We start from the raw sequence: 48,245 nt of genomic DNA, 5'->3' as shown, positions 1-48,245 counted from the left end.
TGCACCACCTGGCCGGAACGGACGCTCTCGGCAACTTGGTATACGGACTTGGCCAGATCAACCGCAATTCGCTTCATAACGCCTCTCCCAATAATCAGTCACCACTGCTTTGGGTATAGAACTGTGGCGCGGGGAGAGTCCATTACAGCACTCAAATCGCTCACTTCGTTCGTTGGGACCGGCGCAGCCGGCCCCTTAGCTTAATCGTTAGGCACTTTTTTAGAAGTACGTACGCAAGGGAAGTCAATGCGTAAATTTAGTAAATGGTTTTTCATATTTACAGTTTTACTTTCTGGGCTGTGCCTAGCTAGCTACTTATCTATTGAGTCACTGAGTATCAACGTACGGTTGCTTGTTGTTCTTTTTTGGTTAGCGCTGTTTTGTTCGCTCATAACTCTATGCTTAGTTCGCAAAAATTGGTTTTGGCCCGTAGCCGTATCCGTTTGTACTTGGGGTTTTCTATGGCCAACTGCAGAGTCTGTAATGACTTGGTCAGCATGGTGGTTAAATGGTTTTGGTCCGTAGCCTGCGCCTAACTAGTGGTTCAAATCGTTCGCTGCGCTCACTGGGACGGGCTAAAGCCCGCCCCTTCACTTAACGTTAGGTGCACTTATGGCTGTCATTGAGAAACTCATGAAGTCAGCAGAAGCTGACATAGACGTTCTGCATGCCCTAGACAGACAAGGAGATAGGTTCTCTATCGCCAGACCAGTGGATTTTCTTCTTAGAGCTGAATCACGAGAAAAGGCAGCCTTGGTAGCCGGGTTTATCAATGACTATCAATTTGGCACTGCAAAAGCCAATGAAGACGAAAGTGGTCACAGCATACAGGTCATCATAACTATGCCAGTAGAGCAAAACGTGATTCTCTCCGTCTCTGGCTTCATGCAGTGCATTGCCGAGCTATATGGTTTGGAGTACGACGGTTGGGGTTGCTCTGCGCAAACGCACACCTAACTAGTGGTTCAAGTCGCTCGCTTCGCTCACTCGGGACCGGCTAAAGCCGGCCCCTTAACCAAACGTTAGGGTCTTCATGTCAGCCTGGATCATTTCCTCACCAAATCGCCCAATCGAATCTGCGCTTTTCGAGTTAGCCGCTGACGGAAGGCTAGACTTTGGCATCGCGGGCATAAGCGAAACAGCAGCACTGGCTTCTGAGGTTTTCTCAGGTGAGGTAAGGTTCAGGGCGCACATTATGGAGGGGTTTGTTCCCTATTTCCTTTCGGCATCACTGTCAGGGAAAAGCGCTCTTCTTAAAGTTCGCCATTGCGGAACAAATAGAGACATTCATCTTTCATGGGTCATTGAGCAGCAGCTTGCTGCAAATGGTGTTGAGTTTGTCCGTGCTCAACCCTAACAATGCGTATATGGACTCTCCCTACAAGCAGTGAGTAAAGCTTTTCCTCTGCCACTGTTGTCAGCGCGGTTGCTTGTGTAGCGCCTCAACTTTCGCCGAGGCGCTGCGCTTTGGCCTAGCGCGTCGGCAACAGCGTCAAGGTACTGCGGGTGTTGGCCGCCACGTCCGCTTCGCTGAGGTGTTGCGGCTGGTACTGGCCGGCGATGTAGGCCTCGGCTTGGTCGCTGTAGTGCCTGTCGAACAGTACGCCGCTCTGGCCGACCGGGTTGCTGCCCAGGGCGGTGTTGGCGTCGGCGAGGTCGATCAGGCGGCGGGTCGAGGGGCCGTAGACCACCGACCAGGGCGCCGGGCCGACCTTGTGCGAGAGGTTGTTCGGTGTTTCGTGGCCGCCGGGTGCGGCGAATGGGCCGACGTTGAATAGCCGGTCCAGCGGCTTCTGCTGGCCCAGCGGGTGGTTGTGGGTGAGCGTGTGCGCGGTGCCCCATTGCCAGTTGCTCGAGTCGTCGCCGAGGGTCTTGCGCAGGTGCGCCAGGCTGGCCTGCCAGGCGGCCTTGACGATGTCCGCGCGGCGTTCCACGGCCGCGCTGTGGCGGTCGTCCCACCACGGCGAGGCGGCGTCGGCGGTGAGGCGCGGCAGGGCGCTGTCGAGTACGCGGGTGAACAGCAGGTTGTCGAAGAAGGCCTCGCCCAGTTCGTCACGCATGGCTCGCTCGGTCAGTTGGTAGAGCAGCTGGTTGAACAGGGTAGCGGCGGTCGAGTCGAGTTGATGGTCGCCGTTCCAGCTGGCCAGTTGTTCGACCAGCGCGCGCTGCGGCGCATCGCTGGCCGCCGCGCGCAGCTCGTCAATGATCGGCGCCAGCAGGCGCGGGGCATAGCCGGTGCCAGGGTCGAGTTGCAGCGCTTGGCTGTTGTGCAGATCCCACTTCACCGAACTGTCGGCTAGACGCTGGTTCAGGCGCTCGCCGCGATCGGGCAGGTTGTAGTAACCGGGAATCTCGATGCCGGTCGGCGCCAGCGGCTGGTAGTTGGCCGAGACGATATAGCCGCGCGCCGGGTTCTCTTCCTGCGGGTTGGCGCTGAACGGGTGGAAGCCGGCTTTCTCCGCCTCGCCACTGCTGCCGTCGAGGATGAAGCTCGGGTTGATCCCGGCCGGCCGGCGCGGCAGTTTGGCCGCGGCCCACCAGCCAATGTCGCCGCCGGCGTTGGCCCAGACCACGTTGAGGCCGGGGGCCTCGATGTTTTCCACCGCGCGGCGGGCCTTGTCCAGGCTGTCGGCGCGGTTGAGTTGGTAGAAGCCGTCGAGGATCGGGTTGTCGGTTTCCAGAAACGCCCACCACAGGGCGATGGGCGTCTCGCCGGCGCTGTTGCCGAGGGCGTCGTTGATCAGTGGGCCGTGGGGCGAGCGGCGCAGGGTCAGCTGGATCGGCTCGGCATCTTTGACCTGGATGGTCTCCTCGCGGCTGCGCAGCTCGACCCACTGGCCGCGGTACCAGACCTGGTTGGGGTTGTCCGGGTTGAGTTTTTCGGCGATCAGGTCGACGTCGTCGTTCTGGAACATGGTCAGGCTCCAGGCGAAGTCGCGGTTGTGCCCCAGCGATGCCACCGGGTTGAGCGCCTGGTGGTGGCCGTACAGCTCGAAACCGGGGTAGCTCAGGTGCGCTTCGTACCACACCGCCGGCACGGCGAAGCGGATGTGCGGGTCGCCGGCCAGCAGCGGCTTGCCGCTGGCGGTGCGGCTGCCGGACACCGCCCAGGCATTGCTACCCTCGAACTGCGGCAGGCCGGCGTCGAGCAGCGCTGCGTGGCTGAGGCGGGCGATGGCGCCGAGGTCCTGCCAGTCGCTGGCGGCCAGCGGCTGGCCAACCACGCCGTGTGGGTGCCAGTCGAGGTCGAAGGCCTTGAGGTAGTCGGCGCCGAGTTGTTCGCGCACGTAGCTGAGCACCGGCTCGGTGCGGAACGCCGCGGCAAAGCTGTAGGCCATGTAGCCGGCCACGCTGAGGGTGTCGGCGACGGTGAACGGGCGCTTGTCGATGCCCAGCAGGTCGAACTCCAGCGGCACCGGGCGGCGGGCCTGGTATTGGTTGATGCCATCCAGGTAGGCCAGCAGGGCCTGGGTCGCGGGGCTGGCGGGGTCGATCTTCTGCGCGTAGGCGTCGGCATGGGCGCGGATGCCCAGGGTGCGGAACAGGCGGTCGGTGTCGACCAGCTTGGCGCCGAGCACTTCGGCCAGCTCGCCCCGCGCCAGGCGCCGCAGCATTTCCATCTGGAACAAGCGGTCCTGGGCATGCACGAAGCCCAGGGCACGGTACAGGTCGGCCTCATGCTGCGCCTGGATATGCGGCACGCCGCGTTCGTCGTAACGCACCGCGACCGGGGCTTGCAGGTGGTCGAGGGCCAGTGTGCTGTCGCGCAGCGGTTGCTTGCTGTCGACGTACCAGGCGCCGCCGGCCGCAGCGGCGGCAACGAGCACGGCAAGGGCGGTCAGGGTGCGTTTCATCGGCTTATCCTTGTTGTTATCGCGCCGTGGCGGTGGGGCGCGCAGGCATTCTGCGCAGCGCCGCGCAGGCTGACATTGACCGAATGCAGCAAGGCTGCAAGTCTTTGGTCAATTATCTGGAGGCGTCATGCACCTCGATCCGCCCCCCGGCATAGCCGCCGCGTTGACCCATTCCTCGACCCTGCGCCGCTTGCTCTACGAAGCCCTGGCTGCGCTGGGGCTGGACCCCACCGATACCTACCGTCGCGCCTACCAGGGGCTGCCACTGGCGCCGCCGCTGCTCGACGCCCGCGAGGGCCACGACAACGCGCCGCGTTTCTGGCAGGCGCTGGAGGGCATCAGCGGCGATGTCGATATTGGCCTGCACCTGGGCGAGGTGATGAAGCCGCGACCGCAGGACGTGGTCGGCTATCTGCTGCTGGCCAGCCGCGACCTGCGCCAGGCGCTGGAGGCTTTCGTGCGTTTCCAGCACATCCTTTCCGGCGGTTTTGTCGCGCGTCTGGAGCAGCAGGGCGACACCGCGCGGCTGATCATCGACCTCAATTACCGCGGCGTCGGTTCGCTGCGCCAGCAGATGGAGTGCCTGGCCTTGCTGCTGTACAAGATGCTCGCCAGTGTCACCGACGAAGGTTTTTGCCTCTCCGCCATCGACTTCCGTCACCCGGCGCCGCGCCGGCTCAGCGAGCATCGACGTCTGTACGGCCTGCTGCCGCAATTTTCCCAGGCGCACGATGCCTTGATCTTCCCCTGTGCGCTGCTCAACCGACCGTCGCGCAGCGCCAATCCACGGCTGTTCGCCCTGCTCAGCGGGCAAGCCGAGCAGGAGCTGGCCGAGTTGGCGGAAAACCAGTTACTCAACCGCGTGCGCTATTGGTTGGGGGTAAACCTTGGCGGGCAGCCGTGCAGCCTGGCGCGTTGCGCCCAGGCGCTCAATCTCAAGGCCGGGGGCCTGCAACGCGCCTTGGCCGAGCAGGGCAGCAGCTTTCGCGCGCTGCACGATGAGGTGCGCCGCAGCCGCGCGGTGCAGCTGCTGGAAAATGGCCAGGCGATCCGAGAGGTGGCGCGGGCGTGCGGCTTTGCCGAGTTGTCGCCGTTCTACCGCGCCTTCCGCCGCTGGCAGGGCGCCACGCCGCAGGCCTTTCGCTCAGCCGCTGACGGTGAAGCGCTGGCTCATGCGGCCCAAACGCTTGGCCAGTGAACTGAGTTTCTCGCTGCTGCTTTCAAGGGCAGCGGCATCACGGACATTCTGCTCGGCCACCTGCTGCACATTGTTCAGGTGCTGACTGACCTCGCTGCTGACCGCGGCCTGCTGGTGGGTGGCGCTGGCAATCAGCTCGTTCATCTCGGTGATCGCACCGATATCCTGGGCCACCGCGCCCAGCAGGACGGCGGTGTTCTGGCTGTCGGTGACGCAGCGTTGCACACTATCCCGGCTTTCCTGCATGGCGCTGGCGGCCAGGCGACTGCTGTGTTGCAGGCGGCTGATGATGTCCTGGATTTCCGCGATGGAGGCGGCGGTCTTGCGCGCCAGGTTGCGCACTTCATCGGCGACCACGGCAAAGCCGCGGCCTTGTTCGCCGGCACGCGCCGCCTCGATTGCGGCGTTGAGGGCGAGCAGGTTGGTCTGCTCGGCGATACTGCGGATCACGTCGAGCACCTTGCCGATCTGTTCGGATTGCGCCGCCAGTGATTGCACCTCGCGGTCGGTGCCGTCTATGTGTGCGGCCAGTGTGGCGATTTCACCGCGGGTGTGATTCACCGAGCGACTGCCTTCGGCGGCCTGCCGGTTGGCCGCCTGGGCTGAGCGTGCGGCCTGATCGGCATGCCGTGCAACTTCGTCGATGGCGCTGCTCATCTGCTGCATGGCATTGCCCATGTAATGCACTTCGCCTTGCTGGCGGTCGGCGCCTTCGCGCAGCTGACGGGTGGCGTGGTCGAGATCTTGGCCCATACCGCCCAGGCCTTGGGTGTCGCGAATCACTTCACTGACCAATTCGTCGAGCAGGTCGAGGAAGTGATTGAAGCGCCTTGCCACTTCGCCATGAGCCATGCTGCGGTGGCGCAGGTCGATGGCATCGTCGTGCTGGGTCAGGCGCGCGGCCGTTTGCATCAGCGCTTCGCTTTCCCGTGCCTCGGCGTAGGTCTGCTGGGCCAGGTAGATCAGGATTGCGCTTTCCAGCACCACATAAAAGGCATGCAGAAAGATCACCGGCCAGCTGCCGTTCGCAATGACGAAGACCCCGGTGCCTTGCTGTTGTAAGGCGAAGAAGCTCAGATGGTGTACGGCAATCAGGGTGGCAGCGACCACGATTGGCAGCCAGTCGCGGTAGTAAACCAGGAAGGCCAACAGCACGAAGATGCCGAAGTGCATTTCCAGCAGGCCAGCGCTCTGGTTGATATGCAGCGCCGACATGACCATGAAGGCCGCACCAATCGTGCAGCGCAGCAGGCGCCTACCAGGAATCAGTTGGTGCAGCAGGCTCATCGCTAGCACCGTGCCGCCGCCCACCAACAACGCCTGGGCCCAGGTGCCGTGCCAGGCGGCTAGGCCCAGGGCATAGAGAAACATCAACCACAAGACCCCCAGCATGATGCGGTCGGCTTTGCGGTAATGGGCGTCGAGGGTGTAGCTGGCGCTGCTCATACGGGCAATCTCTGGGAGTGCACAGCGAGCCTGAAGTCGCTAGGGCGGCACGGCGGTTTGCTGCTGGGCGGGAGCGCAGTGTACAGAAAATACTATGCAAAATATGATTTTTGTATAGGTATTTGTACAGCTTTGCGGCTGCAAGCATGTACGCGGCCAACCGTTGGCTAGCGATGCGGCGCGTTCGGCCGCTGCGCCAGCGATACCGCAGCACCTGCTCGATCAGTCGCTCGGAGGCGCCGGCCATTCGCAGAAACAGCCCACGGCCAGGGTGTTGCTGGCGTTGACGTGTCGCCCGGCCGCCAGGGCTTGCAGAATCGGCTCGATAAAGCTGTTGCTGGAGTTGCAGGTCACGCCTTCGCTGTAAGGCCCGAAGTACGCCAGTTCACCGTGCTTGTCCCAGATCGCCACCGCAGGGCTGGCCGGTAGCTGCGCGGCGCCCGCCAGTTGCGCGAGCGGTTGCAGGGCGTCGAGGGTGGCGGGTAATTGCCCGCTGCTGCCGGGTTTTTGCACGGCATAGAAGGCCACGCCCTGTGGCCCGAAATGTTCGATCAGCTCGGCCAGGTGTTGCTGGTTGCCGACGTTGCACGGGCAGGCCGGGTCCCAGAAATGCACCAGGCGGATCGGTCCCGGCCCCGCCAACTCGGCCGGCAGGCGCAATTCGGCGCCGGAGAACAAGGCGGTCTGCTCGCTGAACGAGCGGATGTAGCGCGCCTCGAACCACCAGAACGCCGCGAGCATGGCGCCAAGCCAGAGCAGCGCGAGCAGGCCGGCGAGCAGGGTTTTGTAGCGTGGTCGAGGCATGGCGAATCAGTCGATGGCGGGCCGTGTAGCTTGCCACGGCCCGCCCGGCAGCAGAATATCGGCAGCCGGCCGCAGTGCCCCGAATGCCCTGCGGGGAGTCCGCCCGATTGATGGAAAGCCTTATGCCAGAGCGTTTTCAGCCCGAAGCCGTGGTCGCCAACCTGCGACCCTTAGCCGCAGCGATGGCGCTAACCCCGGCCGAGCAGGCCTATCGCACGTTCTATGGCTTCGACCACGTCGCGGCGCTGCGCAGTTGCCTGGGGGTATTCGCGGTCGCCGGCTACCGCATCGCCGCCCAGACCTGGTGGCCGCAGGCGCCGCGCGCGACCTTGGTCTTGCTGCACGGCTATTACGACCACAGCGGCCTGTATCGGCATGTGATCGAGTGGGCGCTGGGCCAGGGCTTTGTGGTGCTGGCGGTGGATTTGCCGGGGCATGGGTTGTCCAGCGGCGCACGCGCCAGCATCGCGGATTTCGCCGAGTACCAGGCGGTGCTGCACGGGGCGCTGGCCCAGGCCGCCGCGCTTGAGTTGCCGCAGCCGTGGCACCTGTGCGGGCAAAGCACCGGTGGGGCGATTCTTATCGATTACCTGCTGACGGGGCCGCCATCGACGGGCGCGCCGAGTCCTGAGCTGGGTGAGACGATTCTGCTGGCGCCGTTGATCCGGCCGCGCGCCTGGGCCTGGTCGCAGCTCAGTTACCGCGTGCTGCGCAACTTTGTGAAGGAGATTCCGCGGCGTTTCAGCGAGAACTCTCACGACCTTGAATTTATCGATTTTCTACAGAACCGCGACCCGTTGCAGCCGCGCAGCCTGCCCACCGCCTGGGTCGGCGCCCTGAGCCGCTGGGTGCCGCGCATCGAGCGGGCGCCGCGCAGCACGCGCAGCCCACTGATCGTGCAGGGCGAGGCGGACATGACGGTGGCCTGGTCACACAACCTGGCGGTGCTGGAAGACAAGTTCGCCGCGCCGAGGATCTTTCGCCTGGCGGAGGCGCGCCACCATCTGGCCAATGAAGCGCCGGCCTTGCGCCAGCGCTATTTTGAGTTTCTCAGTCAGTGTTTGGCGTAGGTTGGCGCCGAGCGTAGCGAAGCCCGGCAGGGCGTGCGCCGTCCTGCGGGCATTCGGGTTTAGATGCCTTGCTGTGCCGGCGTCAGGCTGGAGGTGCTTTGGCCAACCGCCAGCCCGGCGCGCATCGCGGCCAGGGCGGCCTGGTAATAGGCTTTGCCCGGCGCCGATTGGGCGAAGCTGACGAATTCCTCCAGCTCCGGGTCGGACAGCTCGCGGTAAACGTGCAGCAAGGTGTTGTCCAGGTCCGCGGCGATCTGCTCCATCAACCGCTGGCGCTGGCTGTTGAGCAGCGTATGCGCGGCATCGCCACCGAGCAGGCCGGGGAGCATCTGGCTGAGGCTGTCGGCGGCGACACCGGCCAGCGCCAGGCTGACTTCGGCACCGGCTTCCTTGGCCGGCAGCGCCTGGGCCAGGTGGCGGATCAGCAAGCGGCGGGTGGCGCTGGCGTCGCTCCGCGGCAAGCCATTGGCATGCTGCGCCAGTTGGTCGCGGCGGGTGGCGAGCAGTTCGGCCTCGACGATCTTGCGGCCCAGCGGCGACTGGAAAAATTGCAGCGCTGGCGCCGGGTCGGCCAGGTTTTCGCGCAGCCCCTGTTGCGCCCGCTGGTCCATGGCTTGCGCGGCAAAACGCTGGTTGCTGTTGTCCACCAGGGCCTGGTAGACCGCCGGCGGCAAACTGCTGCGGTAACGCTCCTGCGCGGCGCTCAAGGCATCGCTGAAATGCACGCGTTGCTGCGGCCAGCCAGCCGCTTGATACAGCTGGATATGGGCATCCGCCAGGCTTGGCAGGCTGAGGAACAACAACATAACAATGGATAAGGCGCGCATACAGACTCCTGTCTAGCGGGCAGCTATTTTCAATGGCCTGTTCGAGCTTGTCGAGGCATCGTCAGCGCGCTGGTAGAATCGTCGACATGTCTACCGAAACCCCCAACGCACTGTTATCACGCATCGTCGACGACGTGGCCGAACACGGCTGGTCGGTGCAGCCGCTGTTCGCTCCACAAGCTCTGACCCTGCAACTGGCCGATGAGTGCCGTACGCGCGCTGCGCAGGGGGCGTTGGCGCCCGCCAGTGTTGGCCGCGGCCGCGCGCAAACGCTGCGCGAAGGCATTCGCGGCGATCACATCGAGTGGCTGGAGGCTGGGCAGTCAGCCGCGTGCGAGCGTTACCTGAGGCTGCTGGACGAGCTGCGTGTGGCGCTCAATCGAGGGCTGTACCTGGGGCTGGAGGATTACGAAAGCCATTTCGCCCTCTACCCGCCGGGGGCGTTCTACCGTAAGCATGTCGACCGTTTTCAAGATGACGACCGCCGCGCGGTGTCGGTGGTGCTCTACCTCAATGCGGATTGGCAGGCCGAGCAGGGTGGCGCGCTGCGCTTGTACCTGGCGGATGGCGAGACGCGCGATGTGCTGCCGCAGGCAGGCTGCCTGGCGGTGTTTCTTTCCGCCGAGATGCCGCACGAGGTGTTGCCGGCGACGCGTGAGCGCTTGTCGTTGACCGGCTGGTTCAGGCGGCGGGGCGCTGGGGTGTGGTAAGTGGGTGACCGCTACACGTCGTAGGGCGGACATGCCGCAGGCTTGTCCGCCACCGGGCCAGCTGCGTTGGTGGACAAGGCTTCGCCATGTCCACCCTACAGTCAGCACCAACACCGCACAGCGTAGGGCGGACATGCCATAGGCTTGTTCGCCACTGGGCCAGCTGCGTTGGTGGACAAGGCTTCGCCATGTCCACCCTACACGCCAGTACCAACACCGCACGCCGTAGGGCGGACATGGCATAGGCTTGTCCGCCGCTGGGCCAGCTGCACGCCCGTGTGCGAGGCTCAGTGGCCCCAGACTTTGAAGTTGCCGCGCAGGTCGACGATGTCGCGCATTTCGAGGGTGCCCAGGCGGTTGTCGCCGATGTACATGTCGCCGGCCACGCGCATGCGGATACGTTGCGCGGGGATGCCGCTGGCCACCAGTTGTTCGTTGATGGTGGTGAGGTCGGGCAAGGTCAGCTGCAGCTGTTGTTGGCCGCTGCCATTGGTGACGATGTCGACCTTGAGGGTCGGCAGGTTGACGCCGAAAATCGGCAGGGTCAGGCCCAGTTGCGCGGCGCCGAAGGCGAAGCTGCCGCCGGCGCCGTTGGGACAGGCGCCGGGGGTGATGCAGCCGTTGTCGATTTTCACATTGCGCAGCGAAACGTGGCCGCCATCGTCGCTCCAGCGCACCTGCTCGATGCGCGCGAGCAGGTCGACGCGGATATTGATTCCGGCCTGGCCGCTGACGTCGCTGAGGCTCTGGTTGTCCAGCGGCAGCAGCGCCGCTTGGCTGGGCAGGCACAGCGCGGCAAGGCTACAGGCGAGCGACAGGGCTAGGGTACGCAGTGGGCGGTGCATGGTGGGTGTCCTCGGCAGTTGGCCCGGCGAGTCTGGGTGGGCATTGCGGGGTTGGCTATCGAGCGCTACGGCTTCCCGCCGAAGGATAGGCCGGCGTGGGCCGGCGAGTGCTGACTAGGGGTGATCCAGTCGGCAATTCGCCTGGCGCCCCAGCCCTTTGGGCGGTGGCGCGACAGGTTGCTGGGTTGGCGGTGTTACGGCGGGTTACTCACTACATGGGCTAACAGGCCGTTGAAAACTACCTACGTTGCCGATACGGCGTTAAAAACGGCCTCGAATGCGAGCGCCAGGCTAGGTGCCCCGTCAAAGTGCTCATTTACAGCTCGTAGACTCCGCGTCCTCGCCTGCCTTGCCTTGCACTGGCTGCCTCGCCTACATTTTTCAACGGCCTGCTAATGGCCTGGAGGGTGTCGATGCAGAAAGTTCTGGTCAGCCGTTGCCTGCTCGGTCACCGCGTGCGCTACGACGGTGGCGCGCATGGCCCCTATACCCTGTTGCAACGCTGGCAGGCCGAGGGGCGCATCGTTGCGTTATGCCCGGAAGTGGCCGGCGGCTTGTCGACGCCCCGGCCGCCGGCGGAAATTCCCGGTGGCCAGGGCGCGCAGGTGCTCGATGGTCTGTTGCCGGTGCTCGGCAGCGACGGCGAGGACGTTACGGCGGCTTTCGTCGCCGGCGCCGAGCAGGCCTTGGCGCTGGTCCAGCGGCATGGCATCCGCCTGGCGCTGCTCAAAGCGCGCAGCCCGTCGTGCGGCAACCGGGAGAATTACGACGGTAGCTTCAGCGGCACCAAGGTCGCGGGTGAAGGCGTGACCGCCGCCGCCTTGCGCCGTGCGGGCGTGCAGGTATTCAACGAGGACGAACTGGCCGCCGCCGAGGCCGCGCTGCGCGAGTTGGAGGACTAGTCGCGGGCGTGGGAGGGGCTTTAGCCGCGACAACCGTCGTCGAAGCTCGCCGCTAAAGCGCCTCCCACATTGGCTGCGGAGCGCTGGAAATTGCCATAAAAAAGGGAAGCCGAAGCTTCCCTTTGTGCATCACGGCAGCGCTTAGAACAGTACGCGGCTGCGGATGGTGCCGTGCACGTGTTGCAGCTTCTCCAGCGCCAGGTCGGAGTAATCGGCATCGACGTCGATCACCACGTAGCCAACCTTGTCGTTGGTCTGCAGGAACTGACCGGAGATGTTGATGCCGTTGTCGGCGAACACCTTGTTGATCTCGCTCATCACGCCCGGCACGTTCTCGTGGATGTGCAGCAGGCGGTGCTTGCCCGTGTGCGCCGGCAGGGCGACTTCGGGGAAGTTGACCGAGGACACCGAGGTGCCGTTGTCGCTGTACTTGACCAGTTTTTCCGCCACTTCCAGGCCGATGTTGGCCTGCGCTTCGGCGGTGGAACCACCGATGTGCGGGGTGAGGATCACGCGGTCCAGGCCACGCAGCGGGCTTTCGAACTCTTCGTCGTTGGATTTCGGCTCGACCGGGAACACGTCGATGGCGGCGCCGATCAGGTGTTCGTCCTTGATCGCGGCAGCCAGGTGGTCCAGTTCGACCACGGTGCCGCGCGCGGCGTTGATCAGGATGCCGCCCTTCTTCATCGCACGGATTTCCTGCTCGCCGATCATCCACTGGGTGGACGTCAGTTCCGGTACGTGCAGGGAAACGATGTCGCACATGCCGAGTAGGTCGTGCAGCTTGGCGATCTGGGTGGCGTTGCCCAGCGGCAGCTTGGTCACCACGTCGTAGAAGAACACCTGCATGCCGAGGGCTTCGGCGAGTACCGAGAGCTGGGTGCCGATCGAGCCGTAGCCGACGATGCCGAGCTTCTTGCCGCGAATCTCGAAGGAGTTGGCCGCGCTCTTGATCCAGCCGCCACGGTGGCAGGAGGCGTTCTTCTCGGGGATGCCGCGCAGCAGCAGGATGGCCTGGGCCAGCACCAGTTCGGCCACCGAGCGGGTGTTCGAATACGGCGCGTTGAACACCGCGATGCCGCGCTCGCGGGCCGCGTTGAGGTCAACCTGGTTGGTACCGATGCAGAAGCAGCCGACCGCGACCAGCTTCTTCGCGCAGTCGAAGACCTCGGCGGTCAGCTGGGTGCGCGAGCGGATGCCGATGAAGTGGGCATCGGCGATCTTGTCTTTCAGCTCGTCGTCGGACAGCGCGCCTTTGAGGTACTCGATGTTGCTGTAACCGGCGGCCTTCAGGGTGTCGACGGCGTTCTGGTGCACGCCTTCCAGCAGAAGGAACTTGATCTTGCTCTTGTCGAGAGAGGTCTTGCTCATCGGAGTACCTGTTGTCCCACAAAATAGTGTCAGGGAAAGCGCCGGCCGCGCGGCCGGCTGTGCCCGGCAAATCGGCGCGGGGGCACGATTCACGGGGGGCGTATGCTAGCATACGAGCCCCGCGAAACACCCATCCCTGGCAGATGAAGCGTGCTCAGGGTGACCATGAATCGTTTGAGAGTTCCGTAGATGACCAACCCTGCCCTGATCGAAGAGCTGAAGACCCTGGTTGAGCCCGGCAAGCTGCTGACCGACGCCGATTCCCTCAACGCCTACGGTAAGGATTGGACCAAGCATTTCGCCCCGGCGCCCAGTGCCATCGTCTTCCCCAAGAGCATCGAGCAGGTGCAGGCCATCGTCCGTTGGGCCAACCAGCACCAGGTCGCCCTGGTGCCGTCCGGCGGGCGTACCGGCTTGTCGGCCGCTGCGGTCGCGGCCAATGGCGAAGTGGTGGTGGCGTTCGATTACATGAACCAGGTTCTCGGCTTCAACGAATTCGACCGCACCGTGGTCTGTCAGCCAGGGGTGATCACCGAACAGCTGCAAACCTTCGCCGAAGAGCAGGGCCTGTATTACCCGGTGGACTTCGCCTCGGCCGGTTCCAGCCAGATTGGCGGCAATATCGGCACCAATGCCGGCGGGATCAAGGTCATTCGCTACGGCATGACCCGCAACTGGGTGGCCGGTCTGAAAGTGGTCACCGGCACCGGCGAGCTGCTGGAGCTGAACAAAGACCTGATCAAGAACGCCACCGGCTATGACCTGCGCCAGCTGTTTATCGGCGCCGAAGGCACCCTGGGCTTCGTCGTCGAAGCCACCATGCGTCTCGACCGAGCACCACAGAACCTCACCGCCATGGTGCTCGGCGCCGCCGACTTCGATTCGATCATGCCGGTGCTGCACGCTTTCCAGAACAAGCTCGACCTGACCGCCTTCGAGTTCTTCTCCGACAAGGCCCTGGCCAAGGTCATGGGCCGTGGCGACGTGCCGGCGCCGTTCGCCACCGATTGCCCGTTCTATGCATTGCTGGAGTTCGAGGCGAGCAGCGAGCAGGTGGCCGAAGCGGCCCTGGCCACCTTCGAGCATTGCGTCGAGCAGGGTTGGGTGCTTGACGGCGTGATGAGCCAGAGTGAGCAGCAGTTGCACAACCTGTGGAAGCTGCGCGAATACATCTCCGAGACCATCAGCCACTGGACGCCGTACAAGAACGACATTTCGGTCACCGTGTCGAAAGTGCCGGCGTTCCTGCACGATATCGACGCCATCGTCACTCAGCACTATCCAGAATTCGAAATCGTCTGGTTCGGCCACATCGGCGACGGCAACCTGCACCTGAATATCTTGAAGCCGGAGAACCTGAGCAAGGACGAGTTCTTCGCCAAGTGCGCGACGGTGAACAAGTGGGTGTTCGAGACCGTGCAGAAATACAACGGCTCGATCAGCGCCGAACACGGTGTGGGCATGACCAAACGCGATTACCTGCACTACAGCCGCGGTGAGGCGGAAATCGGCTACATGAAGGCGATCAAGGCGGTATTCGATCCCAACGGCATCATGAACCCCGGCAAGATTTTCCCGCTGTAACGGCTGGTGTGCGGATTTATCTGCGAATCGAGCGGCGTGCCTTTCGCGGATACATCCGCTGCCACACTTGCCCGGCGGCAATTGGCGGTGTTGTAAGTTGGGTTGAGCGCAGCGATACCCAACGCGTGAGTCTTTAGTCGAGGCGACAGCTCGGTAGGGTTCGTCCACTATGGGCGATTAAAGATTAAGCAGACGCAGGAGTCGTCCATGAGTTACCAGCACCAGTACGTCGATGGCACCCATATCCACTTTCCGTTGGGCAAAGTGGTCTGTATCGGGCGCAACTACGCCGAACATGCCAAGGAACTGAACAACCCGGTGCCGACCGAGCCGCTGCTGTTTATCAAGGCCGGCAGCTGCGTGGTGGCGCTGGATGATGGATTTACCCTGCCCGACGACCGTGGCGCGGTGCATTACGAGGCGGAAATCGCCGTGTTGATCGGCAAGCCGCTGTCGCGCACGCCGAACACGGAAGAAGTCCTCGATGCGATCTCCGGCTTTGCCCCGGCTCTCGACCTGACCCTGCGCGACCTGCAAGCCAGGCTCAAGGAAAAGGGCTACCCCTGGGAAACCGCCAAGTCCTTCGATGGCGCCTGTGTACTGGCGCCGTTCGTGCCGGGCGATGCGCTGGCCGACCTGAGCGATATCGGCATCCGCCTGACGATCAACGGCGACGTGCGCCAGGACGGCAACAGTCGCGACATGCTCAACCCGATTGTGCCGATGATCCAGCACATCTGTGGGCACTTCAGCCTGCAACCGGGCGATGTGATCCTCACCGGTACGCCGGTCGGCGTCGGCCCCCTGCACAAGGGCGATGAGCTGGTGCTGGAGCTGGTCGGTCACTCGCGCTTCGCCAGTCGCGCGTTGTAAAACCCTGCGGGGAGCCTGGAGGCGCCTCTTGTCGGTCATCGAACCTTAAGCGTTGCCCGCTAGTTTGCCGGCCATCGTTCTGCCGAGGCGTGCCCGATGCCTGCATTATTGTCCCGTCTGATGCGTCCGCGCTGGTTGCTGCTGGCGTGCCTGGGCGTTGCTGCAACGCTGTTGGTCGATTACCAGCATTGGGACGACCGCGCCTATTTCTGGTTCAAGGAGCAGCGCCTGAGTGTGGCCGAACAGCAGGCGAGCATCTGGTTGCCGGGTTATCGCGCCGTGGTGCAAGGCAAGTCGCTGGCCGGCTTGGAGGACGATGAAACCTCCGGGCTGACCTACAACCCCACGACCGACACGCTGTTCACCGTCACTGGGCGCAATCCGCAGTTGGTCGAACTGTCCCTCGACGGTGAGGTGCTGCGGCGTATCGCGCTCACCGGCTTCTCCAATCCCGAGGGCGTTGAGGTGGTGGCTGGCGGGCGCCTGGCGATCATCGACGAGCGCCAGCACACGCTGACGGCCGTCAATCTGGCTGGCGATACGCTCAGCCTCGATGCACGCGATTACCCCTCGTTCGACCTGGGCTTTGCCGACGCGGGCAATAAAGGCTTCGAGGGCATTGCTTGGGATTCGCTCAACCAGCGCGTGTTGCTGGGCAAGGAGCGTGGCCCGCTGGGGTTGTTCAGCCTGCCGTTCCCCGGCGAGGATGGCGCGGCCGGCACCTTGCAGGCCATGCCCGCCGGGAATTTGTTCGTCCGCGACATCTCCTCCTTGAGCTACGACGCGCACACCGGCCACTCCTTGGTGCTCTCCGACGAGTCGCGGTTGTTGCTGGAGCTGGACGCCGCTGGCGAGCCGCTGAGCTTTATCAGCTTGAGTGGCGGGCTGCATGGTTTGTTGCATGGCATCAAGCAGGCTGAAGGCGTGACCATGGACGCGGTAGGCAATATCTACATCGTCGGCGAACCCAATCTGCTCTATGTGTTCAGCAAGGATCGACCGGCGATCCAGCCCGATGCCGGCTGATCGCTGCATTATTAAGCTTGGCTTAAGCGCCGATTAAGCCTGGCTTCAGCTGCACGCTCTAATCTGACCCCGTCACTTACCGATTAGAGGCTTACGCCATGAAGCGTTCCACACTTGTTCTGCTGCTTGCCCCGCTGTTCTCCGCTGCCGTATTGGCCGAGGGTTACACCGGCCCTGGCGCCGTTACCCAGGTCACCACCGTGGCCGCTGCACTGGATGCCGCCGACGATACCCCGGTGGTGTTGCAAGGGCGGATCGTCAAGCGTCTGCAAGACGAACTGTATGAATTCAAGGATGCCAGCGGCACCATCCAGGTCGAGATCGACGATGAAGACTGGCCGCCACAAGCCATCTCGGAAAACGCCACGGTCAAGCTGACCGGTGAAGTCGACCGTGACCTGACCAGCCGTGAAATCGACGTCGAGTTCGTCGAATTGGTTAAGTGAGGCGGTCGGCGCCGCGCCGATCCCTCAGCGCTCGCGTGAGCGTGCTTGAATCGCCAGCCCGAAGCCCTGCTTCGGGCTGGCGCCGTTGTTAGGCGATGTTTTCTCCGATGAGTCAGCCCTATGCGTGGTTTCTTCACCCTCAAGCGTGTGTCGTGGGGCCTGTTGTTGAGTGTTTTGCTGCTGCTTGGGCTGCTGGCCCAGGAGTACCGGTTGTTCGAGCGCGCCTGGTTCAATGCCCAGCAGTGGCGGCATGCGGCGCAATGGCAGGCCAATTCGATCTGGTTGGCGGATTACCAAGTGGTGCTGGAGGCGCAACCGATTGCCGGACTGGACGACGATGTCTCGGCGCTGACCTACGACCCGGACCGCAACAGCCTGTTCACCGTCACCAACCAGAACTCGGAATTGATCGAACTCTCGCTCGATGGGCGCATCCTGCGGCGGGTCAAGCTGGTCGGCTTTGGCGATCCCGAGGCGGTCGAGTACATCAGCCGCAATCTCTACGTGATCACCGACGAGCGTCGCCAGCGTCTGATCAAGGTGCGCCTGGATGACGACACTCGCGAAGTCGACGCCGCCAACGCCCAGCAGCTGTCCCTGGGTATTGGCCTGAGCGGCAACAAGGGCTTCGAGGGGTTGGCCTACGATTCGGTCGGGCAGCGCCTGTTTGTCGCCAAAGAGCGCGATCCGCTGCGCATCTACGAGATTCATGGCTTCCCGCACCGCAATCCGCAGCAGCCGTTCGCCGTGCATGTGGTGGATGACCGGGAGCGCGATGCCGGGTTGTTCGTGCGTGATCTCTCCAGTTTGCAGTTCGATGAGCGCACCGGGCATCTGCTGGCGCTGTCCGACGAGTCGCGTCTGGTGTTGGAGTTGAATGTCGAAGGGCAGCCGATCAGCAGCCTGTCGCTACTCGGTGGCCAGCAGGGGCTCAAGGCCTCGGTGCCGCAGGCGGAAGGCGTGGCGATGGACAACGATGGCGGCCTGTACCTGATCAGCGAGCCGAATCTGTTTTATCTGTTCCAGAAAAAAGCCGACGATTAAGTCGGCTTTTGCTGGCCCGCAGGCTGTCAGCTGTCGTCCTGCAAGGTGGCAGTCGGTGCGTTTTTCACCACCGATTGCATACCGCTCACGCAACTGGCGGCGCTGGCGTACATCTGACTCTGACCGATGACCTGGCCGTTGCTCGCCTTGAGTACGAAGTAGTGCTTGTCGCTGGTGCTGGCTTTGACTTCGAAGGCGCCTTCGCGGGCGACATTCTTCTTCACCGACTCGATGCCGTTGAGCGCCGAGGCTTTGGCCTTGTACAGCTCGCTGGTGAGGATGATCTCGCCGTTGCCGGCGAGCAGGTTGAAGTGGAACTGCCCATCTTTGGCTGTTTTCAGGTGGAATTTGCTGGCCATGGCGACCTCCTTGGTCGTGGGGGAACTACCCAAGCCTAGCAGGCCGTTGAAGAACTACCTGCGTTGCCGATACGGCGTTAAAAACGGCCTTCTCAGCGCTGGCCAGCCCGCCTGTTAGCGTGTGAGACGCTTCACGCCTTGCGCCGTGCCGAGCAGCAGCAGATCCGCCGGGCGCGCGGCAAACAGGCCGTTGGTGACCACGCCGACGATGGCATTGATCTGCGCTTCCAGCTCCACCGGGTTGACGATGGACAGGTTGTACACGTCGAGAATCACGTTGCCGTTGTCGGTCAGCACGCCCTCGCGGTACACCGGGTCGCCGCCGAGTTTGACCAACTGGCGGGCGACATGGCTGCGCGCCATCGGGATCACTTCCACCGGCAGCGGGAAGGCGCCGAGTACCGGCACCAGCTTGCTGGCGTCGGCGATGCAGATAAAGGTCTGCGCCACGGCGGCGACGATTTTTTCGCGGGTCAGCGCGGCGCCGCCGCCCTTGATCAGGTTGAGGTGCTCGTCGCTCTCGTCGGCGCCGTCGACATAGAACTCCAGGTCGCTGACCGTATTCAGCTCGTACACCGGAATGCCATGGCCCTTGAGGCGTGCGGCGGTGGCTTCGGAACTGGCGACGGCGCCGTCGAACTCCATCTTGTGCTGGGCCAGGGCGTCGATAAAGCAGTTGGCGGTGGAGCCGGTACCGACTCCGATCACACTCTTGGCGTCGAGTTTGGGGAGAATAAAGTCGACGGCAGCCTGGGCAACGGCTTGCTTGAGTTGATCCTGATTCATCATGGGGCCTGGCGTGGGAGTGAGGAGAGGGCGCGAATTATAGCGCGGGAAGGCGACAAAACCTCGCCGGGTGTCAACGCGCTGTGGTGCGGCGACGAAACGCGGCACGGCGCGCAATCGCGCAGGGCGCACATGCCGAAGGCGGGTCCGCCGTCAGGTTGGCAGCGGTGGACAAGGCTTCGCCATGTCGCACCCTACACCGCCAGGGCCAGTGCACCGCCGCGAGCAAAGCCCAGCGATCATATGGTCGTTCGGCGCAGGCCTGGGGTAGACTCGCGGACTCCCCGAAAAGCCGCCTGCGATACCGCCATGCTCGAACAGTACGTGAAGAAGATCCTCACCTCGCGCGTTTACGACGTCGCGGTGGAAACCCCGCTGCAAACCGCCAATCAACTCTCCGAGCGCCTGGGCAACCAGATTCTGCTCAAGCGCGAAGATTTGCAGCCGGTGTACTCGTTCAAGATTCGTGGCGCCTACAACAAGCTGGCCCAGCTTTCCGCCGACGAGCAGGCGCGTGGCGTGGTCACCGCCTCGGCCGGCAACCATGCCCAGGGCCTGGCGCTGGCGGCCAAGGTGCTCGGGGTCAAGGCGACCATCGTGATGCCCAAGACCACCCCGGAGATCAAGGTGCAGGGCGTGCGTTCGCGCGGCGGCAAGGTGATGCTGCATGGCGACAGCTTCCCCGAGGCGCTGGCCTATTCGCTGAAGCTGGTGGATGAGAAGGGCTACATCTATATCCATCCTTACGACGACCCGCACACCATTGCCGGCCAGGGCACCGTGGCCATGGAGATCCTCCGGCAGCACCCGGGCCAGCTCGACGCGATCTTCGTCCCGGTCGGCGGCGGTGGGCTGATCGCAGGGATCGCGGCCTATGTGAAATACCTGCGCCCGGAAATCAAGATCATCGGCGTCGAGCCGGACGATTCCAACTGCCTGCAAGCCGCCATGGCCGCTGGCGAGCGCGTGGTGCTGAGCCAGGTCGGGCTGTTCGCCGACGGCGTGGCGGTGGCGCAGATCGGCCAGCACACCTTCGACATCTGCAAAGACCATGTCGACGAGGTGATCACCGTCAGCACCGACGAGATCTGTGCGGCGATCAAGGACATCTACGACGACACCCGCTCGATCACCGAGCCGGCCGGCGCGCTCAGCGTGGCCGGAATCAAGAAATACGTGGAACGCGAAGGTTGCAGCGGCCGGGTGCTGGTCGGCATCGACTCCGGTGCCAACGTCAACTTCGACCGCCTGCGGCATGTCGCCGAGCGTGCCGAGCTGGGCGAGAAACGCGAGGCGATCATCGCCGTGACCATTCCCGAGCAGCCGGGCAGCTTCAAGGCGTTCTGCGAAGCGATCGGCAAGCGCCAGATCACCGAATTCAACTACCGCTACCACACCGACCGCGAGGCGCACATCTTCGTCGGCGTGCAGACGCACCCGGACAGCGACCCGCGCGCGGCGCTGGTCGAAGGCCTGCGCAGCCAGGGTTTCCCGGTGATCGACCTGACCGATAACGAACTGGCCAAGCTGCATATCCGCCATATGGTCGGCGGCCATGCGGCGCGGGTCAGCGATGAGGTGGTGCTGCGCTTCGAGTTCCCAGAGCGGCCGGGCGCGTTGTTCAATTTCTTACAGAAATTGGGTGGTCGCTGGAACATCTCGATGTTCCACTACCGCAACCACGGCGCGGCCGATGGCCGGGTGGTCGCCGGCCTGCAAGTGCCGGAAAACGAGCGTCATCTGGTGCCGGCGGCGCTGGACGAGATCGGTTACCCCTACTGGGACGAAAGCGACAACCCGGCATACACACTCTTTCTTGGTTAAACGCGGCATCGAACAGGGAATAACGTCATGGAGCACTATCTGCTGCTGAGAATCGTCCACAGCGCCCCCGGCATTCTGCTGTTGCTGGGCGTATTGGCCCACGCCTTCATGCTGTGGAAGGCCTGGCGCGGCGGCGATGCCGCGGTGTTGCAGCGCAAACTGCGGCGCACCCGGCTGATCAGCCTGCCGGTGCTGGGCGTGCTGGCGCTGAGCCTGCCGATCAGTGGCTGGTGGTTGGTCGATATGGTCGGCTGGCCGCTGGGGCAAACCTGGCTGCTGGCCGGCAGCATCCTGTTCGCCGTGCTGGCGTTGTGCGGCCTGTTGCTGGCCGGCCGCCTCTCGGCCTGGCAGGCACTCGGCGACAGCCCGGCGCCGTCGCGTCTGCTGCGCTTCGCCGCCGTCTATGCTGGGCTGATCGTGCTGCTGTTGCTGGTGATCATGGGCCTGATGGGCGCCAAGCCGGCTTGATCTAGCCGCGCATGAAAACGCCGCCTGATCAGGCGGCGTTTTTGTTTTACAGCTCCGGTTGGATGGACATGGCGCAGCCTTGTCCATCATCTGAAATACCCCAGCGGATAAGCCTGCGCTGGGGATTGTTTAGCGCAGCGAAATTACCGGCCAGCCACGCTTTTCGGCTTCGGCGCGCAGGTTCGGGTCCGGGTCGACCGCCACCGGGCGGGTCACCTGCTCCAGCAGCGGCAGGTCGTTCATCGAATCGCTGTAGAAACAGCTGTCATTCAGATTGAACCCGGTTTCGCCGAGCCAGCGATTGAGTCGGGTGACCTTGCCTTCTTTAAAGCACGGCACGTCGGTGGTGCGCCCGGTGTAGCGGCCGTCGTGCATTTCGCATTCGGTGGCCAGCAGGGTGTCGACGCCCAGGCGCGCGGCAATCGGCGCGGTGACGAAGCGGTTGGTGGCGGTGATGATCAGCAGCTGGTCGCCGGCTGCGCGGTGTTCGGCGAGCAGCGCTTCGCCCTTGGCCAGGATGATCGGCTCGACGCAGTCGCGCATGAACTCGCGGTGCCACTGGTCGAGCTGAGCCATCTCGCTGCGTCCGAGAATCTCCAGGCTGAAGTTCAGGTAGTCGGTGATGTTCAGGTGCCCGGCCAGGTAGTCCTGGTAGAACGCATCGTTGCGCGCCTTGTAGGCAATCCCGTCGAGGATGCCGCGCTCACACAGGTAGTCGCCCCAGGCGTGGTCGCTGTCGCCGCCGAGCAGGGTGTTGTCGAGATCGAATAAAGCCAAACGCACAGGAGCACCTTTCATTGCCAACATCGAAGGGTGGCCAGAATAACGGCTTTTATACGCCATTCCCATTACGCGGGGCGGCCGCGTTGCCGCTGCCGCGACCTTTGTGGAACAATGCCGAAACATGCGTTTACGAGGTTGTGCGCCGTGATCGATCCTGATGGTTTTCGCCCCAACGTCGGCATCATTCTGACCAATGACGTCGGCCAGGTGCTTTGGGCGCGTCGGATTAACCAGGACGCCTGGCAGTTCCCGCAAGGCGGGATCAATGACCATGAGTCGCCGGAAGAAGCGCTTTATCGCGAATTGAACGAAGAAGTCGGGCTGGAAGAGCAGGACGTGAAAATTCTCGCCTGCACCCGTGGCTGGTTGAGGTATCGTCTGCCGCAACGTCTGGTGCGTACCCACAGCCAACCGCTGTGCATCGGCCAGAAACAAAAGTGGTTTCTGCTACGCCTGACCTCGGATGAGCAACGGGTGCGCATGGACCTGACCGGCAAGCCGGAATTCGACGGCTGGCGCTGGGTCAGTTACTGGTATCCATTGGGTCAGGTGGTCACATTCAAGCGCGAGGTTTACCGTCGCGCCCTCAAGGAACTCGCTCCGCGCCTGTTGGCGCGAGACTGACACTGACTTAGAGCCGAGCCATGCTCAATACGCTGCGCAAGATTGTCCAGGAAGTAAATGCCGCCAAGGACCTCAAGGCGGCGTTGGGCATCATCGTGCTGCGCGTCAGGGAGGCCATGGGTAGCCAGGTCTGCTCGGTCTACTTGCTCGATCCGGAGACCAATCGCTTTGTGCTGATGGCCACCGAGGGCTTGAACAAACGCTCCATCGGCAAGGTCAGCATGGCGCCCAACGAGGGTCTGGTCGGCCTGGTTGGTACCCGCGAGGAGCCGCTGAACCTGGAACACGCGGCGGATCACCCGCGCTACCGCTACTTCGCCGAAACCGGCGAGGAGCGTTATGCCTCCTTCCTCGGCTCACCGATCATTCACCATCGCCGGGTGATGGGCGTGTTGGTCGTCCAGCAAAAGGAGCGGCGCCAGTTCGACGAGGGCGAAGAAGCCTTCCTGGTGACCATGAGCGCGCAGTTGGCTGGGGTGATCGCGCATGCCGAGGCGACTGGCTCGATCCGTGGCCTGGGCAAGCAGGGCAAGGGTATCCAGGAAGCCAAGTTCGTTGGCGTGCCGGGCTCGCCGGGCGCTGCGGTGGGCACCGCGGTGGTGGTTTTACCGCCGGCCGACCTGGACGTGGTGCCGGATAAAGCCATCAGTGACATCGACGCCGAGTTGCTGTTGTTCAATACCGCGCTGGAGGGCGTGCGCACGGACATGCGCGCGCTGTCGGCGAAGATGGCCAGCCAGTTGCGCCCGGAAGAGCGCGCGCTGTTCGACGTCTACCTGATGATGCTCGAAGACGCAGCCCTGGGTAACGAAGTGGTCAAGGTCATCAAGACCGGCCAATGGGCCCAGGGCGCGCTGCGCCAAGTGGTCAGCGAGCACGTCAACCGCTTCGAATTGATGGACGACGCCTACCTGCGTGAGCGCGCGTCGGATGTCAAAGACCTCGGCCGGCGCCTGCTCGCCTACTTGCAGCAGGCCCGCCAGCAAACCCTGACCTACCCGGACAACACCATTCTGGTCAGCGAGGAACTGTCGCCGGCGATGCTCGGCGAGGTGCCGGAAGGCAAGCTGGTCGGCCTGGTTTCGGTGCTCGGTTCGGGCAACTCGCATGTGGCGATCTTTGCCCGTGCCATGGGTATTCCCACGGTGATGGGCGCGGTCGACCTGCCTTATTCGAAGATCGATGGCATTCAACTGATCGTCGATGGCTACCACGGCGAGGTGTTCACCAACCCCAGCGAAATTCTGCGCAAGCAGTACGCCGATGTGGTCGAGGAAGAGCGCCAACTGACCCAGGGTCTGGATGCCCTGCGCGCCTTGCCGTGCGAAACCCTGGATGGCCATCGCATGCCGCTGTGGGTCAACACCGGCCTGCTCGCCGATGTGGTGCGCGCCCAGGAGCGCGGTGCCGAGGGCGTTGGCCTGTACCGCACCGAAGTGCCGTTCATGATCAAGGAACGCTTCCCCAGCGAGAAGGAACAGCTGGCGATCTACCGCGAGCAGTTGGCCGCCTTCCATCCGTTGCCGGTGACCATGCGCAGTTTGGATATCGGCGGCGACAAGGCGTTGTCCTACTTCCCGATCAAGGAAGAAAACCCCTTTCTCGGCTGGCGCGGCATTCGCGTCACCCTCGACCACCCAGAAATCTTCCTGGTGCAGACCCGCGCCATGCTCAAGGCCAGCGAAGGCCTGAACAACCTGCGCATTTTGCTGCCGATGATTTCCGGCATTCAGGAGCTGGAAGAAGCCCTGCACCTGATCCACCGTGCCTGGGGCGAGGTGCGCGACGAAGGTACCGACGTGCCGCTGCCGCCGGTCGGGGTGATGATCGAGATTCCCGCGGCGGTCTACCAGACCCGCGAATTGGCGCGCCAGGTGGACTTCCTCTCGGTCGGTTCGAATGACCTGACGCAATACCTATTGGCGGTGGATCGCAACAACCCACGGGTTGCCGATCTCTACGACTTCCTCCACCCGGCGGTGCTGCAAGCGCTGCGCAAGGTGGTCGACGATGCGCATGCCGAAGGCAAGCCGGTGAGCATCTGCGGCGAGATGGCCGGCGATCCGGCTGCCGCCGTGCTGCTGATGGCCATGGGCTTCGACAGCCTGTCGATGAACGCCACCAACCTGCCCAAGGTGAAGTGGTTGCTACGCCAGATCAGCCTGAACAAGGCCAAGGAATTGCTCGCGCAGCTGATGACCATCGACAACCCGCAGGTGATTCACAGCACCCTGCAATTGGCCCTGCGTAACCTGGGCCTGGGGCGGATGATCAACCCGGCGTCGAATATCCAGTCCTGAGCCGCTCCGGCCGGTAGCGGCGCACGCCACTAGCACTCGATGCGGGTATCGCCCAGGGGCACGCCGTGAGGTCCATAGCGGCGCTCGACCAACTGCCGCGAACCGTCGGCGCGCGCCAGCAGCACGGTGCTGGCGAGGGTGCCGTAACTGCGGGTGGCAATAAAAATGCTGGAGAGCAGGCGTTCGGTGTTCAGGCCCACGCCGGTATCGGGCAGGCTCGCGTCCGCGGGCTGCTGTGCATCGTGCAACAAGTCCAGAAGCGCCTCTGTCTGCGGTTCGATCAGGCACTCGCCGAGCAGCGCCTTGCCTTTCTGTAGCTTGGGCCAAGGCGTATCCAGCGCCGCATTCGACAGGCCGTAGAGCCCTTCCGGCAACTGCTGCGGGGTGCCATGGCGCGAGTTCAGCAGCCACAGCTGCTGGGTGTTGCCGAGCAACAGGTTGAACGCCGAATAGTCGCTGCTGCGCGTCGCCAACTCTGCGAGGAAGGCTGCGGGCTCAAGCGCGCTGCGCAGGAACTGCACCGGCAGCTCGCCCCGTGAGCGGCCATGCGGTGGCTGGCGTGGATCGCGGATATTGGTCAGGGCGGCGAAGCGGCCACCCGGTCCCACGCCTAACCAGGTGCCACCGGCTTCAAGATCGCGCCCGCCGTACAGCTCCGGCGCGTCTTCCCAGGCGGCCAGCGGCAGGCTCGGGCGGGCATAGAACTCGTCGCGGTTGGCCGCCAACACCAAGGGCAGTTGATGGTTTGGGCGCCAGGCGAAAACGATCAGACACATAAAGGCTCCTTGAGGGACGCAGCAGTGACGTCATCTACTCGGTGTTGCCGTTACAGGGCAGCGCCCGGTTCCAGTGCAATGGTGTTTTAGTCCAGGCGACAAGTGTGTTGTCCCCGCGCCAGTGGTCGCTTTCACAGCTTAGGCGCCCGCCGAAAAGTCGGAAATATTTTCGCCTAGTCTTCGCCATTTAGCGCTCGCTGGCGACGCGCGGCACCGCATCAGGCGCGGTGTGGCGTCACGGGCGAGGCAAAACCGGAAGCACTATCGCATTCGCTCAGTGGAGGGAAGAAGGCTGCTTCCGGTAACATGCCGCTTTGTTTCGGGGGTGCCGATGGAACTGCTGCTGTATGTGCTGCTAGGCGCGGCGGCCGGGGTGTTGGCCGGCTTGTTCGGCGTCGGCGGCGGGTTGATCATCGTGCCGGTACTGGTCATGAGCTTTGCCGCCCAGGGCGTTGCCCCCGAGGTACTCACCCACCTGGCCGTGGGCACGTCGTTGGCCACCATCATCTTCACCTCGATCAATTCGGTGCTGGAGCATCAGCGCAAAGGCGCGGTGCGCTGGTCGATCTTCGCCTGGATGGCGTTGGGGATTCTGCTCGGCGCCGCGCTTGGCGCGGCGACTGCGGCGACCCTCCAGGGCGAGGTGTTGCAGAAGATCATCGGCGTGTTCGCCATCGTCATCGCCCTGCAAATGGCCCTGGACCTGAAACCCAAGGCCAGCCTTGCGGTCCCAGGCAAGCCTGGTTTGACCGTAGCCGGCGCAGTGATTGGCTGGGCCTCGGCGATTTTCGGCATCGGCGGCGGCTCGCTCAGTGTGCCGTTCCTGACCTGGCGCAGCGTGCCGATGCAGCAGGCGGTGGCCACCTCGGCGGCCTGCGGCCTGCCGATTGCCATGGCCGGTGCGCTGAGTTTCATTTGGTTGGGTTGGGATAATCCGCAGTTGCCGGCGTGGAGCCTGGGCTTCGTCTACCTGCCGGCGTTGGCCGGGATCGCCGTCAGCAGTATGTTTTTCGCCCGTCTGGGCGCTCGTTTGGCGCATCGCTTGTCGCCGCGCGTGCTCAAGCGCCTGTTCGCCCTGCTGCTGTTCAGCGTGGGCCTGAGTTTCCTGATCTAAGGAGTTGTACATGCTGCCTTACCCGCAGATCGACCCGGTGGCCATCGCCCTCGGCCCGCTGAAAATTCACTGGTACGGCCTGATGTACCTGATCGGCATCGGCGGCGCCTGGTGGCTGGCCTCGCGCCGGGTCAACGCCTTCGCGCCGACCTGGAACAAGGAAAAACTCTCGGACCTGGTGTTCTGGGTGGCCATGGGCGTGATTCTCGGTGGGCGACTCGGCTACGTGCTGTTCTACGACCTGGCGGCCTATATCGCTGAGCCGGTCAAAATGCTGCGTATCTGGGAAGGCGGCATGTCGTTCCACGGCGGGTTGCTCGGCGTGATGCTGGCCACCTGGTGGTTCGGCAAGCGCAACGGCAAGAGTTTCTTCGAACTGATGGACTTTATCGCCCCGCTGGTGCCGATCGGCCTGGGCGCCGGGCGCATCGGCAACTTCATCAACGCCGAGCTGTGGGGCAAGGCCACCGACGTGCCGTGGGCGATGGTCTTCCCCACCGACCCCGAGCAGCTGGCGCGCCATCCGTCGCAGCTCTACCAGTTCGCCCTGGAAGGCGTGGCGCTGTTCACCATCCTCTGGTTCTATTCGCGTAAGCCCCGGCCGACCATGGCGGTATCGGGCATGTTCGCCGCCTGTTACGGGGTGTTCCGCTTTATCGTCGAGTTCGTTCGCGTGCCGGACGTCCAGCTCGGTTACCTGGCCGGCGGCTGGCTGACCATGGGCCAGGTGCTCTGCCTGCCGATGATCCTCGGCGGCGTGGGCCTGATCGTCTACGCCTACAAACGCCAACCTGCGCCGGGAGCCGCGTGATGAAACAGTACCTCGAGCTGATGCGCCACGTGCGCGAGAACGGCACCTTCAAGAGCGACCGCACCGGCACCGGCACTTACAGCGTGTTCGCGCACCAGATGCGCTTCGACCTGGCCGCCGGTTTTCCCCTGGTGACCACCAAGAAGTGCCACCTGAAATCGATCATTCACGAGCTGCTGTGGTTCCTCCAGGGCGACACCAACATCCAGTACCTGAAGGACAACGGCGTGCGCATCTGGGACGAGTGGGCCGACGAGAACGGCGACCTCGGCCCGGTGTACGGCTACCAGTGGCGCAGTTGGCCGGCGCCCAATGGCGAGTCGATCGATCAGATCAGCAAGTTGGTGGCGATGATCAAGCGCAACCCGGACTCGCGCCGGCTGATCGTCTCCGCCTGGAACCCGGCGTTGGTCGATGAAATGGCGTTGCCGCCGTGCCATGCGCTGTTCCAGTTCTACGTCGCCGACGGCAAGCTGAGCTGCCAGCTGTACCAGCGTTCGGCGGATATCTTCCTCGGCGTGCCGTTCAATATCGCCAGCTACGCCTTGCTGACGCTGATGGTCGCCCAGGTCTGCGACCTGCAACCGGGCGAGTTCATCTGGACCGGCGGCGACTGCCACCTGTACGCCAACCACCTCGAACAGGCCGACCTGCAACTGACCCGCGAGCCGCTGCCGCTGCCGGTGATGAAGCTCAACCCCGAGGTGAAGGACCTGCTGGCGTTCACGTTCGAGGACTTCGAGCTGGTCGGCTATCAGGCCCATCCGCATATTCCGGCGCCAGTGGCGGTCTGACCTGCGCTGTTTGATTCGCGGCTAAAGCGGAACGCCGCCCGGCCCCTCCCACGGATAGATGCTGTCCATGTGGGAGGGGCTTTAGCCGCGACGCGTTGAGCGGTTAGAGCAGCTCGGCTGCCAACCGCTGCACCTGCTCCTGGCGTTCGCCGTCTTCCAGCGTTGCGCCAGGATTGAGTGACGACCATTCGGGGTGGGCGCGGGCCTTGTGCAGCGCGTCCGGCAGTTTGCCTTCACGCCAGGTGTTGTCTTGCGGGGCGGCCAGTTTGATCGCGTCGACGGCGGCATGGCCGCGCAGGTCCAGGGTTTGCAGCAACAGCTGCTGGCGCAGGGCGAGCAGGCGCAGCACGGCGTCGTCGACGCTCAGCTCGCGCTGGCCCTTGAGTTTGCCTTTCAGACGCGCGCCATAGCCGCGCAGGGTCTGTGCGCCGCCGCCGAGCACGGCGCCGATAAGCGCCGCCGCGCCGAGGGTGATACCGCCGACCAGCAGATCGACGCCCACCCCGGTCGCCGCTCCCGCCGCCATACCGCCGCCGACCTTGACCCCGAGTTGCTTGAGGGTTTCCGGGTTGAACAGGTCATCGCCCCAGCGCCCGTCGAGCAACGGTAACGCCTCGGCTGTGGCGTCTTGCGGGCGGAAGGCGTACAGCCGCAGCAAGGCGTCGACGCAGCGTTGCTCGCGCTGGCGGATGGCCTCGCGCAGTTCGCGGATCGCCCCTTGCTCCAGTATCGACTGGGCCGCGACGCTGCGCCGGCAGGCGGCGCAGTCGAGCAGCAGTTCGGCAATCAACCGCGCACCGCTGTGCCGGCGTGCCAGGCGCTGGGCGTGGTGGTCGTCGATCAGGCGTTGCAGTTGCGCACGAGACTTTTCTTGCAGCAGCGCCAGGCTTTCGTACAACCGTCGCTCGCCATCCAGCGGCGGCGCCACGCTGTCGAAGCACACCAGGGCATGCAGGCCGAGGCGGGCCAGGGCGTCGCGCCAGTCCTGCTCGCGGTGCTGGCTGCTGCTGACGAAGTTCAGTACCGGCAACAGCGGTCGACCGCACATGCTCAGCACCGCCAGCTCATCCCGGTACTTGGCCAGCACCGGCTCGCGCGCATCGATCACGTACAGGCCGGCGTCCGAGGCGAGCAGTTGGCGCAGCACCTTGGCTTCCTGCTCGAAGCGCTGGCGCGCCTCGCTGCCATCGAGAAAGCGCGCCAGCCGCGCCGGGCCGTCCAGGCGTTCGCCGGGGCGATCGAGACGCTCCAGGTAGTCGAGCAGGGCGATCGCGTCTTCCAGGCCGGGCGTGTCGTACAGCTCCAACAGGGCCTGGCCGTCCACCGACAGCCGCGCGCCCTCGACATGCCGGGTGGTGCTGGGGCGATGCGACACCTCGCCGAAGCCGACATCGCGGGTCAGGGTGCGTAGCAGCGAGGTTTTGCCGACATTGGTGTGGCCGACCACGGCGAGTTTCAGTGGCGTGCTCATGGTTCAGCCTTGGTCTTTTGTAGGGCGGCCATGCCGCTGCACGGCTTGTCCGTCAGGTAAGTAGAAAGCGGCGGGCAAGGCTCTGCCATGTTCGCCCTACGCAGCAAGCGTTGAGGTTCAATCATGGCCAGTCTCCAGCCAGCTCAGCGGTGCGCTGTCGCTGTGGCGCAGTTGCAACTGATCCAGCGCCTGGTGCCAGTCACTCAGGCGCGCGCTGTCGAGCACTTCGCCGGGCGGCGGTTGCAGCAGCCAAATGCGCATGGCGCCGGCGCTGCGGGCCAATTCGCCGAGCAGCGCCAGGCTGCCGCGATCCGGCGAGCGGCGCGGGTCGCAGGCCACCGCCAGGCGCGCGGGCGGAAAGCGGCTGAGCTGGTCGAGCAACTGCTTGCGCTGCTCGCGGCTGTCGATCACCCCCGCGTCGACCACGCCCTTGGGCAATGCGGGTGGCCAGGGGCGCCGCTCGTCCAGTTCGATGGCCACCAGCAGCGCGCCCTGGCTGCCTTGCGCGTGGTGGCCGGCCTGTGGCGGGTGTAGCTGCTTGGGCGCGGCATCGCACACCCCCAGGCGTTCGCTGCTCGGTTGCAGACGTTCGCGCAGCAGGCTGTAGCCGGGTAAGCCGAGATCCAATTGCAAGGCCGCGCAGCCTTGGCGCCAACGCCACAGGCACAGCAACAGCAGCAGCAAGCGCGGCAGCAGGCCGTAGACCAGCAGCACGCCGACCAGCCAGCCGGCCCAGCTCAGGCGCGCGGCTTCGCTGGCCAGGGCACTGTCGCCGCTGGCGCGGATCAAGTCGGCATCCGGCAGGCTGAAACCGAGCAGCGCCGGTAGCGCGCCAAGGGCTTGGGTCATCGCGATAAAGGTTTCACCGCCGAGGATGGTGCTCTCCCAAACGAAGCCATAGCGGCGCGTGGCGAGCAGGATCAACAGGCTCAGCAATGCCGAGAGCAGGGCCAGCAGCCACAGGCCATGCACCAGCACGCCCAGGCCCCAGCGGCTGAGACGCTGGCGTTGCAGCAGAAGCAGCAGGGCCGGCGCCAGTTGCGCGGCCTGGGCGTCGCGGGCGAGTTTTTCACTGAGCCATAGCCACAGGCGGCCGAGTGCGCCGGCACTGTCGCGGCTGAGCAGCAACCCCAGCGCCCAGCCGAGCAGCAGGATCAGGTTGAGGCCGAGCAGGCTGCCCAAGGCCCAGAACACATTGACCGGGCGCTGGCCGTCGCCCAGTGCGGCCATGGCCAGCCCCGCGCCGCTGAGCCCCGCGAGCAGCAGCAGGAGCAGCCCGGCCAGACGGGCGCCTTGCAGCCAGTGGCGCAGCGCCAGCCTCTGGCCATCGCGTTCGGCGAGCAGCAGGGCGCGTTGTTGGATGCGCTCGGCCAGGCCGCCCCCGCTCGCCTGGGCGCGGCGGTTGGCTTCGCTGTCTTCCAGCGGGCCGGCGTGTTCTTCGCGCAGGCGGATGGTTTCCGTTAGCCAAAGGCGGTGCAGCGGGTGGGTGGCGGCAGTCACACGGCGTCTCGTCGATCGGGTCAGGGGTTGAGCATAACCGCTGCCGCCGTGTTGGGCTAAATCCGCTCTGCTTCAGGGCTTTGCGCGCAGGCGCACGGCGATGTCCGGCTGGTCGATGAACAGGCCGTCGATCCCGGCATCGAGGAACAGCTGAATTTCCGCCGCGCTGTCGCCGCGTGCCTGCGGGTCGTTGCCTGTGCGCAGGTTGGCCGGAAGAAAGCTGTTTTCGGCGCGGAAGGTGTACGGGTGCACCTTCAGGCCTTGGGCATGGGCATTGGCCACGAAGGCGGTGGTGTTGGCCGCGTCGAGGTTGCCGCTGGCGTCGCGGGGGATGATGTAGCTCTTTTCCGGGCCGACACCGGCGGCGTAGCGGGCGATGGCCTTGAGCCCGGCCGGGCTGGCCATGTGCGCGTAGGTCAGGCCGCTGCCGAGCCGTTGCTGGTCGAACGGCTGGCCAGCGCCGAACAGCTGCACCAGGCGCACCGGGGTCAGGCGACTGAGGCTCTTGAGGTTGTTCACTTCGAAGGATTGGATATACACCGGCGCCTTGGCGCTGTGGTAGCCGTTCTTCTTCAGCAGGTTGACCAGCGGTTGCTCCAGGCCCAGGCCGAGCTGCTGGAAGTGCGTCGGGTGCTTGGTTTCCGGGTACAGGCCGATCACCCGTTGCTGGCTCAGTTGCAGGCTTTTCACCAGGTCGATGATTTCTTGCAGGGTGGGTATCGCGAAACTGCCGTCCAGGCGTGCGTTGCCCGGGCGGATCTGCGGGATGCGCTCGATGGCGCGCAGGGTCTTCAGTTCGGCGAGGCTGAAGTCTTCGCTGAACCAGCCGTTGAGGCTGATACCGTCGACCGTCTGGCTGCGCTGGCGCTCGGCGAATTCCGGGCGCTGGGCGACGTCGGTGGTCAGGCCCAGCTGGTTGTCGTGGCGGGCGACCAACTGGCCGTCCTGGCTCATCACCAGGTCCGGTTCGATGTAGTCGGCACCTTGCAGGATCGCCAGGGCATAAGCAGCCAGGGTGTGTTCGGGCACATAACCGCTGGCGCCACGGTGGGCGATGATCAGCGGCCGGGCTTCGCCCTTGGGCACGTCGGTGTGCGTCTGCGGCTGCTGCCTGGCCCAGTCGATGGCGGCTTGCACGCTGTCGGCCTGGGCCGGCGCGCTCACGGCCAGCAGCGGGGCCAGCAGGCTGGTGCGTAGCAGGGTACGGACGGTGCGGAACATGACGGCTTTTCCTTGCGCGGGGTGGGGGATACAAGCCTGCACGGGCAACGGTGACGGTTCGACGACAGCCTGGCAACCGTCGGATGACAATGCCTCGGGTTGTGCGCGCCTGCGCAAGGCCAAAGGTGGGCTGCGACCGCCGCCGACCCTCTGCTATGCTCGCCGCCATGAAAAATACTCTGCCTCTCTGCCTGATCGCCGCCCTCGCGCAGAACCGCGTGATCGGCCGCGACAACCAACTGCCCTGGCATCTGCCGGCGGATCTCAAACACTTCAAGGCGCTGACCCTGGGCAAGCCGATCATCATGGGCCGCAAGACCTGGGACTCGCTCGGTCGGCCGTTGCCGGGTCGGCTCAATCTGGTGGTCAGTCGCCAGCCGGGTTTGCAGCTCGACGGCGCGGAAGTCTTCGCCAGCCTCGACGCCGCACTTGAACGTGCCAATGCCTGGGCCCGCGCGGAAGATGCCGAGGAGCTGATGCTGATCGGCGGCGCGCAGCTCTACGAGCAAGGCCTGGCCCAGGCCGACCGGCTGTACCTGACCCGTGTCGAACTGAGCCCCGAGGGCGATGCCTGGTTTCCCGAGGTCAACGCCGCCGACTGGCGCCTGGCGTCGAGCATCGAGCACCTGGCGGCCGAGCCTGTGCCGGCCTATGCCTTCGAGGTGTGGGAGCGTATCTAAAAGCGGGGGCATGCCTGCGGTGGGGCGCGCCGGCCCCGCTCCTACAGCGCGATCAACTCGGCGCGTGGCGTTTCGCCACCCAGGTGTAACAGCGCGACACTGAGCGGCAGCGTGAAACGCCGCGGCCCGGCGCTGCCGGGGTTGATCAGCAGCAGACCGTTGCGTGTCTCGATCAGCGGTTTGTGCGAATGGCCACAGATCGCCACCTGAAAGCCGCGCTCGGCGAGGTCCGTCGGCACATGCGCCGGTTCGTGCACGACGAATAGACGCGTCCCTGCAAACTCCAGTTCCAGGCTGTGCGGCAGCTGCTCGGCCCAGTCGCCGTGGTCGTTATTGCCGCGCACCGCGTGCAGCGGCGCCTGTTGACGCAAGGCGTCGAGAATCTGCGGCGTGCCGATATCGCCGGCGTGGATGATCGCCGTGCAGCCGGCCAATGCGGCCAACGCCGCGGGGCGCAGCAGGCCATGGGTGTCGGCGATCAGGGCGATTTTCAGGCTGTGCTGCATTCGCGATCTCCCGCTGCGGCGTCATGCCCGGAAAGCAAAAGCCCGGCACAGGGCCGGGCTTCTGGAGGGGCGTAATGGCTTACGACACCAGCTTGTCGAGCAGCGCCTTGTCGCGCACCGCGCCCTTGTCGGCGCTGGTGGCGAGCAGGGCGTAGGCCTTCAGTGCCGTGGTGACTTTGCGTGGACGCTGTTCCACCGGCTTCCAGCCTTTCTTGTCCTGCTCGTGGCGGCGGTGAGCAATTTCCTCGTCGCTGAGCAGCAGGTTGATCGAGCGTTCGTGGATGTCGATGAGTATCTTGTCGCCTTCGCGTACCAGGCCGATGGCGCCGCCAGCGGCGGCTTCCGGCGAGGCGTGGCCGATCGACAGGCCCGAGGTGCCGCCGGAGAAGCGGCCGTCGGTGAGCAGGGCGCAGGCTTTGCCCAGGCCTTTGGATTTCAGGTACGAAGTCGGATACAGCATCTCCTGCATGCCTGGGCCACCTTTCGGGCCTTCGTAACGAATGATCACGATGTCGCCAGCCTGCACTTCGTCGGCGAGGATGCCGCGCACGGCGCTGTCCTGGCTTTCGAAGATCTTCGCGCGGCCTTCGAACACATGGATGGATTCATCCACGCCGGCGGTTTTCACCACGCAGCCGTCGAGGGCGATGTTGCCGTAGAGCACCGCGAGGCCGCCTTCTTGCGAGTAGGCATGCTCGACGCTGCGAATACAGCCGTTTTCACGGTCGTCATCCACCGTGTCCCAGCGGGTGCTCTGGCTGAACGCGGTCTGCGTCGGGATACCGGCCGGGCCTGCACGGAAGAAGGTGTGCACGGCTTCATCGTCGGTCTGGGTGATGTCCCACTGGGCGATGGCCTCGGCCATGCTCTTGCTGTGCACGGTCGGCAGGTCGGTGTGCAGCAGGCCGCCACGGGCCAGCGAACCGAGGATGGAGAAGATGCCACCGGCGCGGTGCACGTCTTCCATATGGTACTTCTGGATGTTCGGCGCGACTTTGCACAGCTGCGGCACCTTGCGTGACAGGCGGTCGATGTCGCGCAGGTCGAAATCGATCTCGGCTTCCTGCGCTGCGGCCAGCAGGTGGAGGATGGTGTTGGTCGAGCCACCCATGGCGATGTCCAGACTCATGGCGTTCTCGAACGCCTTGAAGTTGGCGATATTGCGCGGCAACACCGACTCGTCGTTCTCGCCGTAGTAGCGTTTGCACAGCTCCACCGCGGTGCGCCCGGCCTGCAGGAACAGCTGCTCGCGGTCGCTGTGGGTGGCCAGGGTCGAACCGTTGCCCGGCAGGGCCAGTCCTAAGGCTTCCATCAGGCAGTTCATCGAGTTGGCGGTGAACATGCCAGAGCAGCTGCCGCAGGTCGGGCAGGCGCTGCGCTCGTATTCGGCGACCTTCTCGTCACTGGCCGTGTCGTCGGCGGCGATCACCATGGCGTCGACCAGGTCCAGGCCGTGGCTGGCCAGCTTGGTTTTACCGGCTTCCATCGGCCCGCCGGAAACAAAGATCGCCGGGATGTTCAGGCGCAGTGCGGCCATCAGCATGCCGGGGGTGATCTTGTCGCAGTTGCTGATGCAGACGATGGCGTCGGCGCAGTGGGCGTTGACCATATATTCGACGGAGTCGGCGATGATCTCGCGGCTCGGCAGTGAATAGAGCATGCCGTCGTGGCCCATGGCGATGCCGTCGTCGACCGCGATGGTGTTGAATTCCTTGGCCACGCCGCCGGCTTTTTCGATTTCGCGGGCAACCAGCTGGCCCATGTCCTTCAGGTGCACGTGGCCAGGCACGAACTGGGTGAAGGAGTTGGCGACGGCAATGATCGGCTTCTTGAAATCTTCGTCCTTCATCCCGGTGGCGCGCCACAACGCGCGGGCACCGGCCATATTGCGACCGTGGGTGGAGGTTTTCGAGCGATAGTCAGGCATGGTGATTCCTGCGGCTAAATCGGTATCAGGTTATGGGCGTGTCGTGAGCGTTGTTTCGACCGGAGGCAAACGGCAGTCGCCGGGTGTTCGGTCATGGCCGAGAAGCGTTGCGGGATCGCCGCATGCCGGGCCTGTGCTCACTTGCTCGCCTGGGGATGATGGGCGAGGAATGCCTGGATTCTACCCCTCGCGCCTTCGCGGTGGAAAGCGTGCCGGCCGCCTGGCTGTCGCAACAGACAGGCGGCCGGGCGCGGCATCAGCTGTTGGGCAGTAAGCGCACGGTCAGGCTCTTGATATAGCGGGTCTCGGCGATGGCCGGGTGCACCGGATGATCCGGGCCCTGGGCGCCGCGTTCGAGCAGCTGGATATTGCGATCCAGATGGCGCGCGCTGGTCAGCAGGATGTTCTGTAGGTCGTCTTCCGGCAGGTGCATGGAGCAGCTGGCGCTGATCAGGATGCCGTCCTTGTTGAGCAGGCGCATGGCCTGTTCGTTGAGGCGGCGATAAGCGCCTTCGCCGTTCTTCAGGTCTTTCTTGCGTTTGATAAAGGCGGGCGGGTCGGCGACGATCACGTCGAAGCGCTCTTCCGAGGCTTTCAGCTGCTTGAGCGCTTCGAACACGTCGCCCTCGACGCAGGCGACCTGATCAGTCAGGCCGTTCAGTGCGGCGTTGCGCTCCACGCCGTCGAGGGCGAAGCCCGAGGCATCGACGCACATCACGTCGCTGGCACCGAAGGCCGCCGCCTGTACGCCCCAGCCGCCGATATAGCTGAACAGGTCGAGTACGCGCTTGCCTTTGACGTAAGGCGCGAGGCGCGCGCGGTTCATGCGGTGGTCGTAGAACCAGCCGGTCTTCTGCCCCTCAATCACCGGGGCTTCGAACTTGACGCCGTTCTCTTCCAGCGCCACCCACTCCGGAACCACGCCGAACGGGGTCTCCACATAGCGCGCCAAGCCTTCGGCGTCGCGGGCGGCGGAGTCGTTCTTGAGCAGGATGCCGCTGGGCTTGCACACCTGGATCAGTGCGGCCAGCACGTCGTCCTTGTGCCGTTCCATGGTGGCGGAGGCCAGCTGCACCACCAGGATGTCGAAGAAGCGGTCGACCACCAGCCCCGGCAGCAGGTCGGAATCGCCGTACACCAGGCGGTAGCAGGGCTTGTCGAACAGCCGCTCGCGCAGGCTCAGGGCGACGTTGAGGCGGTGTACCAGCAGCGATTTGTCCAGCACGTGCTTGACGTCACGCGACAGCAGGCGGGCGCAGATCAGATTGTTCGGGCTCATCGCGACGATGCCCAGCGGCTTGCCGCCGGTCGCCTCGAGGATGGCCTGGTCGCCGGCCTGGAAACCGCTGAGCGGAGTGGCGGCGACGTCGATTTCGTTGCTGTAGACCCACAGATGGCCGGCGCGCAGGCGTCGATCGGCGTTGGCTTTCAGGCGCAGGCTGGGCAGGGACATGGGGGCTCTCCGGAAAAAGAGCGGGATTATAGCCTAGGCAACCCGCTAAACGGCGCCTCGCCTCGCCAGCGGTTCTTCGCGCAAGGCCGTGCTCGGCCGGCAAGTGCAGCAACCGTTGTGCGCTGGATAGGGCCTGTTGCCAGCGGGTGGCTCGTCGCTCCGGGGCAATCCTGCTACTGTGGCTGCCCGCCGTTTTCAGCCGATTGTCCGTCCATGCCCGAACTGCCCGAAGTCGAAACCACCCGCCGCGGTATCGCCCCCTATCTGGAAGGCCAACGGGTCAGCCGGGTGATCGTGCGCGAGCGGCGCTTGCGCTGGCCGATCCCGGAAGACCTCGACGTGCGTCTGTCCGGCCAGCGCATCGAGTGCGTCGAGCGGCGCGCCAAGTACCTGCTGATCAAGGCCGAGACCGGCAGTCTGATCAGCCACCTGGGCATGTCCGGCAGCCTGCGCCTGGTCGAGTGCGGCCTGCCAGCGGCCAAGCACGAGCATGTGGACATCGAACTGGAGTCCGGCCTGGCGCTGCGCTACACCGACCCGCGGCGTTTCGGCGCGCTGCTCTGGAGCAGCGATCCCTTGCAGCACGTGCTGCTCAGCAAGCTCGGCCCGGAACCGTTGACCGACTTGTTCGGCGGTGAGCGCCTGTATCAGCTGTCACGCGGCCGGGCGATGGCGGTCAAGCCGTTCATCATGGATAACGCCGTGGTGGTCGGGGTCGGCAATATCTATGCGAGCGAAGCATTGTTCGCCGCCGGCATCGATCCGCGGCGCGAAGCCGGCTCGGTATCGCGGGCGCGCTATGTGAAGCTGGCGGACGAGATCAAACGCATCCTCGCTCATGCCATCGAACGCGGCGGCACCACCCTGCGCGATTTCGTCGGTGGCGATGGCCTGCCGGGGTATTTCCAGCAGGAGCTGTTCGTCTACGGGCGCGGCGGCGAGTTCTGCAAGGTCTGTGGCAGCACCTTGCGCGACGTCAAACTCGGTCAGCGCGCCAGCGTGTATTGCCCGCGCTGCCAACGCTAAGCACGTTGCGCGGGCCTCCCGGCACGCGCGTCTGAACGGATAAGACAACAATAAGAACGGTCGAGGTATTGATGTCCGGTAACTATCTGCCCCGCAATCCGCTGGCCGAGTGGGTTGGCCGCGTGGCGCTGAAACTGATGGGCTGGCGTATCGACGGCCAGCTGCCGAAGCTCGACAAATTCATCGTTATCGGCGCGCACCACACCTCCAACTGGGACTTCGTGATCTTTATCGCGGTGAAGTTCGTGCTGCGCCTGAACGCCCGCTGGTTCGGCAAACACACGATCTTCCGCCCGCCCTTCGGCGGCCTGATGCGTCTGTGGGGCGGCATCCCGATTCGCCGCGAGCGCCAGGGCAACACGGTGGAGCAAGCCGTGCAGGCGTTTCGCGAGCACCCGCAGTTCGTGCTGATCCTCTCGCCGGAGGGCACTCGCAAGAAGGTCGAGCGCTGGAAGATGGGCTTCTACCACATCGCCCAGGGTGCCAAGGTGCCGATTGTGTTGGGCGCGCTGGATTACCAGAACAAACGGGTGTTGATCGGCCCGACCTTCTGGCCAACAGGCGATGAGCGTGCCGATCTCAAGGAAATTCTCGCGTTCTACCGGCCATTTATCCCGAAAAAGCCTGCATACGCCTTTTATGGCGATTGACGGCCGTCACGCTGACAATTGCCAGACCGCTGTTATAGTTACTCGCACCGCTTCCTAATAGCTGAAGGATCGCCCCATGAAACTGTTTCGCTCAACCGCTGTTGTCCTGGCGCTGACCACTGGCCTGCTGGCGCTGCCGGCACAGGCGGAAGTGGTGCAGCAGAATGCCAGCGGCGACCCGATGTACACCGCCAATGCACCCAAAGGCTACGCCATGATCGGCGACCTGCTGGTTGCCCGGCCGTTGCTGATCGGCGCCACCGCCATCGGCGTGGTTGCCTTTGTCGTCAGCCTACCGTTCACCGCCTTGGGCGGTAACGTCGGCGAAGCGGGGCAGGCGCTGGTCGTCGAGCCAGGCAAAGAAGCCTTCGTGCGCTGCCTGGGCTGCACCAGCAGCGGCTACAAGCAGAACTGATCGTTCAGCAGAAACTAAAAAGCCGGCTACGAAGCCGGCTTTTTTGTGGGCGTTTGGCTCAGTTGTACTTGTATTTCTCGTCAACCTTGCGCTTTTGCAGGGTGTATTGGGTCAGGTCGATCTGGCCGCTGGCGAGTTCGCTGTCCAGCTTGTCCAGCTCTTGCGATTGCAAGCGGCTGATGTGGGCCTTGGTGGCGTGGTAGTTGATCGCTGTCGAGGCGTCGTAGCCGCTGACCGGGTCCCAGAGAATAGAGAGTGGCCAGAACAGCAGGTTGACTACACCAAAGCCATAGGAGCGGCCGTAGAACGAACCGCCGCCCGGCAACAGACCGAGCGCAGCGCCCAAGCCTGGCTTTTTCTCTTCAATGACCATGCCTTTGGCTTCGAAATGATCGAATTCGGCTTTCTGGTAGGAGTTCAGGCCGGTGGCGCAACCTGTGGTGAGGGCGATCAGGGTTACAGCAAACAACATACGCAAGTAAGACATCAGCGTTCCTTAACGGCTATCCATAGTTTCCTGCCGCGCCCAGTGGCCTGTGTGGCTAGTTGAAGCAGTCAATTACGCTGTCCGCGGCTCCGATACTGCGTCGCTGCTCTTCGTCATAACCCACTATGACTCTTCGCAGCGCCTTGTCTCAGTACCCTGGCCATTCGAACGTGAATTAACCCACTAGCCGTACAGGCCAATGGCGGCGCGGGCGCGCAGGCTAACATGCTGGATGGCTATTGGCCATTATTGGCTAAGGAGCACTCACGCTGGTGCCGATGCCACGCGGGTCGCTGGCGGCGTCGACGTGCTGTTTCTGTTTGTCCCAGAACAGCACCTGCTGATTGCCGTAACTGCGCTCAAGGGCTTTGAGCTGGTGGCCACGGCTTTGCAGGTCGGCGATCTGCGCTGGGCTGAAGGTGTTCGGTTCGTGCTCGATCAGGTCGGGCATGAACTGGTGGTGGTAGCGCGCCACCGTCGGCCAATGGGTGATCGGTTGACCGTCGAGGTAGTCGAGTATCGCCAGCAGCACCATGCTCGGGATGCGGCTGCCGCCGGGGGTGCCGAAGCTGGCGAACTCGCTGGGGCTGTCGATGAAGGTCGGGCTCATGCTCGACAGCGGGCGTTTGCCGGCGGCGATGGCGTTGGCGTGGCTGCCGCTCAGGCCATAGGCGTTGGCGCCCTGCACATCGGCGGCGAAGTCGTCCATCTCGTCGTTGAGCAACACGCCGGTGCCGGGCACGGTAAAGGCTGCGCCGAACGGCAGGTTGATCGACAGGGTAGCGGCCACCGCGTTGCCGTCGGCATCGAGCACGGAGAAGTGTGTGGTGTGGTCGCCTTCCTGCCAGCTACCGGTAGGCGGCAGGCTGTCGCTGGGTGTGGCGCGGTGCGCGTCGATGCTGTCGGCCAGTTGTTGCACATAATCGGGCGCGAGCAACTTGCCGGTTGGGTTGGCGACGAAATCCGGGTCGCCCAGCAGGCCGCGGTCGCGGTAGGCGCGGCGCAGGGTTTCCACCACGTAGTGCGTGCGTTGCACCGGCTCGGCCTGGCGCCAGGGCAGCTGTTGCAATATCAGCAGGCTCTGCCCCAGGGCCAGCCCGCCTGCCGAGGGCGGTGGCGCGCTGATCAGTTCGCGGCCTTCGGCGAGCTTCACACGCAGCGGTTGGCGTTCTACCACGCGGTAGTCGCGCAGGTCGCGTAACGTCCAAATACCGCCGGCGGCCTGTACTCCGCGCACCAGTTGCTCGGCGGTGACGCCGCCGTAGAAGCCGGCATGCCCATCGCGCGCCAGGTGCTCCAGGGTCTGGGCCAGCTCCGGTTGACGCAGCAGGCCGAATTCTTCGGGAATCTCGCCCTTGTCGAGAAACAGCCGCGCGCTTTCCGCGTCGTCGCGCAGGGCATCCAGGCGCCAGCGGGCGCGCTCGCGGTAGACCCGGTCGATGCCGACGCCGTCGCGGGCCAGGCGAATGGCCGGGGCCAGGGAGTCGCGCAGCGGCAGGCGACCGAAGCGTTGTGCCAGCTCGACCAGCGCCGCGGGCAGGCCGGGAATCGCCGCGGCCAGTGGGCCGTTCAGCGACAGGTGTTTTTGTACCTCGCCATCGCGTCGGTAGAGATCGGCATGCGCGGCCAGCGGTGCGCGTTCGCGGGCGTCGAGAAAACGGTAGCTGGGCTGTTCGCCGGCTTCGCGCAACAGGAAGAAACCGCCGCCGCCGAGGCCCGAACCGTAGGGTTCGACCACCGCCAGGGCGGCGCTGATGGCCACGGCGGCGTCGAAGGCGTTGCCGCCCAGGGCCAGGGTTTCCTGGCCGGCCACGGTGGCGGCGGGATGGGCGCTGGCAATGGCGGCGCGTCCGGGTTGCTCGGCGGCGTGCAGGCTGAGCGCGAGCAGTAGGAGTAACGCTCCCGCTAGGGTGCGCCAGTCGAGGAAGCCGCGGTTGGGGCGGCGCATCGTTATGCTTTACCGGTGATGATCAGGTACTTCTGCATCAATTCGTCCTTGCTTTCGACATGGCTTTCGTCGAGCGGGATGCAGTCCACCGGGCAGACTTGCTGGCACTGCGGCTCGTCGTAGTGGCCGACGCATTCGGTGCACAGGTTGGGGTCGATCACGTAGATCTCCTCGCCTTGGGAGATCGCGGCATTCGGGCACTCGGGTTCGCAGACGTCGCAGTTGATGCAGTCGTCGGTGATGATCAGGGACATGAACTAAACGCTCCTGCCGAGGCGGGCGGCCACGACACTTTCAGACAACGGTGAACGAATTGTGCCGGATTGTCGGAGCAGGCGCCATGCGCGAGCGGCGGTGCCGCCCGCGCCGCGAGTCTCGTTCAGCGCTTGAAACGTTCGTTCAGGGCGTCGGCCACGGCAGGGTGGACGAACTTGGAGATATCTCCGCCCAAGGCGGCGATTTCACGCACCAGGGTCGAGGAAATGAACGAGTATTTCTCCGACGGGGTGAGGAACAGGCTTTCCACATCCGGGGCCAGCTGGCGGTTCATGTTGGCCAGTTGGAATTCGTACTCGAAGTCCGATACCGCACGCAGGCCGCGCAGAAAGACGTTGGCGCCCTGCTCCTTGGCGAAGTGCGCGAGCAACGTGGAGAACCCGACCACTTCGACGTTCGGCAGGTGCTTGGTCACTTCCTGGGCCAGCGCGACCCGCTGTTCCAGTGGGAACAAGGGGTTTTTCTTCGGGCTGGCGGCCACCGCAATGATCACGCTGTCGAACAGGCGCGCAGCGCGCTCGACCAGATCACCATGCCCTTTGGTGATGGGGTCGAAGGTGCCTGGGTATAACACTCGATTCATCGTGACGTCCTGGCGGGGTCCGTTGGGGAGTCGGATGGTAGCGCAGCGATTCCCCGCGGCCAAGTCGCGGCGAGCGACTTAGGTTTTGGTGCGGACGATGCCGTACAGGATGAGGGCGAGCGCCAGACAGGCCAGTGCCACCCAGTCGGCTATCACCACCCGGCGCAGCGCGTCGTTGTAGCCGGGGGTGCTCCAGGCGAGGTAGAGAAAGCTCAGCACGCTAACCAGACCGCCGATCAGGGCGAGCGGTTGCAAGGCTGGGCGGAATGCGGCGCACACCAGCAGGGCGCCGAGCAAGCCGAACAGCACGGCGCGGCTGCGCATCAACAGGAGCAGGTTGGGCTCTTGGAAGGACAAGCCGTAGAGCGTGGCCAGCTGCTGCGCCCCGAGTACGCCGCTGAGCGGCAGCAGGTGAATGATGCCGGCGATGATCAGCAGCGCCGAGATGAGTTTGCCGAGCATCGACTGCGCCCTCCTTGGTGTTTAGGCCGTGCCGAGCCGTTCGGCCAGTAGCGTCGCCAGTTTCGCGGTGAGGCCGTAGACCGACAGCTGCGGGTTGGCGCCGATGCTGGTGGGGAACAGCGAGCCGTCGTGGATCGACAGGTTTTCCAGCTGGTGATGGCGGCCGAGGCTGTCAGTCACGGCCTGCTGCGGGTCTTCGCCCATGGCGCAGCCACCCATCACATGCGCGCTGCCCAGGCGGGTGCGGTAGATCTCCAGGCTGAGGCTGTCGATCAGGGTTTTCGCCTCGCCCAGGGTTTTCACGTAGCCGGCGTCGGCGTGCAGCGGCAGCACCGCCTGGGCGCCGGCGGCGAACTGGATCTCGGCCATGCTGTGGAACGCGCGGCGCACGCCGTCCCAGGTGTAGTCGGTCATCGGGTAGTCGAGTACCGGGCTGCCATCGTCACGCAGTTCCACCGAGCCTTCGGCGCTCTGCGGATGGAAGCCGTCGCGCAGCAGGGCGAGCATGACGTTGGTGTGCGGCAGTTGCTCCATGCGCAGGGCGTTGTCGAGGCCGAAGCGGCCGAGCAGGGTGGCGGTCAGCGCCGGTTGCAGCGGCGGCACTTCGAGCTTGTAGGACAGCTGTCCGGCCGCGCCGTCGCGCCACTGGAAGTGGTCGGAATAGATCGACTGTGGCGCGCCGTAGAAGGGGTTGATCACCTGCTCGAACTGCGCGGCAGAGAAGTTCACCAGATGCAGGAAGGTGCGCTTGCCGGTGCGCCCGTGTGGGTCGGGGGCGTTGGAGCGCAGCAGCAGGCCGGGAGTGTTGATGCCGCCGCCGGCGAGCACGTAATGCTTGGCCCGTACCGTGATTTTGCGGCCACTGGGGGCCACGCTGCGTTCGTCCATGCCCAGACATTCGATGCCGGTGACACGCTCGCCGTCGAGCAGCAGGCGCTCGGCGCGCGCCAGGTAGAGCAGCTCGCCGCCTTTCTCCAGGGTCGCCGGGATGGTGGTGACCAGCATCGACTGCTTGGCGTTGGTCGGGCAGCCCATGCCGCAATAGCCGAGGTTCCAGCAGCCGCGCACGTTGCGCGGGATGACCTTCCACTCGTAGCCGAGCTGGTCGCAACCGGCGCGGATCACGTCGTTGTTGGGGTTTGGCGGAATCGCCCAGGGGGCGACGCCCAGGCGCTGTTCCATGCGCTCGAACCAGGGCGCCATGTCCTCGGGGCTGTGGCCCTTGACGCTGTGTTCCTTGGCCCAGTGCGCCAGGGTCTGATCGGGCGTGCGGAAGCTCGAGGTCCAGTTGATCAGCGTGGTGCCGCCGACCGCGCGGCCTTGCATGATGGTGATCGCGCCGTCCTTGCTCATGCGGCCGATGCCTTCCTGGTAGAGGCTGGCGTAGGCCTCGTCTTCGAGCATCTTGAAGTCGTCGCTGGTTTTCAGCGGGCCTTCCTCGATCAGCAGCACCTTGAAGCCGGCGGCGCTGAGAATTTCCGCGGTGGTGCCGCCACCGGCGCCGCTGCCGACGATGGCGACATCGGCTTCGAGGGTCAGATCACTGTCCAGGCGCGAACCGTTGTAGGTCTTCCAGCCGCGGGCCAGGCCTTGCTTGAACATGTCGGGTACGGGCATCTCAGGCGCTTCTCTTATGGTTCTTGTGTTGGAGGCTTCTGTGGGAGCGGGCTTGTCCGCGAAAGCAGGCAAGGCAAGAGCATCGCGGGCAAGCCCGCTCCTACAGGTTCCGTGTATGTGCCTTATATAGTCGGTGGGCCGGGGTAGCCGCAGTGTCCCCAAGATTCGGCGCGGCTGTACCAGCTCATCATCACCAGTTGCAGCAGCGAGGCGTGGCCCATCTTCAGCAGGCCGATCGAGCTGTTCTGCCAGCGCGTGAGGAACGCCTGCACATCGGCCGGTGCGGCGTTTTCCCAGCTGCCCCAGACGCCGGTCAGCGGGCCACGAGTGATCGGCAGGGCGAGCACGTCGAACAACTGCACGGTGAGCTTGAGCATTGCCGGCGACAGGTGGTTGAGGCTGTAGTCGAGGCTCTCGATGGTGCCGGCGACGGCCTGCGGCAGGTTGGCCGGTGCCACCGCACCGTCGAGCATCACCGGGATCAGGGCGCGCAGGAATGGCAGGTCGGATTCGCGAATCACCGCCAAGCCGGCAGAAGGCATACTCGCCGAGCAGCCGCTGAGCGTGGCGGTGAGGCCGGCGGTGGCCAGGAAGGCCGAGCCGAGCAGGCTGACCTTGAGCAGGCTGCGCCGTGACAGGCCGCTGGGTTCAAGCGTGGTGTCGATCATTTTTATTATCACCAGGGCAAGCTTTCGTCGGCGTGGGCCCTGCCCGCGCCGACACGGAAAGGGTTAGCGCACGAACAGCTTGTAGATCAGCTTCTGGATCGACTTGCCGTAAGGCGGGTAGATCAGCTTGGCGGCGTTCAGGCGTTGTTTGATCAGCACGCCCTTGGCCTTGCTGAAGGTCAGGAAGCCTTCATGGCCGTGGTAATGACCCATGCCGGACGGGCCGATGCCACCGAACGGCATGTCGTCCTGGGCCACATGCAGCAGGGTGTCGTTGAGGCACACACCGCCTGAGTGGGTCTCATGCAGCACGCGTTGCTGCTCGCCCTTGTCGTAGCCGAAGTAGTACAGCGCCAGCGGGCGGTCGCGCTGGTTGATAAAGGCGAAGGCGTCGTCCAGCTTGTCGTAGGGGATGATCGGCAGCAGTGGGCCGAAGATCTCGTCCTGCATCACCTTCATCTCATCCGTCACGTTCAGCAGCACGGCCTGCGGCATGCGCCGGCCCTGGGCTTCGGGGTACAGCGGGATAATGGTCGCGCCCTTGCTCTCGGCGTCCTGCAGGTAGCCATTGAGGCGCTGCTGCTGACGCTCGTTGATGATCGCGGTGTAATCCGGGTTATCCGCCAGCGTCGGGTAGAAGCCCTGTACCGCATTGCGGTAGGCCTCGACAAAACCCTCCACGCGGTCTTTCGGCACCAGCACGTAATCCGGGGCCACGCAGGTCTGCCCGGCGTTCATGGTCTTGCCGAAGGCGATGCGCTCGGCGGCGTCGCTCAGCGGTACGGAAGCCGAAACGATGGCCGGCGACTTGCCGCCCAGCTCCAGGGTGACCGGGGTCAGGTTCTCGGCGGCGGCGCGCATCACGTGCTTGCCGATGCTGGTGGCACCAGTGAACAGCAGGTGGTCGAACGGCAGCTTGGAGAAGGCCATGCCGACTTCGGCTTCGCCCAGCACCACGGTCACCAGGTCCTCGGGGAACACCTTGGCCAGCAGATTCTTGATCAGTTGCGAGGTGGCCGGGGTCGACTCGCTCATCTTGATCATCACCCGGTTACCGGCCGACAGCGCGCCGACCAGCGGGCCGATGGCGAGGAACAGCGGGTAGTTCCACGGCACGATCACCCCGACCACGCCGAGCGGCTGGTAGATCACCTTGGCGGCGGCCGGCATGAACTGCATGCCGACGCTGCGCCGCGAGGGCCTCATCCACTGCTTGAGGCGTTTGCTCGCGTAGTGGATGCCGTGCAGGCTGGGCATCAGCTCTGCGAGCAGGGTTTCGTCGGCGCTGCGGTTGCTGAAATCCTGGGAAATCGCCTGGATCAAGGCGTCCCGTTCGCTGCTGAGCAACTCGCGCAGGGCTTTCAACCACTGCAGGCGCTGTTCGGCCGACGGCATGGGGTTGGCCTGGAACGCCTGGCGTTGACGGGTGAACGCGGTGTCCAGCTGGCTGCTCTGCTGCTGGCTGTGTTGCAGGCTTTGTTCGAGATACGCGATGTCGGCGACCATGTGTGGCTCCTCGGCAGTCCAGCGGGGAAACCCGATGGGCCGCACAGCAGGCGATCAGGGTTTCAAGGGTGTGCTGGATTTTTAGAGCAATTGCTCTAATCTGTCAAATAGCATGGCGCGCTAAGCGGGCTGGCGCAGCCCAACGAAAAGTTAGCTTGTGGCTGTGGTCCACAGTCGGGTAACACTTGCCCTGTTTCCCCGTGTACCTTTGCCGGGCCGCGTGTGGCGTTTATTCATGGCTCTGTACCCGTTAAGTGTCGATGCAGGCCGCCGTCACGTGGGAGCGGCTTTAGCCGCGAAAGGTCTTCGGTTTCAAAGTTTTTCGCGGATAAATCCGCTCCCACAAAAGCGCGACTGCTCCTGCAGTACGTAACTGGTACATAGCCTTCTTTATCGAGCCGAGATCGAACTGCGTTATGGCGCCTCCCCTGAAAACCCGCGAGCGCATCATCCAAGCCAGCCTGGAGCTGTTCAACGCCCAGGGCGAGCGTAGCGTCACCACCAACCACATCGCCGCGCACCTGGGTATTTCGCCGGGCAACCTGTACTACCACTTCCGTAACAAGCAGGCGATCATCGCCGAGCTGTTCGGCCAATACGAACGCCATGTCGATAGTTTTCTGCGCCTGCCCGACGGCCGTGGCCTGACCATTGACGACAAGACCTTCTACCTGGAAGCGCTGCTGGCGGCGATGTGGCACTTCCGCTTCCTGCACCGCGACTTGGAGCATCTGCTCGACAGCGATGGCGAACTGGCCGAGCGCTACCGGCTGTTCGCCCAACGCTGCCTACAGGGCGCGCAAAGCATCTACCAGGGCTTTGTCGACGCCGAGATTCTGCTGATGAACCCCGCGCAGATCGAGGCGCTGACCCTCAACAGCTGGATCATCATGACCTCCTGGGTGCGCTTTCTCTGCACCACCCGTGGCACGCCCGGCGACCTCAGCGAAGAAATGCTGCGGCGCGGCATCTACCAGGTGCTGGCGCTGGAAGGCGGCTATATCGCCCCGCAGGCGCGCGAGGCGGTGGAGGCGCTGTACCGCAAACTGCATGTGCCGCTGGAGCAGGTGATCTGAGTTGAAACTGCGGTATGCGCCGTTCCAAGTGGCGCGCTCGATCTCGAAGTCGCGTTCTTGATCCTTGCCTGTCCCGCCGTGATACATAGGAGATGGCATGATTTGAAATATTTTGCGGATTCCACGCTGACTCG

General features: G+C 64.3%; 47 protein-coding genes. 23 read left to right on the top strand and 24 right to left on the bottom strand.

Annotated elements, in window-relative coordinates; all coding sequences use genetic code 11:
- Positions 1 to 612 precede the first annotated feature (612 nt).
- Together B3M58_RS20280 and B3M58_RS20275 are read left to right on the top strand one after the other, a co-directional pair.
- Positions 613 to 957, top strand: coding sequence for a ribonuclease E inhibitor RraB (locus B3M58_RS20280; protein WP_296221950.1), 345 nt, complete (start codon positions 613 to 615; stop codon positions 955 to 957).
- Between the two features lie 76 nt (positions 958 to 1,033).
- The gene (locus B3M58_RS20275) at positions 1,034 to 1,357 is read left to right on the top strand and encodes a hypothetical protein (RefSeq protein WP_296221948.1); all 324 of its coding nucleotides are present in this window, start codon (positions 1,034 to 1,036) and stop codon (positions 1,355 to 1,357) included.
- Positions 1,358 to 1,472: 115 nt separating this feature from the next.
- Here B3M58_RS20275 and B3M58_RS20270 read toward each other — a convergent pair whose 3' ends face one another.
- Positions 1,473 to 3,854 (bottom strand): penicillin acylase family protein, encoded by a 2,382-nt coding sequence (locus B3M58_RS20270; RefSeq protein ID WP_296221946.1) that lies wholly within the window; start codon positions 3,852 to 3,854, stop codon positions 1,473 to 1,475.
- Positions 3,855 to 3,981: 127 nt separating this feature from the next.
- On the opposite strand from B3M58_RS20270, the gene B3M58_RS20265 reads away from it, so the two are divergent.
- The gene (locus B3M58_RS20265; RefSeq protein WP_296221945.1) at positions 3,982 to 5,052 is read left to right on the top strand and encodes an AraC family transcriptional regulator; all 1,071 of its coding nucleotides are present in this window, start codon (positions 3,982 to 3,984) and stop codon (positions 5,050 to 5,052) included.
- Here the strand turns inward: B3M58_RS20265 and B3M58_RS20260 are convergent.
- Positions 4,999 to 6,498, bottom strand: a complete 1,500-nt coding sequence (locus tag B3M58_RS20260; protein ID WP_296221944.1) for a methyl-accepting chemotaxis protein — start codon at positions 6,496 to 6,498, stop codon at positions 4,999 to 5,001. The genes B3M58_RS20265 and B3M58_RS20260 overlap by 54 nt on opposite strands.
- Positions 6,499 to 6,720: 222 nt before the next feature.
- Complete coding sequence (locus tag B3M58_RS20255; protein WP_296221942.1) at positions 6,721 to 7,302, bottom strand: DUF6436 domain-containing protein; 582 nt, start codon at positions 7,300 to 7,302, stop codon at positions 6,721 to 6,723.
- Positions 7,303 to 7,424: 122 nt separating this feature from the next.
- Between B3M58_RS20255 and B3M58_RS20250 the strand changes: the two genes are divergently transcribed.
- The gene (locus tag B3M58_RS20250; RefSeq protein ID WP_296221940.1) at positions 7,425 to 8,372 is read left to right on the top strand and encodes an alpha/beta hydrolase; all 948 of its coding nucleotides are present in this window, start codon (positions 7,425 to 7,427) and stop codon (positions 8,370 to 8,372) included.
- Between the two features lie 59 nt (positions 8,373 to 8,431).
- Here B3M58_RS20250 and B3M58_RS20245 read toward each other — a convergent pair whose 3' ends face one another.
- Positions 8,432 to 9,199 (bottom strand): DUF2059 domain-containing protein, encoded by a 768-nt coding sequence (locus B3M58_RS20245; protein ID WP_296221937.1) that lies wholly within the window; start codon positions 9,197 to 9,199, stop codon positions 8,432 to 8,434.
- An 86-nt stretch (positions 9,200 to 9,285) separates the two neighbouring features.
- On the opposite strand from B3M58_RS20245, the gene B3M58_RS20240 reads away from it, so the two are divergent.
- Positions 9,286 to 9,909: a 2OG-Fe(II) oxygenase gene (locus B3M58_RS20240; RefSeq protein ID WP_296221935.1), complete on the top strand. Its 624-nt coding sequence runs from the start codon at positions 9,286 to 9,288 to the stop codon at positions 9,907 to 9,909.
- A 287-nt stretch (positions 9,910 to 10,196) separates the two neighbouring features.
- Here B3M58_RS20240 and B3M58_RS20235 read toward each other — a convergent pair whose 3' ends face one another.
- On the bottom strand, positions 10,197 to 10,754 hold the full coding sequence (locus tag B3M58_RS20235; protein ID WP_296221933.1) for a DUF6160 family protein: 558 nt from the start codon (positions 10,752 to 10,754) through the stop codon (positions 10,197 to 10,199).
- A gap of 413 nt (positions 10,755 to 11,167) precedes the next feature.
- Here B3M58_RS20235 and B3M58_RS20230 point away from each other — a divergent pair, with 413 nt between their 5' ends.
- Complete coding sequence (locus B3M58_RS20230; protein WP_296221930.1) at positions 11,168 to 11,656, top strand: DUF523 domain-containing protein; 489 nt, start codon at positions 11,168 to 11,170, stop codon at positions 11,654 to 11,656.
- Positions 11,657 to 11,797: 141 nt separating this feature from the next.
- Here the strand turns inward: B3M58_RS20230 and serA are convergent, their stop codons facing one another.
- Positions 11,798 to 13,027, bottom strand: a complete 1,230-nt coding sequence (gene serA / locus B3M58_RS20225; protein WP_296221927.1) for a phosphoglycerate dehydrogenase — start codon at positions 13,025 to 13,027, stop codon at positions 11,798 to 11,800.
- Positions 13,028 to 13,216: 189 nt separating this feature from the next.
- Here serA and B3M58_RS20220 point away from each other — a divergent pair, with 189 nt between their 5' ends.
- From B3M58_RS20220 to B3M58_RS20200, 5 genes are all read left to right on the top strand, one after another.
- Positions 13,217 to 14,611, top strand: a complete 1,395-nt coding sequence (locus tag B3M58_RS20220; protein ID WP_296221925.1) for an FAD-binding oxidoreductase — start codon at positions 13,217 to 13,219, stop codon at positions 14,609 to 14,611.
- A gap of 207 nt (positions 14,612 to 14,818) precedes the next feature.
- Positions 14,819 to 15,484 (top strand): fumarylacetoacetate hydrolase family protein, encoded by a 666-nt coding sequence (locus tag B3M58_RS20215; protein ID WP_296221923.1) that lies wholly within the window; start codon positions 14,819 to 14,821, stop codon positions 15,482 to 15,484.
- A 96-nt stretch (positions 15,485 to 15,580) separates the two neighbouring features.
- Positions 15,581 to 16,510: an SdiA-regulated domain-containing protein gene (locus B3M58_RS20210; RefSeq protein WP_296221922.1), complete on the top strand. Its 930-nt coding sequence runs from the start codon at positions 15,581 to 15,583 to the stop codon at positions 16,508 to 16,510.
- Positions 16,511 to 16,608: 98 nt separating this feature from the next.
- A complete protein-coding gene (locus tag B3M58_RS20205; protein WP_296221921.1) occupies positions 16,609 to 16,956 on the top strand; it encodes a NirD/YgiW/YdeI family stress tolerance protein in 348 nt (115 codons plus the stop codon).
- Between the two features lie 120 nt (positions 16,957 to 17,076).
- Positions 17,077 to 18,000 carry an SdiA-regulated domain-containing protein gene (locus B3M58_RS20200; RefSeq protein WP_296221918.1) on the top strand — a complete coding sequence of 308 codons (924 nt, stop codon included), beginning with the start codon at positions 17,077 to 17,079 and terminating at the stop codon, positions 17,998 to 18,000.
- Between the two features lie 26 nt (positions 18,001 to 18,026).
- Here B3M58_RS20200 and B3M58_RS20195 read toward each other — a convergent pair whose 3' ends face one another.
- Positions 18,027 to 18,359, bottom strand: coding sequence for a YegP family protein (locus B3M58_RS20195; protein ID WP_296221915.1), 333 nt, complete (start codon positions 18,357 to 18,359; stop codon positions 18,027 to 18,029).
- Positions 18,360 to 18,473: 114 nt separating this feature from the next.
- The gene (rpiA, locus tag B3M58_RS20190) at positions 18,474 to 19,145 is read right to left on the bottom strand and encodes a ribose-5-phosphate isomerase RpiA (RefSeq protein ID WP_296221913.1); all 672 of its coding nucleotides are present in this window, start codon (positions 19,143 to 19,145) and stop codon (positions 18,474 to 18,476) included.
- 309 nt (positions 19,146 to 19,454) lie between these two features.
- Between rpiA and ilvA the strand changes: the two genes are divergently transcribed.
- Positions 19,455 to 20,969: a threonine ammonia-lyase, biosynthetic gene (gene ilvA, locus B3M58_RS20185; protein ID WP_414704115.1), complete on the top strand. Its 1,515-nt coding sequence runs from the start codon at positions 19,455 to 19,457 to the stop codon at positions 20,967 to 20,969.
- A gap of 27 nt (positions 20,970 to 20,996) precedes the next feature.
- On the top strand, positions 20,997 to 21,437 hold the full coding sequence (locus B3M58_RS20180) for a DUF2269 family protein (protein WP_296221909.1): 441 nt from the start codon (positions 20,997 to 20,999) through the stop codon (positions 21,435 to 21,437).
- A gap of 129 nt (positions 21,438 to 21,566) precedes the next feature.
- Here B3M58_RS20180 and B3M58_RS20175 read toward each other — a convergent pair whose 3' ends face one another.
- On the bottom strand, positions 21,567 to 22,220 hold the full coding sequence (locus B3M58_RS20175) for an HAD family hydrolase (RefSeq protein WP_296221953.1): 654 nt from the start codon (positions 22,218 to 22,220) through the stop codon (positions 21,567 to 21,569).
- A 144-nt stretch (positions 22,221 to 22,364) separates the two neighbouring features.
- Between B3M58_RS20175 and B3M58_RS20170 the strand changes: the two genes are divergently transcribed.
- Together B3M58_RS20170 and ptsP are read left to right on the top strand one after the other, a co-directional pair.
- Entirely contained in the window at positions 22,365 to 22,844 is a 480-nt protein-coding gene (locus B3M58_RS20170; RefSeq protein WP_296221907.1) for an RNA pyrophosphohydrolase, read from the top strand.
- Positions 22,845 to 22,864: 20 nt separating this feature from the next.
- Positions 22,865 to 25,144 (top strand): phosphoenolpyruvate--protein phosphotransferase, encoded by a 2,280-nt coding sequence (gene ptsP / locus B3M58_RS20165; protein WP_296221906.1) that lies wholly within the window; start codon positions 22,865 to 22,867, stop codon positions 25,142 to 25,144.
- A 29-nt stretch (positions 25,145 to 25,173) separates the two neighbouring features.
- Here ptsP and B3M58_RS20160 read toward each other — a convergent pair whose 3' ends face one another.
- Positions 25,174 to 25,920 carry an NRDE family protein gene (locus tag B3M58_RS20160; protein WP_296221905.1) on the bottom strand — a complete coding sequence of 249 codons (747 nt, stop codon included), beginning with the start codon at positions 25,918 to 25,920 and terminating at the stop codon, positions 25,174 to 25,176.
- Positions 25,921 to 26,251: 331 nt separating this feature from the next.
- On the opposite strand from B3M58_RS20160, the gene B3M58_RS20155 reads away from it, so the two are divergent.
- From B3M58_RS20155 to B3M58_RS20145, 3 genes are read left to right on the top strand one after another with little or no spacing between them, the layout of a single operon-like run.
- Positions 26,252 to 27,034 carry a sulfite exporter TauE/SafE family protein gene (locus B3M58_RS20155; protein ID WP_296221903.1) on the top strand — a complete coding sequence of 261 codons (783 nt, stop codon included), beginning with the start codon at positions 26,252 to 26,254 and terminating at the stop codon, positions 27,032 to 27,034.
- 10 nt (positions 27,035 to 27,044) lie between these two features.
- The gene (gene lgt / locus B3M58_RS20150; RefSeq protein ID WP_296221902.1) at positions 27,045 to 27,845 is read left to right on the top strand and encodes a prolipoprotein diacylglyceryl transferase; all 801 of its coding nucleotides are present in this window, start codon (positions 27,045 to 27,047) and stop codon (positions 27,843 to 27,845) included.
- Positions 27,845 to 28,639, top strand: a complete 795-nt coding sequence (locus B3M58_RS20145; protein ID WP_296221899.1) for a thymidylate synthase — start codon at positions 27,845 to 27,847, stop codon at positions 28,637 to 28,639. The genes lgt and B3M58_RS20145 overlap by 1 nt, the downstream gene beginning before the upstream one ends.
- A gap of 103 nt (positions 28,640 to 28,742) precedes the next feature.
- Here the strand turns inward: B3M58_RS20145 and B3M58_RS20140 are convergent, their stop codons facing one another.
- From B3M58_RS20140 to B3M58_RS20130, 3 genes are all read right to left on the bottom strand, one after another.
- Complete coding sequence (locus tag B3M58_RS20140) at positions 28,743 to 30,110, bottom strand: GTPase/DUF3482 domain-containing protein (protein ID WP_296221897.1); 1,368 nt, start codon at positions 30,108 to 30,110, stop codon at positions 28,743 to 28,745.
- A 117-nt stretch (positions 30,111 to 30,227) separates the two neighbouring features.
- A complete protein-coding gene (locus B3M58_RS20135) occupies positions 30,228 to 31,610 on the bottom strand; it encodes a DUF2868 domain-containing protein (protein WP_296221896.1) in 1,383 nt (460 codons plus the stop codon).
- A 72-nt stretch (positions 31,611 to 31,682) separates the two neighbouring features.
- Positions 31,683 to 32,831 (bottom strand): glycerophosphodiester phosphodiesterase, encoded by a 1,149-nt coding sequence (locus tag B3M58_RS20130; protein WP_296221894.1) that lies wholly within the window; start codon positions 32,829 to 32,831, stop codon positions 31,683 to 31,685.
- 155 nt (positions 32,832 to 32,986) lie between these two features.
- On the opposite strand from B3M58_RS20130, the gene B3M58_RS20125 reads away from it, so the two are divergent.
- On the top strand, positions 32,987 to 33,511 hold the full coding sequence (locus B3M58_RS20125) for a dihydrofolate reductase (RefSeq protein WP_414704114.1): 525 nt from the start codon (positions 32,987 to 32,989) through the stop codon (positions 33,509 to 33,511).
- Positions 33,512 to 33,552: 41 nt separating this feature from the next.
- Here B3M58_RS20125 and B3M58_RS20120 read toward each other — a convergent pair whose 3' ends face one another.
- The 3 genes from B3M58_RS20120 to B3M58_RS20110 form a co-directional block, all read right to left on the bottom strand.
- Positions 33,553 to 34,005: a metallophosphoesterase family protein gene (locus tag B3M58_RS20120; RefSeq protein ID WP_296221951.1), complete on the bottom strand. Its 453-nt coding sequence runs from the start codon at positions 34,003 to 34,005 to the stop codon at positions 33,553 to 33,555.
- 91 nt (positions 34,006 to 34,096) lie between these two features.
- On the bottom strand, positions 34,097 to 35,944 hold the full coding sequence (gene ilvD, locus B3M58_RS20115) for a dihydroxy-acid dehydratase (protein WP_296221890.1): 1,848 nt from the start codon (positions 35,942 to 35,944) through the stop codon (positions 34,097 to 34,099).
- A 256-nt stretch (positions 35,945 to 36,200) separates the two neighbouring features.
- Positions 36,201 to 37,397: a class I SAM-dependent rRNA methyltransferase gene (locus B3M58_RS20110; RefSeq protein WP_296221888.1), complete on the bottom strand. Its 1,197-nt coding sequence runs from the start codon at positions 37,395 to 37,397 to the stop codon at positions 36,201 to 36,203.
- A gap of 213 nt (positions 37,398 to 37,610) precedes the next feature.
- Between B3M58_RS20110 and mutM the strand changes: the two genes are divergently transcribed.
- The 3 genes from mutM (at position 37,611) to B3M58_RS20095 (ending at position 39,488) form a co-directional block, all read left to right on the top strand.
- On the top strand, positions 37,611 to 38,423 hold the full coding sequence (gene mutM / locus B3M58_RS20105) for a bifunctional DNA-formamidopyrimidine glycosylase/DNA-(apurinic or apyrimidinic site) lyase (RefSeq protein ID WP_296221886.1): 813 nt from the start codon (positions 37,611 to 37,613) through the stop codon (positions 38,421 to 38,423).
- A 71-nt stretch (positions 38,424 to 38,494) separates the two neighbouring features.
- Complete coding sequence (locus B3M58_RS20100) at positions 38,495 to 39,073, top strand: lysophospholipid acyltransferase family protein (protein ID WP_296221884.1); 579 nt, start codon at positions 38,495 to 38,497, stop codon at positions 39,071 to 39,073.
- Positions 39,074 to 39,149: 76 nt separating this feature from the next.
- Positions 39,150 to 39,488, top strand: a complete 339-nt coding sequence (locus B3M58_RS20095; RefSeq protein ID WP_296221883.1) for a multidrug transporter — start codon at positions 39,150 to 39,152, stop codon at positions 39,486 to 39,488.
- Between the two features lie 58 nt (positions 39,489 to 39,546).
- Here B3M58_RS20095 and B3M58_RS20090 read toward each other — a convergent pair whose 3' ends face one another.
- The 8 genes from B3M58_RS20090 to B3M58_RS20055 all read right to left on the bottom strand — a co-directional run bounded on the left by B3M58_RS20090 (position 39,547) and on the right by B3M58_RS20055 (position 47,035).
- Positions 39,547 to 39,975: a hypothetical protein gene (locus tag B3M58_RS20090; protein WP_296221881.1), complete on the bottom strand. Its 429-nt coding sequence runs from the start codon at positions 39,973 to 39,975 to the stop codon at positions 39,547 to 39,549.
- Positions 39,976 to 40,228: 253 nt separating this feature from the next.
- Complete coding sequence (gene ggt / locus B3M58_RS20085; protein WP_296221880.1) at positions 40,229 to 41,923, bottom strand: gamma-glutamyltransferase; 1,695 nt, start codon at positions 41,921 to 41,923, stop codon at positions 40,229 to 40,231.
- Positions 41,924 to 41,925: 2 nt separating this feature from the next.
- On the bottom strand, positions 41,926 to 42,177 hold the full coding sequence (locus B3M58_RS20080) for a YfhL family 4Fe-4S dicluster ferredoxin (RefSeq protein WP_296221879.1): 252 nt from the start codon (positions 42,175 to 42,177) through the stop codon (positions 41,926 to 41,928).
- Positions 42,178 to 42,302: 125 nt separating this feature from the next.
- Positions 42,303 to 42,782 (bottom strand): pantetheine-phosphate adenylyltransferase, encoded by a 480-nt coding sequence (coaD, locus tag B3M58_RS20075; RefSeq protein ID WP_296221877.1) that lies wholly within the window; start codon positions 42,780 to 42,782, stop codon positions 42,303 to 42,305.
- Between the two features lie 78 nt (positions 42,783 to 42,860).
- Entirely contained in the window at positions 42,861 to 43,244 is a 384-nt protein-coding gene (locus tag B3M58_RS20070; RefSeq protein WP_296221876.1) for a phosphopantetheine adenylyltransferase, read from the bottom strand.
- Between the two features lie 21 nt (positions 43,245 to 43,265).
- Positions 43,266 to 44,861 carry a GMC family oxidoreductase gene (locus B3M58_RS20065; protein ID WP_296221874.1) on the bottom strand — a complete coding sequence of 532 codons (1,596 nt, stop codon included), beginning with the start codon at positions 44,859 to 44,861 and terminating at the stop codon, positions 43,266 to 43,268.
- A gap of 122 nt (positions 44,862 to 44,983) precedes the next feature.
- A complete protein-coding gene (locus B3M58_RS20060) occupies positions 44,984 to 45,529 on the bottom strand; it encodes a twin-arginine translocation pathway signal protein (RefSeq protein ID WP_296221873.1) in 546 nt (181 codons plus the stop codon).
- A gap of 63 nt (positions 45,530 to 45,592) precedes the next feature.
- Positions 45,593 to 47,035, bottom strand: coding sequence for a coniferyl aldehyde dehydrogenase (locus B3M58_RS20055; protein ID WP_296221871.1), 1,443 nt, complete (start codon positions 47,033 to 47,035; stop codon positions 45,593 to 45,595).
- A 416-nt stretch (positions 47,036 to 47,451) separates the two neighbouring features.
- Between B3M58_RS20055 and B3M58_RS20050 the strand changes: the two genes are divergently transcribed.
- Complete coding sequence (locus B3M58_RS20050; RefSeq protein ID WP_296221869.1) at positions 47,452 to 48,111, top strand: TetR/AcrR family transcriptional regulator; 660 nt, start codon at positions 47,452 to 47,454, stop codon at positions 48,109 to 48,111.
- Positions 48,112 to 48,245 lie beyond the last annotated feature (134 nt).

The organism is Pseudomonas sp. UBA2684 (assembly GCA_002354655.1).
Lineage (GTDB): Bacteria > Pseudomonadota > Gammaproteobacteria > Pseudomonadales > Pseudomonadaceae > Aquipseudomonas.
This window is presented reverse-complemented; position numbering and strand designations above follow the sequence as displayed.

Bases quoted from the DNA above. Each gene is read 5' to 3' on its own strand.
- B3M58_RS20280 (WP_296221950.1), top strand. From the start codon at position 613: ATGGCTGTCATTGAGAAACTCATGAAGTCAGCAGAAGCTGACATAGAC.
- B3M58_RS20275 (WP_296221948.1), top strand. From the start codon at position 1,034: ATGTCAGCCTGGATCATTTCCTCACCAAATCGCCCAATCGAATCTGCG.
- B3M58_RS20270 (WP_296221946.1), bottom strand. From the start codon at position 3,854: ATGAAACGCACCCTGACCGCCCTTGCCGTGCTCGTTGCCGCCGCTGCG.
- B3M58_RS20265 (WP_296221945.1), top strand. From the start codon at position 3,982: ATGCACCTCGATCCGCCCCCCGGCATAGCCGCCGCGTTGACCCATTCC.
- B3M58_RS20260 (WP_296221944.1), bottom strand. From the start codon at position 6,498: ATGAGCAGCGCCAGCTACACCCTCGACGCCCATTACCGCAAAGCCGAC.
- B3M58_RS20255 (WP_296221942.1), bottom strand. From the start codon at position 7,302: ATGCCTCGACCACGCTACAAAACCCTGCTCGCCGGCCTGCTCGCGCTG.
- B3M58_RS20250 (WP_296221940.1), top strand. From the start codon at position 7,425: ATGCCAGAGCGTTTTCAGCCCGAAGCCGTGGTCGCCAACCTGCGACCC.
- B3M58_RS20245 (WP_296221937.1), bottom strand. From the start codon at position 9,199: ATGCGCGCCTTATCCATTGTTATGTTGTTGTTCCTCAGCCTGCCAAGC.
- B3M58_RS20240 (WP_296221935.1), top strand. From the start codon at position 9,286: ATGTCTACCGAAACCCCCAACGCACTGTTATCACGCATCGTCGACGAC.
- B3M58_RS20235 (WP_296221933.1), bottom strand. From the start codon at position 10,754: ATGCACCGCCCACTGCGTACCCTAGCCCTGTCGCTCGCCTGTAGCCTT.
- B3M58_RS20230 (WP_296221930.1), top strand. From the start codon at position 11,168: ATGCAGAAAGTTCTGGTCAGCCGTTGCCTGCTCGGTCACCGCGTGCGC.
- serA (WP_296221927.1), bottom strand. From the start codon at position 13,027: ATGAGCAAGACCTCTCTCGACAAGAGCAAGATCAAGTTCCTTCTGCTG.
- B3M58_RS20220 (WP_296221925.1), top strand. From the start codon at position 13,217: ATGACCAACCCTGCCCTGATCGAAGAGCTGAAGACCCTGGTTGAGCCC.
- B3M58_RS20215 (WP_296221923.1), top strand. From the start codon at position 14,819: ATGAGTTACCAGCACCAGTACGTCGATGGCACCCATATCCACTTTCCG.
- B3M58_RS20210 (WP_296221922.1), top strand. From the start codon at position 15,581: ATGCCTGCATTATTGTCCCGTCTGATGCGTCCGCGCTGGTTGCTGCTG.
- B3M58_RS20205 (WP_296221921.1), top strand. From the start codon at position 16,609: ATGAAGCGTTCCACACTTGTTCTGCTGCTTGCCCCGCTGTTCTCCGCT.
- B3M58_RS20200 (WP_296221918.1), top strand. From the start codon at position 17,077: ATGCGTGGTTTCTTCACCCTCAAGCGTGTGTCGTGGGGCCTGTTGTTG.
- B3M58_RS20195 (WP_296221915.1), bottom strand. From the start codon at position 18,359: ATGGCCAGCAAATTCCACCTGAAAACAGCCAAAGATGGGCAGTTCCAC.
- rpiA (WP_296221913.1), bottom strand. From the start codon at position 19,145: ATGAATCAGGATCAACTCAAGCAAGCCGTTGCCCAGGCTGCCGTCGAC.
- ilvA (WP_414704115.1), top strand. From the start codon at position 19,455: ATGCTCGAACAGTACGTGAAGAAGATCCTCACCTCGCGCGTTTACGAC.
- B3M58_RS20180 (WP_296221909.1), top strand. From the start codon at position 20,997: ATGGAGCACTATCTGCTGCTGAGAATCGTCCACAGCGCCCCCGGCATT.
- ptsP (WP_296221906.1), top strand. From the start codon at position 22,865: ATGCTCAATACGCTGCGCAAGATTGTCCAGGAAGTAAATGCCGCCAAG.
- B3M58_RS20160 (WP_296221905.1), bottom strand. From the start codon at position 25,920: ATGTGTCTGATCGTTTTCGCCTGGCGCCCAAACCATCAACTGCCCTTG.
- B3M58_RS20155 (WP_296221903.1), top strand. From the start codon at position 26,252: ATGGAACTGCTGCTGTATGTGCTGCTAGGCGCGGCGGCCGGGGTGTTG.
- lgt (WP_296221902.1), top strand. From the start codon at position 27,045: ATGCTGCCTTACCCGCAGATCGACCCGGTGGCCATCGCCCTCGGCCCG.
- B3M58_RS20145 (WP_296221899.1), top strand. From the start codon at position 27,845: ATGAAACAGTACCTCGAGCTGATGCGCCACGTGCGCGAGAACGGCACC.
- B3M58_RS20140 (WP_296221897.1), bottom strand. From the start codon at position 30,110: ATGAGCACGCCACTGAAACTCGCCGTGGTCGGCCACACCAATGTCGGC.
- B3M58_RS20130 (WP_296221894.1), bottom strand. From the start codon at position 32,831: ATGTTCCGCACCGTCCGTACCCTGCTACGCACCAGCCTGCTGGCCCCG.
- B3M58_RS20125 (WP_414704114.1), top strand. From the start codon at position 32,987: ATGCTCGCCGCCATGAAAAATACTCTGCCTCTCTGCCTGATCGCCGCC.
- ilvD (WP_296221890.1), bottom strand. From the start codon at position 35,944: ATGCCTGACTATCGCTCGAAAACCTCCACCCACGGTCGCAATATGGCC.
- B3M58_RS20110 (WP_296221888.1), bottom strand. From the start codon at position 37,397: ATGTCCCTGCCCAGCCTGCGCCTGAAAGCCAACGCCGATCGACGCCTG.
- mutM (WP_296221886.1), top strand. From the start codon at position 37,611: ATGCCCGAACTGCCCGAAGTCGAAACCACCCGCCGCGGTATCGCCCCC.
- B3M58_RS20100 (WP_296221884.1), top strand. From the start codon at position 38,495: ATGTCCGGTAACTATCTGCCCCGCAATCCGCTGGCCGAGTGGGTTGGC.
- B3M58_RS20095 (WP_296221883.1), top strand. From the start codon at position 39,150: ATGAAACTGTTTCGCTCAACCGCTGTTGTCCTGGCGCTGACCACTGGC.
- B3M58_RS20090 (WP_296221881.1), bottom strand. From the start codon at position 39,975: ATGTCTTACTTGCGTATGTTGTTTGCTGTAACCCTGATCGCCCTCACC.
- ggt (WP_296221880.1), bottom strand. From the start codon at position 41,923: ATGCGCCGCCCCAACCGCGGCTTCCTCGACTGGCGCACCCTAGCGGGA.
- B3M58_RS20080 (WP_296221879.1), bottom strand. From the start codon at position 42,177: ATGTCCCTGATCATCACCGACGACTGCATCAACTGCGACGTCTGCGAA.
- coaD (WP_296221877.1), bottom strand. From the start codon at position 42,782: ATGAATCGAGTGTTATACCCAGGCACCTTCGACCCCATCACCAAAGGG.
- B3M58_RS20070 (WP_296221876.1), bottom strand. From the start codon at position 43,244: ATGCTCGGCAAACTCATCTCGGCGCTGCTGATCATCGCCGGCATCATT.
- B3M58_RS20065 (WP_296221874.1), bottom strand. From the start codon at position 44,861: ATGCCCGTACCCGACATGTTCAAGCAAGGCCTGGCCCGCGGCTGGAAG.
- B3M58_RS20060 (WP_296221873.1), bottom strand. From the start codon at position 45,529: ATGATCGACACCACGCTTGAACCCAGCGGCCTGTCACGGCGCAGCCTG.
- B3M58_RS20055 (WP_296221871.1), bottom strand. From the start codon at position 47,035: ATGGTCGCCGACATCGCGTATCTCGAACAAAGCCTGCAACACAGCCAG.
- B3M58_RS20050 (WP_296221869.1), top strand. From the start codon at position 47,452: ATGGCGCCTCCCCTGAAAACCCGCGAGCGCATCATCCAAGCCAGCCTG.